This is a genomic window from Pedococcus sp. P3_C7 (assembly GCF_056402615.1).
In genome coordinates this window covers 55,746-110,957 of sequence record NZ_JBFUHC010000011.1, presented here as the reverse complement: position 1 = coordinate 110,957, position 55,212 = coordinate 55,746, and the positions used below count along the sequence as shown (strand labels likewise).

Below are 55,212 nucleotides of genomic sequence, written 5' to 3'. Positions count from 1 at the left end.
CACCGGAGCCGCCACGATGTTCTCCAGCGCGGTCAGGTGCGGGAACAGGTTGAAGCGCTGGAACACCATGCCGGCATCGATGCGGGATCGTGCGGTCTGGCGCTCCTTCATCTCATGGAGGCGGCCGTTCCGCTCGGCGTAGCCCACCAGCTGCCCGTCGACGGAGAGCCGACCGGCGTCGACCTTCTCGAGATGGTTGATGCAGCGCAGGAAGGTCGTCTTCCCCGAGCCGGAGGGGCCGATCAGGCAGGTCACGGATCCACGCTCGACAGTGAGGTCGACGCCCTTGAGGATCTGCGTGTCGCCGAAGGCCTTGCGGACCCCGACCGCTTCCACCATGGGGGTGCTCATCGTGCGAATCCCTTCCAGGCGCGGCGAGCCCGTGAGGGCGAGGTGTCGAACCCTCGGCCGTAGCGCCGTTCGAGCCTGGTCTGGAAGAAGGTCAGGACGGTGGTCATGGCGAGGTACCACAGGCTGGCGACGATGAGCAGTGCGATCGTCTGGTAGTTCTCCGAGTAGATGATCTGGGCCTGGTAGAGCAGGTCGGCGATCGCGATGACGCTGACGAGCGAGGTGCTCTTGAGCATCGAGATGACCTGGTTGCCGGTGGGCGGCAGCACCACCCGCATGGCCTGCGGCAGGATGACGAGCCGCATCCGCTGCTGGCCGTTCATCCCCAGCGCCCGGCCGGCGTCGTACTGACCGGAGTCCACCGACTGGATCCCACCGCGGATGATCTCGGCCATGTATGCCGCCTCGTTCAGCGAGAGGCCCACGACGGCGGCAACCAGCGGCGTGATCAGGGAGTTCGCGGAGGCGATCTCCCACGACGGGCCGGACGGGATGCCGATGGAGATGGTCGGGTAGAGGGCGGCGATGTTGTACCAGAAGACCAGCTGCACCAGCAGTGGCGTTCCCCGGAAGAACCAGATGTAGCCCCGGCTCACCGTGCTGACGATCGGGTTGGCCGAGAGGCGCATGATGGCCAGCCCCGTGCCGAGGACGATCCCCACGGCCTCGGCGACCACGGTGAGCACGACGGTGAGACCGGCACCCTCGAGGATCGGGCGCGCGAAGAGGTACGACAGCACGACGTCCCAGTGGTAGCCGGGGTTCTCGGCGATGTCCCACCCCACGCCCACGGCCGACACCAGCAGGAGCAGGCCGATCGCGGTGCGCACCGGGTGCCGCAGGGGTACCACTGTCGGCACCTCCTGCGCCGGGCCCGACACGCTGTCGACAACGCCGGCGGCGACTTGTTCGCGCATGACTTCCTCCTACTGCGCGAAGTTGACGCGGGCGTCGTGGAGGGCGGCGGACTCGAGCCCGTAGGTGCCCAGGGCCTGCTGGTACGCCGGGGTCGTGATCACGGAGCTCAGGGCTGCCGCCACGGCCTTGACGAGTCCGGAGGACTTCGGCATGCCCACGCCCACCGGCGCGAGCTCGAAGGTGGACGCGACGGCGATCGCGGGGCTCTGCTTGGCGGCGTAGCTGAGGATCGGCGAGTCCGCGAGCACGGCCTCCTGCCGTCCGCTGGTGAGGGCCGAGACCGCCTGACGCGTGTCCTGGTACTGGGCCGTCCTGATCGCAGGCTTACCGGCTGCCGAGCAGGCCTTGTCGAGGGTCGGCACGTCGACCGTCAGCTGGTAGGAACCGGTGAGCACTCCGACTCCCTTGCCGCACAACGAGTTCTGGTCGAGCTTCAGGGGGTTGCCCTTCGGGACTGCCACCGAGGTGCCGATCTGCATGTAGTCGACGAAGTCGAGCACCTTCATCCGCTCAGCGGTGGGGGTCATCGACGAGACGGTCAGGTCGTACCGCCCTGCGGCGATCCCGGGGATGATCTGGTCGAAGTTCACGACCTTGATCTCCACCGTGACCCCGAGGGCCTGCCCGATCAGGCGCGCCAGGTCCGGGTTGATCCCGGTCATCTCCTTGGTGCCGGCGCGGTAGAACTGGACCGGCGGCTCGTTGGTCGGGATCGCGACGCGGAGCGTCTTGCTCGCCTTGATGGAGGACGGCAGGAGCCCTGCGGCCGAGGCGTCGACTGCAAGGGTGGGGCCCGCGGTGGCGGGGTGTGCGTCCGCCGTGGCGGTGCCGCCCGGACCACAGGCGGTCAGCAGCAGCGCGCTCAGGGCGGCCGCGATCGAGCCGATGGAGCCGATCGAGCCGATGGAGCTCATCGAGCTCATCGAGCCGATCGACCTGCGGCGCCTGGCCGAGCCGGGCAGGGTCGACGTGTTCATGCGGTGCTCCTCTCGCCCGCGGAGCCGGTACGGACCCGTGGGGTGTCGACGAGTGGGCGGTCCACTCGCGCTGGGGTGGGGGTGACGACGTCGCCGCGGTGCCTGAGCAGCTCAGGACCTCTCGCGCGGAGCTCGTCGATCGTCGTGACGCCGAGCAGCGCCATGGTGCGAGTCATCTCCTCGCGGAAGAGGCGCAGGACGTGGGCCACGCCCGCCTCTCCGGCCACGGACAAGCCATAGAGGTACGGCCGGCCGATCGAGCAGGCGGTGGCACCGAGCGCGATCGCCTTGACCACGTCGGAGCCGCGCCGGATTCCTCCGTCGACGATGAGCTCGACCCGACCGGCGGTCGCCCGGACGATCTCCGGGAGGACGTCGAGGGGGGAAGCCATGTGGTCGAGCTGGCGCCCGCCGTGGTTGCTGACCTGGATCGCGTCGATGCCGAGGTCGGCGGCCCTGACGGCGTCGGCCGCGTTCACACACCCCTTGAGGACGATGGGACCGGCCCAGCGGTCCCTGAGCTCGGCGAGGTCGGTCCAGTCCGTGGGTTCGTAGCTGCCCGCGAGGAGGGTGCGCCACATGGCCGGTGAGCTGGCCAGTGGACCCTCGGGAATCGTGGCGTCGAGGTTAGGGAAGGCGATCGCGTCCTGTCTCAGGAAGCCCACGCTCCACGCGGGGTGCAGGGCACCCTCCACCAGCGTCCGCGGCTTGATCGACGGGGGTGCGGTGAAACCGTTGCGGTAGTCGCGTTCACGGTGCCCGATGGCCCGACAGTCGACATTGACGAGCAGGGCCTCGTAGCCGGACCGCGAAACCCGGTCCAGAACGGCCTGGAGGGCGACCTTGTCCCTCGTGGGCTCGAGGTTGAACCACCGCCGCAGGCCGGGGGTCCCCGCACTGACCGACTCCATGGTGGTGGTGCTGAGGTGTGCCAGGCCGTAGGGGATCCCCGCGTCACGGGCAGCGCGGGCGGCCCCGATCTCGCCGTCACGGTGGAAGAGCCGCGTGCCGCCGGTCGGGGAGAGCGTGAGCGGCAGGGCGACCGGGCCACCCAGGAGCCGTGAGCCCAGGTCGAGGTCAGCCACCGAGCCCCAGCGGGGCACGAACGTCCAGTCGTCGAAGGAGGTGCGGTTGCGCCGCAGGGACACCTCGTCCTCGGCGCCACCCTCGAGGTAGTCGAAGACGCTGCGGGGCAGTCGACGGCCGGCAGCGCGCCCCATGTCCTCGACGCTGAAGTACTTGCGGGACAGGCGTTCCGACCGCGTGGTCGGGGGGCCCTGCACCGTGACCAGTGCCCTGATGTCGCTGAGTCTCACACTGCCTCCGTCCTCGCCGATCCGGGTTGGGTCCAGATCGTGTCCCAGACGAGCGACTCAGGTCATGGAGGAAAGAACAGAAGAACGGCGGCGCGCTGGTGATAACGTCCAAGCGTGGACCAGGCCCCTGAGCCGACACGTGCCGACGCCCCCGATGCAGCCGCTGCAATCGATGCAGCCGCTGCAACCGGTGCGCCCGACGCGCAGGTCGTCCGCCTTGCCGACTTCATCGAGCTCACGCATGCCGAGCTCCTGCACGCCAATCCCACGACCGACACCCTCGAGCACCGGGTCTCCGACGTCCTCATGTACGACCCGCTGGACGACTGGACCAACAGCGACGACCGCATCATCCTCGCGGTGGGCATCGCGGTCGGCACGCCGGACTTCGACCAGCTGCTGCACCGGGCGGCCAACAGCAACGCAGCGGCCGTCGTCGTGAAGGCCCACGGCGCCTCGGTCGAGCAGCTCCGCGAGGCAGGTGTCCGCCACAGCCTCGCCGTGCTCGTCGCCCCCGACTCGGCCGACTGGTCGCGCCTGGCGACTGTCGCCAGGGCCTCGGTGACCGGGGCTGCAGCGGACTCGGTCTCCGGTGCCCGGCTCGGCGACCTCTATGCCTTCGCCAACACCATCGCGTCGATCACGGACGGTGCCGTCAGCATCGTCGACCCGCGTGGGCAGATCCTGGGTTACTCCACGCTCCCTGGTCAGGAGATCGACGAGCTGCGCAGGGCGACCACCCTGGCCCTCCGGGAGACCACCCCTCCGGCGTTCGACGACGACTACAAGGTGGTCTACGCCTCCCCCCGAGCGGTCCACATCCCGCTGCACGAGGGTGGTTCCGACCGGCTCGCCCTGGCGGTCCGAGCCGGTGGTGAGCTGCTGGGGTCCGTGTGGGTCATCGACCCGGCAGGGGACCAGCGGGCGGCAGCGCTCGACGCCCTCGACCGGATCGCTCCGCTGATCGGGTTGCACATGCTCCACGCGCGGTCGGCGGCCGACTTCGGCGAGCGACGCAACGGCGACCTCCTGAGGACCCTCATGGAGGATCCCGCGCACGCCGCCTTCGCAGCGGCCCAGCTGGGCCTGCGCCCGGGAGGCGGCCTTGCGGTCGCGGCGTTCTCGGTCGTGCGGCCCGAGCCGGCGCGGCTCGACCTGGCGCGGGAGACGCACCGGCTCCTCCACCTGGTCTCCACGGTGTGCGACGTCTACGTCACCCAGAGCACCACGGCGCTCATCGAGTCGACCGTGTATGCCGTCCTCACCGGATCCGGGGAGGGCGCCCGTGCCAGACACCGTCGCGTCGTGCAGGAGGTCGCGTCCCACGCCCACACCATCAGCTCGTTCCCCATGGTCGCGGCGGTGGGGAGCATCGCGACGTCGGTCGACGCCCTCCCGAAGTCCAGGAGGGAGGCGATGGACACGCTCGCGTACCTGTGGAACCGGACGTCGGCACCCGCAGGCGCTCCGGCGGTCGGGCCAGTGGCGCTCTTCGAGGACCACCGCATACCCCTCAACATCCTCAAGGTCCACGAGTTCATCACCGACCACGAGCTCGGCGAGGGTGACGCGGTCGAGACGATCAGCGCGCACGACCGCCGGCACCAGACGGACTACCTCCAGACCCTGCGCGCGTACTGCTCGACGAACGGCAACATCTCTGCCATGGCGGACGCCCTCCACGTGCACAAGAACACCGTCCGCTACCGCTTGACCCGACTCGTCGACGAGTTCCACGTGGACCTCGACGACCCCCACGTCCGGCTCTGGCTCTCCCTCCGCGTAGCCACCGGCGATCTGGCGGACGAGGTCGACAGCCCGGCCTGACCCTCATGGACCGCGCCGTCGCCTCGACGTCGGCGCTGGGGGCGAAATGTCGCGGATATGCGGAAAGACCCCTGACTTCTTGGTCCAGGGACCAACAACCGCAGGCCATTTCCGTACGAGTGCCCAAGGTGTGGCGCCGGCCGCGATGTCATCCTCGTCGTGCGCCGATCGACGGCAGCAGGCAACAGGTGGCTCGACCACTCGGGGCTGTTGACCAGTCACTCCCGGCCCGGCTCAGCCAGGGTCCGCGAGCACCGCCCCACGTGACCGACCACCTGAGCAGCACCTGGAGCCATACCGCCATGCCCGCCTACGCACACCCCTGGGCCGATGCCCTCTCTCGGCACGATGCACCTTCTCGGCCCGATGCGCCTGCTCACCCGTCGAGCCGGCCCCTGCCCTCCGACGCGCCCCTGCCCTCCGACGCGCCGCTGCTGGCCGCCGCCCGCAACGGTGACACCCGAGCCGTTGCCGAGCTGTACTCCCGTCACCACGCGGCCCTGACCCGGATGGCGCGGCGCCGCGCCTTCCCCGACTACTCCGCCCAGGACCTGGTCTCCGAAGCCTTCGCCAAGATGCTCCACGCGCTGGCGACCGGGCACGGACCCGACGACAACGCGCTGGCCTACCTGGCCGTGACCGTCCGCAACCTGTCCGTCGCGCACATCCGGCGGCGCAGCCACCGCTACGCGCCGTCGGTCGCCGCGGACGAGACGCTGCTCGCAGTTCCCGACCCGCGTCCCGGAGTGGACCACGAGGTCCTCACCCAGGAGCGGCACGACGAGATGCGCGCCGCCCTCAACAGCCTGCCTCCCCGCTGGCGGGAGGTGCTGCTGCTCACCCACGTCCAGGAGCTCAGCGTCGCCGAGGCCGCACACCGGCTCGGCACGACCCCCACGGGCTTGAGGGCCTTGTCCTACCGCGCACGTCGAGCACTGCGTACCGCCTATGCGGCCCAGACGCAGAGCCACCTGCCCGCCGACGTGGGCTGACGCATGTCGGGCGGGTCGCAACCGGACCAGGCCGATGTCGTTGGACAGCAATGTCGTTGAATGGACGCATGGCAGAACAGCTGGCAGCCCAGCGTCCCTATCGGGTCACCGTCGTCTGCACCGGCAACATCTGCCGCTCCCCGATGGGTGAGTTCGTGCTGCGCGAGCGTTTTGAGCGGGCCGGCCTCGGGGACGCCGTCGTCGTCGACTCGGCGGGCACGCACTCGTGGGAGGTCGGCAGCCCGGCCGACCCGCGCACCCTGGCGGTGCTCGCCCGCAACGGCCACGACGACTTCGGGGGACGTGACCACGTTGCCCGACGGTTCGAGGCATCCTGGTTGCCGCACGTCGACCTCGTCCTGGCCGCAGACGCGGGGCACCTGCGTGAGCTGACCAGGCTCGCCCGCACCGAGGAGCAGCGAGCCAAGCTCAGGCTGTTCCGCTCGTTCGACCCGGATGCGGAGCGATCGGGGGTACTCGACATGGACGACCCCTGGTACGGCGACGACTCGGCGTTCGACCAGACGTACGCCGAGGTGGTCGCGGCCGCCGACGGCGTCGTGGAGCACGTCCGCCGCCAGCTCGTCGCGCGGAATAGTTGAATATCGAACTAGTGTTGTGCGGGCATGACCATGACCAGCAGGACCAGCATGACCAGCACTCCCTTCATTCTCCGGCTCGAGTGGGCTCGCGGCCTGGTCGACGCCGGTGACTACGGCGCCGCGGCCATCGCGTTGAAGGAGCTGGTCGACGAGTCCGACGCGACCGAGACCGTGCACGGCACGGCCGAGCTCCGAACCCTGCTGGCTCGTGCCTACTTCGGCTCCGCCCAGCTGGGGCGTGCCGAGGCGGTGGTGCGGGGACTCGTCGAGGACGCCCCCGACGACGGCTACCTCCACCTCCTGCTCGGACGCACCCTGCAGCGTCAGTCGCAGCACGAGCAGGCCCGGCGGCACCTCGCGCTGGCCCAGGTCCTGGGCGACTACGAGCGACCTGCGGCCTACGGTGAGTCCACCACCATGCCGACCAGCTGAGGGATGCCATGACCGACTACGGGCAGGACCTGCAGTTCGGGATCTTCCCGAGCCCTGACGCCACCGCTGCCGACCTGACCCTCGAGCTCAGCGAAGCCGCCGACGTCGGCGGCCTGGACCTCGTCACGATCCAGGACCACCCGTACCAGGCCAGGCACCTCGACGCCTGGACCCTGCTGACGGTCATCGCCGCGCGTACGACTTCGGTCCGCGTCGCCCTGAACGTCGCCAACCTGCCGTTGCGGCCACCGGTCGTGCTGGCCCGCAGCGTCGCGACCCTGGACCGGCTCAGCGGCGGACGCGTCGAGCTGGGCCTCGGCGCGGGTGCCTTCTGGGACGCCATCGTCGCCGCCGGCGGCACCCGCCTGTCCCCGGGTGAGTCGGTCGAGGCGCTGGCAGAGGCGATCGCGGTGATCCGGGAGGTGTGGGCCGGGGCAGGGGCACCGTCCGTGCGGGTGGAGGGGGACCACCACCGCGTCGTGGGCCTGCATCCCGGCCCGGCTCCCGCGCACCCGGTCGAGATCTGGCTGGGTGCCCTCAAGCCGCGGATGCTCCGCCTCACCGGCACCGTGGCCGATGGCTGGCTCCCGAGCATGGGGTATGCCGCGCCGTCGGCTCTGCGGGGCATGAACCAGACCATCGACGACGCGGCCCGCAAGGCCGGTCGCGACCCGGCCGAGATCCGCCGGCTCTACAACATCGGCCCGCGGACCGGCGCCGAACAGCTGGCCGACCTCACGCTGGAGGAGGGGATGAGCACGTTCATCGCGCCGGTGTCCTCCCTGGCGGACGTCCAGCGCTTCGCGACCGAGGTGGCACCTGCCACGCGGGAGCTCGTCGAGGCCGAACGGGCACGGCGGGCCGCCGTGCCCGGCGCGGTGACCACCCGGCATACCCAGGGCGCTGCGACGCCGGCTGCCTCAGGGGCCGGCGCCCACCTCGTCGAGGTGCACGACGGCTTGCGGGCCGAGCTCACCCGGTTGCGCGACATCGTGGAGCAGGTGGTGGCCGGTGAGGAGCAGGCGCACCGCGCACGCAACGCGATCAACGAGCTGACCATGCGGCAGAACAACTGGACGCTCGGGGCCTACTGCGCGCAGTACTGCCGTTTCGTCACGGGACACCACACCCTCGAGGACCGCTCGGTCTTTCCCCACCTGCGACGAAGCGACCCGGCCCTCGCCCCGGTGCTCGACCGGCTGGAGGCCGAGCACCTCGTCATCCACGACGTGCTCGAGCAGCTGGACGACGCCCTCGTCGGCCTGGTGTCGGGAGCCTCAGGGGGCTCGGCGACCGTCGAGCTGCAGCGCGTCGTCGACCGCCTGTCGACGACCCTGCTCGACCACCTGTCCTCCGAGGAGGAGGACCTGGTGCCTGCGCTGGACCGCTACGGGTTCGCCTGACCGGACAGCCCGCCGCGAGGAGCGGTCCGGGCGGCGTCAGCCGGTCAGGCCGCGGTGCCTCTGGTCCACGCCTGCGGCGCCGTACGGGTAGTCGTCCACCTGCGGGGCGCTGACCGCGGACAGCCGCTCGACGTGTTCGCGGCTCAGCTTGAGGTCGGCCGCCGCGAGGTTGTCGCCCAGCTGCTCGACCGTCCGGGCACCGAGGATCACCGAGGTGACGCCCGGCTGTGCCCCGACCCACGCGAGGGCGACCTGTGCGGAGCTCACGTCCAGCTCGGCCGCGACCTGACCGACCGCGTCGATGACGGCCCAGGTGCGCTCTTGGGCGTTACGCGGTCCCCACGCCTCCATGCCGCGGGTCGGGTCGTCGCCGAGCCGGGACTCCCCGGTCGGGGTCGCGTCGCGCTGGTACTTGCCGGTCAACCACCCACCCGCGAGCGGCGACCACGGGAGCAGCCCCAACCCTGCGTCAAGGCAGGCGGGGACGACCTCGTGCTCGATGTCGCGAACCAGCAGGTTGTACTGCGGCTGCAAGGTCACAGGGGCGGTCCACCCGTGCTCGCGGGCCGTGAACACGGCCTTGGTGACCTGCCAGCCGAGGTAGTTCGAGAACCCGTAGTAGGAGATCTTGCCGGCGCCGACCGCGTCGTCGAGGAACCGCAGGGTCTCCTCGACCGGGGTCAGCGCGTCCCAGGCGTGCATCTGGTAGAGGTCGACGTGCTCGACACCGAGCCGGCGCAACGAGTCGTCGAGGGCGCGCCGCAGGTGGCGGCGCGAGAGCCCGAGGTCGTTGGGGCCGTCGCCCATGCCGAAGCGGCCCTTGGTGGCGATCACGACGTTCTTGGCATCCTCGGGGTGGGCCTTGAGCCAGCGGCCGATGATCGCCTCGGACTCACCGTCCTCGGCGTAGACGTCGGCGGTGTCCACGAAGTTGCCACCCGCCTCGACGAACGCCTCGAGGATCGCGCCGGACGTCGCCTCGGAGGCCTCGGCGCCGAAGGTCATGGTGCCGAGGCACTGGGTGGAGACGACGGTGCCGCTGCGGCCGAGGGTGGTGTATCGCATGGTGTTCACCGTATGCCGCCGCTCCCCGGACCGCGCGCCGCGGCAAGACACGTGGCCGGCGACAGCCACCGACCGCGCCGGACCGCGTCCACAGCGCTCTCGCCACTCTGGGAGACTGTCGCCATGGCTTCGCTTGCTGACGCGACCCCTCCCATCGCGCTGGGCGCCCTCGACGGCCGCTACCGCGGTGTGGTGGCTGCTCTCGTCGACCACCTCTCCGAACCGGCACTCAACCGGGAGCGGGTGCGGGTCGAGGTGGAGTGGCTGATCTTCCTCACGACACACCAGGTCGTCCCCGGCGTCCGGGCCCTGACCGACTCGGAACAGCAGCGGCTGCGCCAGGTCGTCGAGGACTTCGGTGCCGACGAGATCGCCGAGCTGGCACAGATCGAGAGCGAGACCCAGCACGACGTCAAGGCCGTCGAGTACTTCCTCAAGCGTCGCCTCACCGCGATCGCCCCGGGTGACGAGGACCGCGGCCTCGCCGAGCTGATCCACTTCTGCTGCACGAGCGAGGACATCAACAACCTGTCCTACGCGCTCATGGTCAAGGGTGCCGTGACCGAGGTCTGGCTGCCCCGGGCCACCCAGCTCGTCGAGTCGGTCGCGACGATGGCGTCCGACCTGCGCGACGTGCCCCTCCTCGCGCACACCCACGGCCAGCCCGCCACGCCGACCACCATGGGCAAGGAGCTGGCGGTGCTGGCCCACCGGCTCGGCCGCCAGCTGCGACGCATCGGTGCAGCGGAGTTCCTCGGCAAGCTCAACGGCGCGACCGGCACCTACGGCGCGCACCTCGCCGCCGTCCCTGATGCCGACTGGCCGACCCTGAGTCGTGAGTTCGTCGAGTCCCTGGGTCTGCAGTGGAACCCGCTCACGACCCAGATCGAGTCGCACGACTGGCAGGCCGAGCTCTACGCCGACATCGCGCGCTTCAACCGGATCCTGCACAACCTGTGCACCGACGTCTGGACCTACATCTCGCTCGGCTACTTCGCCCAGGTCCGCGGCCAGGGCACCGTCGGGTCGAGCACGATGCCGCACAAGGTCAACCCGATCCGCTTCGAGAACGCCGAGGCCAACCTCGAGGTCAGCAACGCACTCCTCGACGTGCTCTCCTCGACCCTCGTCAACAGCCGGCTCCAGCGCGACCTCACCGACTCCTCGATGCAGCGCAACATCGGAGTCGCCTTCGGCCACTCCCTGCTCGCCATCGACAACGCCGCGCGCGGACTGGCCGGGCTCGACGCCGTACCCGCCGCGATGGCTGCCGACCTCGACGCCAACTGGGAGGTCCTCGGCGAGCCGATCCAGTCGGCCATGCGGGCGCTGGGCGCCCAGGGCGTCGCGGGCATGGAGAACCCCTACGAACGCCTCAAGGAGCTCACCCGTGGCCGCCGCATCACCGGCGACGACCTGCGCGAGTTCGTCGCCGGCCTGGGGCTGCCCGACGACGTCGCGAAGCGCCTCGCCGAGCTGACCCCCCAGAGCTACATCGGCGCGGCTCCCGCGCTGGTCGACTACCTCGACTGAACCACCTCGACTGACCCGTATGCCGCGGGGTCACCGCTGGGTGAGCGCGCGGCATACCCCATCGCCTGCAAGGGCGGACCCCGCGGAGGTGACGTGAAGGCTCTCGGTTGGCTCGTGCTGGCACTGGTGTTCGTCGACGAGCTGCTCGCTGCCGCGGCGGCTGCCGTCTGGGGCAGCCACGTCGGCGGGGTGCTGCTCGCGACCACGATGCCCCTCGTCGTGGTCGCGGTGTGGTGGACGTTCGCGTCACCCAAGGCGCCTCGGGGTGGCCCTGTCGTGCGGCCGGTGACCAAGGTGCTCGTGTTCGGGCTGGCTGGTGCCGGGCTGTGGGCGGCGGGACACCACGGCTGGGCGGTGGGGTTCCTGGTCTTCTCGGTCGTGGTGAACGGGCTCGCCCTCCTGCCGTCGATCCAGGCGCTGGTCTCCGAGGCCGACGCGCGGGGCGGACAGTCGGCGTAGCGTCGCCGTCATGGCCGCACGCAAGGCGAAGCTGTCGGACCTCGCTGAGATCGCCCTGTCCCTGCCCGAGGCGGAGGAGGGGAAGTCGTGGGGCAACCCGGCCTACGTGGTGCGGAAGAAGTCGTTCCTGCACTTCCGCGAGCCGCGCCCGGATGCCGTCGACCCCGAGACCGGTGAGCGGATGCAGGACGTGATCATGTTCGTCGTCGCCGACCAGAGCGACAAGGAGGTGCTGGTCGAGGGCGACGGGCCGTGGTTCACGACGCCGCACTTCGACGGCTACAACGCAGTGCTGCTGCGCCAGCGCGACCTCGGCCGGCTGACCCGCGCCGAGCTCGCGGAGGTCATCACGGATGCGTGGGCGGCGAAGGCGCCGAAGAAGCTGGTCGAGTCGTACTTCGGTGAGGCCTGACGTTCCGCTCTCGGCGAAATCCGTTGTGCGGCAATGGTTTTCCCTGTGGATCGCTGGACCCAGCCGTTCGAACAGGTGTACGATAGGGGAATGTCGATCAGCCCCGTGGCCGCCCAGCGCGATGAGGTCCAGCGTGACCTCTGGACGCGCACGGCCGAGGTCGCAGGGCGGCTCAACCGGGCGCAGGGCGAGCTGGTCGACCTGGCTGCGGAGGTCATCGACGGCAAGCACTGGGGCGATGGTGGGTTCCGTTCTCCGGAGCACTACCTCGTCGTGCGGGCAGGCCTGTCGCCCTCGCACGCGCGTGACGTCGTGGCAGTCGCGAAGCGCCGGCACGAGCTGACCGCGGCCTCGGAGGCTCTGCGCGAGGGGCGCCTGTCGCTCGACCAGACCGCCGTCGTGGCCCACCACGCGCCGGCGAGCCACCAGCAGTCCGCCGCCGACTTCGCCCAGCACGCCACCGTGCCCCAGCTGCGTCGCGCCCTGAGCCGGCACGCGTTCGCCCCCGCGCCGGTGGCCGAGACCGGGGGGCCCGGTGACGACACCCCGACCGACTCACCCGGACTCGGCCCAGCTGCCGGGCTGCCCGGGCAGGAGGACTCGGAGCGGCGGGCCTGCGCTCGCCCTGACCTGTCGATGCACTACGACGTGGACGGCCGGTTCCAGCTGCGCTACAGCGCACCGGCGCCGATCGGCGCGCTTGTGGAGCAGGCCCTCAAGGAGGCCAAGGACGCGCTGTTCATGGCTGCGTCCAGTGCGAGCGAGGGCGAGGCCACAGGTGCCGACAAGGCCGAGTCTCGCGGCATCGCGGCGACAGACCGACCGACCTACGCGGACGCGCTCGAGGAGCTGGCTCAGCGATCGCTCTCGTCCGTGAACTCGACGGGTCGGGCCAGCCACTACCGGGTCTACCTGCACCTCTCGACCGATGGCGCCTGGGTCAACGGAGGTGGGGCCATCCCGCGGCGACTGCTCGACCGCTTCGTCTCGGACGGCGTGGTCCAGCCTGTATGGGAGACCGAGGGCCGACCCGTCAGCGTGGGACGCGCGATGCGGATCCTGCCGGAGCGGTCTCGTCGACTCATCGAGGACCGCGACCGGGGATGCCGGTTCCCCGGCTGCACGGCCACTCGGTTCGTCGAGGTCCACCACCTCCACGAGTGGGCCGACGGCGGCTCGACCGACGTCGACAACCAGGTCAGCCTCTGCCCGTTCCACCACGACGCGATCGGCCGGGGCGACTTCAGCATCGCGGGTGACCCGACCAGGCTCGACGGCCTGGAGGTCATCAACCGCCACGGCCTGCACGTGCGACCGCCCACCGCCGCCGAGCTCGCGCCACCACTTGGCGGCGACCCACCGTCGAGGTGGCAGGCAGGGCGCGGCGAACCCCCGGCATACCAACCACCCACTGGCGAAGGCGCTCGATGGTCCGACATCGAGATCCTCCCCGACGCTGCGACGCGATGGAGACGGGAGCTTCACCTCGTCAACCCGCGTGACGACATCAACCATGGCGATGACGCCGACGACCCTCCCTTGACGTCAGCTGGTGCGGACGACCAGCGGGACCCCAGCAGCTACGGCACCTGGGACGGCTAGCCCAGCGAGGACACTGCGCCCTAGAGCGAGAGCAGCACGAAGGCTTCGATGGCCTCGGCCTTGCCCTTGAGCTCCAGGGACCCGAGCGGCTCGGTCCGAGCACCCGGCAGCAGGTCACGGGTCGCGGCGCTGACGGCGACGCCTCCGACCGGTGCCTTGCCCTCGAGTCGGGAGGCGGTGTTGACCGCGTCGCCGATGACCGTGTGGGTCCGCCCGCCGCCCGCGCCCAACAGGCTGACCGAGACCTCTCCGGTGTTGACCCCCGCGCGGAAGCGGGGCCAGCCCGGGTGCTCGGCCGCCACGCGGGCGGTGGCTTCCTGCATGTCCAGTGCTGCCGCCGCCGCACGGCGGGCGTGGTCCGGCTGGTCGCCGCGGCGGTTGAAGGTGGCCATGATCGCGTCGCCGATGATCCGGTCGATGTCGCCGCCGTGGGCCCTGACGACCGGCGGGATGGCCACCTCGAAGTAGGTGTTCAGCATTGCCGTGACCTCTTGGGGCTCGTGCGTCTCGGAGAACGTCGTGAACCCCTGGAGGTCGGCGAACAGGATGCTCATGACCCGTCTCCCCGAGGTGGTCTGGTCGAGGTAGAGACCGGCGAACCGCTCCTCGTGCCACTGCCGCTGCGCCCCCCACGCGACGAGGGCGAAGGCGCCCAGCATCAGCACGTGCCACTCCCACCAGCTGAGCCGCCAGTTGGGCGCGAACACCAGCGCCACCATCGCCTCGGCGAGCAGCACGACCGCCGCCGCCACCGCCAGCGGCATCGTCCCCCGACGCCGACGCCACAGTGCCAGGTAGTGCAGCGCGGTCCAGGCGTACAGGCCGATCGAGACCACGGCGAGGGCGACGAGCGGACCCGACGCGCGCTCCGGAGCGGTGTGGGCGTCGAGCGGCGGCAGACTGGCCAGCGACGCGACAGCCCACAGCACCATGACGCCGACCAACGCCACGCGCAGGAGGGTGACCCGCACGATCACCCGGACCCCTGGCGGTCCGTCGAGAGGTGCCGTGGACCAGGCGGCGAACACCGAGGCGATGCCGAGGCCGACGGGCGTGGCCACCATGAAACCGGCGTTGGGGTGCGCCACAAGGACCCCTGGTGTGGCGAGCGCGTGCAGCCCGAGGAAGCCTGCGGCAGCGAGGAAGCTCAGGGACACGAGCAGGACCCGCGCGTCGCCGCGACGCGKGGCGGCGACGCCGGTGCCGTAGGCGACGATGGCGCTGAGCACGCCCGCCCCGAGCACGAGCCAGAAGTGTGACGGGTGGTGTTCCCAGGTCAGGTCGAGCGAGGGACGGCGCCGCAGCAGCACCAACCCACCGAGCGGTGCGCACGCTGCCAGCACCCCCAGCAGGACCGTCGTCCCCGGGGTGGGCGGGCGATCCCGGCCCGGCGTCGCCGTCACGGTCCGGCACCGGGAGGGGCTGCGCCAGCTGCGCCACCGGCGGCAGCGTCGGCGCCGCGCACCTGGGCGAGGTACTGGTGCAGCTGGGACACGACGACCGAGCCCTCGCCGACCGCCGACGCCACCCGCTTGACCGAGCCGTCGCGGACGTCACCCACGGCGAAGAAGCCCGGCAGGGTCGTCTCGTACGGCATGGGCGGGCGTTCCAGCGGCCACCCCACGGACCCCATCGCGTCGGTGCCGCACACCACGAACCCCTTGTTGCGGTGCACGCGCTCCGGCAGCCAGTCCGTGCGGGGCTCCGCGCCGATCATCACGAAGAGCCCGTCGGCCTCGAGGCGCTGCTCATCGCCGGTCGAGCGGTCGCGGACGACGACGTGGTCGAGCCAGCCATCGCCCCCGCCGCCGGACACCTCGCTCCCGGTGTGGACGGTGATCGTCGGGTTCTGCTCGATCTCCCCCACGAGGTACTGCGACATCCCCTCGCCCAGGGAGCCGGACCACACGACGAGGCGCACGTGCGCGGCATACCTGGCGAGGTGGAGCACCGCCTGCCCGGCCGAGTTGCCCCCTCCCAGGACCACCACGCGCAGTCCGGTGAGCCCTTGGGCCTCGGAGACGCTGGCGCCGTAGTAGACCCCCGCACCGCTGAGCGCCTCGAGCGGCTCGATGCCCAGCCTGCGGTAGGACACCCCACTGGCCAGGACCACCGTGCGGGCGTGCACGGCACCGACTCCGCTGATCTCGACGTCGAACCCTCCGGGCGCCTCGCGTACCTGGACCACCTCGCGCGTCAGCAGGAAGTGGGCGCCGAACACCCAGGCCTGCTGGTAGCCGCGCTGGGCCAATTCGGCCCCGCTGAGCCCTCGCGAGAAGCCGAGGTAGTTGCGGATGAGCGAGCTCGAGCCGGCCTGACCGCCCAGCGAGTCGCGCTCGACGACCAGCACCCTGAGCCCCTCGGATGACGCGTAGACCGAGGCGGCTAGGCCTGCCGGGCCGGCGCCGACCACGACGACGTCGAAGTCGCGGTTCTCGCCGTCCAGCGTGGTGCGGATCCCCCAGGCCTCGCACAGCTCGGCGTCGGTCGGGTCGAGCAGCACTGCACCACCGATCGCCGGCATCCACACGACCACGGGTCCGGTGAGGTCCTCCGGATCGCGGACCCCGACCTGGCGCAGCGCCGTGATCGCGCCCGGTGAGCCCCGCTCGAGGTAGGTGTGGGGGATGCCGTTGCGGGTGAGCAGGCTGCGTATGCCGTGCCCCCGGGGGGCGCGCCGTTCGGCGACGACGACGACCTCGCGGTCCGGGGAGATCACTGTGCGGGACCACTCGTGGACGAACTCGCCGATGGTGCGGCTGAAGAGCTCGTCGTGGTCGGACCAGGGCTTGAGCACGTAGTAGTTGATGTCCCCGACCGCCATCGCCCGCAGGATCGCGTCCGCCGTCGGGCGGTCCGACCAGGCGCCCCAGCGCACGAGCAGGGCGCGGCGTGCATCGGGGTGCATGGTCCGGACCCGCCCGAGGAGCTCGGCGCCGGACGTCCCGCCGAGCCACTGGTCAGCGAGGACGGCGACCACCGGTTCACCGCGGTCGCGCGCTGCCTCCAGCTGGACCATCGCCTCCGCCGAGCCCAGCTCGCCACGCACGCGGTACTCGGCCCCGAACCGTCGTTGCAGGTGAGCCTCGATCCGGGACAGCGACTCGGGGTCCGCATCGACGGCAAGCAGGAGGGGACGTGCCATGGCAACTTCCAGCGGTCGGGGCCAGACGTCCCTCCACGCTAGGCGCGCCCCCGCTCCCCGGACTCGTGTCGATGACGTAGAAGCCATCGACGAGTGCGGTCATTCGGTGGTGCGGTCAGACGGTGGTGCGGTCAGACGGTGACCTTGCCGCTCGGGGTGTCGAACGTGACTGCCAGCAGCCCCGGGGTGCCGTGCGGCGCGACGAAAGTGAAGTCGATGACCGAGGAGGTCTGGTCCACGGGGAGGTCGAGCCACTCCCGGACCCGGGCGGGGTCGCCGGCGATCTGCAGGCCGTCGATGGTGACGTGCGTGTGCGCCGCCGTGGAGGGGTGCAGGGACGGGTCGTCCCACTGGATGAAGAAGGGCAGCTGCGGATCGGAGATCAGGCCCTTGACGCCGAGCTGGCGCCAGCGGAGCTCGACCCCGTCGGGGCGGTGCCGGTTGCCGACCACGGCCTCGCGGCCGATGCGCGCCTCATAGGGTGCGAGGTCGTCCACCGCGACGACCCACCCGAGCCAGCCCCCGCCGGCTTCGGAACGGGCGCGGACGGCCTGCCCGAAGGGCGCCTTGTCCGATGCCGGGTGGTCCAGGACTTCGACGATCTCGACGTAACGCTCATGCGCCAGCGGGAGGATCACGTTGCGCGTACCGAACCGCGGGTGGATTCCCCCATCGACCGGGTCGACCCCGATCAGCTTGGCGAGGCGTTCCGCGGTCGCCTGCAGTCCGTCGTGCTCTGCTGCATACGAAACGTGGTCAACTCGCATACCCGACATCGTGACATACGTCAGGGGGTGCTCCTGACACGGGTGTGCTCAGTGGGCTGGGGCGGGGCCGGAGGTGCCGCGCTGCCGCACCGCCTCGTAGATCACGATGGCGGCGGAGGTCGCGACGTTGAGCGAGTTCGCCTTGCCCACCATCGGGATTCGGACCTTGTATGCCGCGTGGTCGAGCACCTCGTCGGTCAGTCCGTACTTCTCGGCACCGACCGCGATGGACACCGGACCGGTGTAGTCGACCTCGGTGTGCAGCACGTCCGTGTCGGGCGTGGTGGCGACGAGGGCGATGCCGTGGGCGTCGAGCCACGCCAGGGTGTCCTCGGTGGAGTCGCTGGCCACCGGGACGCTGAAGACGGTGCCCTTGGAGGCGCGCACGAGGTTGGGGTTGCCCCAGTCGGTCACAGGGTCGGCCGCCACGACGGCCTCCGCCCCGGCAGCGTCGGCCGTACGCAGCATCGCGCCCAGGTTGCCCGGCTTCTCGACCCCCTGGCACAGGACGGTCAGGGCAGCGGGACCCACGACCAGCTCCGCGCACCGGCGCACGACCGACGGCACGACCGCGATGAAGCCGTCAGGCCCCTCGCGGTAGGCCGCCCGCTCGAACGCCGTGCGCGACACCTGGACCGTCTCGACCCCGTCGCGCCGCACCTGGTCGACGACGCGCGTCTGGCTGGTCGGGTCGAGCATCAGCTCGGGGCAGTAGTAGAGGGCCTCGGGCCGCACACCCGCGCCGAGGGCGAGGGTCAGCTCCTCGTACCCCTCGATGAGCGTCTGGCCCGTCTCCTCGCGCGTCCGGCGACGCCGGAGTCCGGTGAGCGACTTCAGGCGTGGGTTCGACGGCGAGGTGATGATCAGGTCAGCCATGGCGGGCCCAGTCTGTCAGTCCGAACACTTGCGCCGCCGATCGTGTCCGTCGCCGATCGTGCAGACTGTCGGCCATGAGCCAGCCCGCGGTCACCGAGCACTTCTCCCTCCGCCAGAAGATCACGATGATGGTCAACCGCTACGAGATCCGGTCGGTGGACGCCGCCGGGGTCGAGGGGCCGGTCATCGCGGTCGCCCAGCAGAAGCGGATGGCGTTCAAGGAGCAGGTCACGTTCTACGCCGACGAGGCACGCACCCAGCCGGTGTTCTCGTTCAAGGCCAGGACCCGGATGGACCTCGGCGCGACCTACGACGTGTTCGACGCCTCAGGTGCCGCGATCGGCTGGTTCCGCAAGGACTTCGGCAAGTCGTTGTTGCGCTCGTCATGGCACCTCGGCACGCCCGACGGCCTCCAGGCGTTCGGGACCGAGCGCAACCAGAACATCGCGATCCTGCGCCGCGTGTGGGACCTCCTGCCGGTCGTCGGCGAGATCCCGCTGCCCTTCATCTTCCACTTCGACTTCACCGCGCCGGACGGCAGCGTCGTCCTGTCCTCGGAGCGCAAGCGCTCGCTGCGTGACCGCTACGACATCCGCATGCCGCAGGCCAGCAACGGCTGGCAGCTCGACTGGCGGGTGGGCCTGGGCATGGCCGTCGCGCTCGACGCACTCCAGGGCCGCTGACGGCTGGGTCGAGGCCCGGCGGCTAGAGCAGGGAGCGCAGGACGGGCACCAGCCCGTCCTGGTCGACGTCGAGGGTGACCTCGTCGGCGATCTCCTTGACCGAGTCGGGGGCGTTGCCCATCGCCACTCCACGGGCGGCCCAGTGCAGCATCTCGATGTCGTTGCGCTGGTCACCGATGGCGACGGTATGCCGCGGCTCGACTTCCAGCCGCCGGCGCAGGAGCTCGAGGGCGGAACCCTTGGAGACCCCTTCGGGGTTGAGATCCAGCCAGGCGCTGAAGCCGACGGCGTAGTTGACGCCGTGCAGGCCGATGCGTTCGGTGAGGGCCAGGAAGTCCTCAGCGGTGCCGCCGGGCGCCCGGAAGGTCACGCGCGTCACGGGTTCGGCGACCAGCTCCTCCCACTCGACGACTCGCAGCTCGCCCTGGAGCTCACCGTCCGGGAACGGTGCGCTCAGCTTGAACCCGACCCCGAGCTCCTCGACCGCGACGACCGCCCCCGGCCACTCGTGGCGCAGCAGGTTGAGCGCCGGGGCGGGGTCGAAGGTGACCGCCTCGATGATGCGGAAACCGTTGTCCTCCAACGGATCCAACTCGATGGTGACCGCGCCGTTGGAGCACACGGCATACCCGCTCACGATCCCGAGCTCGGCGAGGATCGTCGTCGTCGCCACGATGGAACGCCCGGTGGCGACGATGACGTGGTGACCGGCAGCCACCACGGCGTGCACGGCCTCGCGCACGTCGGGTGACAGCTCGCCGGCGTGGTTGATCGTCGTGCCGTCGACGTCGAGGGCGATGAGGTGGGGGACGCTCACCTGCGGGGCATCGGTCATGCGGGCAGCCTACGGAAGGCGGACGTGCTGTGGCCCGAGGTCCGCGATCCGGCGGGCGCCCAGCAACGCCATCGTGCGCCTCACCTCGGTGGCAAGGATCTGCGCGGCGCGCTCGACGCCGTCCTCTCCCCCAGCCATGAGTCCGTAGAGGTAGGCGCGCCCGACGAGCACCGAGCTCGCGCCGAGCGCCATCGCTGCGACGACGTCCGAGCCGGACATGACGCCGGTGTCGACCATGACCTCGGGCCCGTCGCCCAGTGCCTCGCGCACGTCCGGGAGCAGTCGCACGGGCACCGGCGCCTTGTCGAGCTGTCGGCCGCCGTGGTTGGAGAGCACGATCGCGTCGGCACCGGCGTCGAACATCCGGCGGGCGTCGTCGACGGTCTGGATCCCCTTGACGATGAGCGGGCCGTCCCATGTCGACCGCACCCAGCCCAGGTCCTCGATCGTCATCGTGGGGTCGAAGAGCGCGTTCATCATCTCGGCGACGGTGCCGTCCCAGCGGTCCAGGCTGGCGAACCGCAGCGGCTCGGTGGTGAGGAAGTTGACCCACCAGCTCGGGTGCATGGCGCCGTCGAGGACGGTCCGGGCGGACAGGGCCGGCGGGATGTTGAAGCCATTGCGCACGTCGCGCAGCCGCACTCCCGCGACCGGGACGTCGACGGTGAGGATCAGCGCCTCGAACCCGGCGGCCCTCGCCCGGGCCATCAGGTCCTCCGCCGGGCCGTGGTCGCGCCAGACGTACAGCTGGAACCACTTGCGCGCGCCCGGCGACGCCTGCGCCACGCCCTCGACGTCGGTCGTGCCCAGCGTCGACAGGCCGTAGGGGATGCCGAACCGTTCGGCGACGCGGACCACGGCCCGCTCGCCCTCGTGCTGCATCATGCGGGTGAACCCGGTCGGGCCGAAGCCGAACGGCAGCGCCGAGGGCGTGCCCAGGACGGTGGTCGTCGTGTCGATGTCGCCGACGTCGCGCAGCACCGACGGCTGGAAGGTCAGGTCGCGGAACGTCGCCCGCGCCCGCTGCAGGCTGAGCTCTCCCTCGGCGGCGCCGTCGGTGTAGTCGAACACCGAGCGCGGTGTGCGGCGTCTCGCCACCTCGCGCAGGTCCGCGATCGTCAGGGCGGACGCGAGCCGCCGCTTCTTCGCGTTGAGCTCGACCGGCTTGGGCCGCAACAGGGGTTTGAGCTCGGACCACTTGGGCAGCTGGCGATCGCTCACCTCGCCGACGCTACCCGCGAACTGCTAGACCGGCTTGAGGACCTCGAGGCCGAGGAAGGGCTGGAGGGCCTTGGGCACGACCACCGAGCCGTCGGCCTGCTGGTGGTTCTCGAGGATCGCGACCATCCACCGCGTGGTGGCAAGGGTGCCGTTGAGCGTGGCCACGGCCCTGGTGCCCTGGCCGTTCGGGTCGCGCTCCCGGGTGTTGAGCCGGCGGGCCTGGTAGGTCGTGCAGTTCGAGGTGGACGTCAGCTCGCGGTAGCGGCCCTGGGTCGGCACCCACGCCTCGCAGTCGAACTTGCGGGCCGCCGGGCCACCGAGGTCGCCGGCCGCGGTGTCGATGATGCGGTAGGGCACCTCGATCTTGGCGAGCATCTCCTTCTCCCAGCCGAGCAGCCGCTGGTGCTCGGCCGCCGCGTCCTCGACGCGGCAGTAGGTGAACATCTCGACCTTGTGGAACTGGTGGACGCGGATGATCCCGCGGGTGTCCTTGCCGTGCGACCCGGCCTCGCGGCGATAGCAGGCCGACCACCCGGCATACCGCTTGGGGCCGTCGGAGAGGTCGAGGATCTCGTCGGCGTGGTAGCCGGCGAGCGCCACCTCGGACGTCCCCGTGAGGTAGAGGTCGTCCGCCTCGAGCCGGTAGACCTCGTCGCCGTGCTTGTCGATGAAGCCGGCACCGGCCATCACGTCGGCCTTGACCAGCGTGGGCGTGATCATCGGCGTGAAGCCGTGCTCGACGGCTTGGGCGATGCCCATGGTGAGCAGGGCGAGCTCGAGCCTGGCGCCAACCCCCGTGAGGAAGTAGAAGCGCGACCCGCTGACCTTGGCGCCCCGCTCCATGTCGAAGGCGGCGAGCGACTCGCCCAGCGCGAGGTGGTCCTGGGGCTCGAAGTCGAACTCCGGCACGGTCCCGACGGTCTCGAGCACGGTGTAGTCGTCCTCGCCGCCCACCGGCACACCGTCCTCGACGATGTTGCCGACCTGGCGGATCAGCACGTCCAGCTCGGCCTGCGCGGCATCGGCGTCGGTCTGCAGCTGCTTGACCCGCGCCGAGAGCTCCTTGGTCTGGGCGAGCAGCGCCTGCTTGTCGTCCCCCTGCGCCTGCGCGACCTGCTTGCCCATCGTCTTCTGCGTGGCACGCAGCTGCTCGAACTCGGTGAGGGACGACCGGTGGGCCTGCTCGGCAGCGAGGATCGAGTCGACGATCCCCTCGTCCTCACCGCGGGCGCGCTGGCTGGCGCGGACGCGGTCCGGGTCCTCACGCAGGAGCTTGATGTCGATCACCGGGCAAGACTACCGAGCGGCGTGCGACCTCTCGGAGGCGCTGCCCCACCGCACTCCTCGAGGGATCCGACGGGCGAGGCGCCCGCTGGATCGCCCGAGGACCCGGGCGTGAAAGGGGCGCGCGCTGGCCGTTGCAGGTCACAATGCCTGCATGCTCACGCGGCGGCACCTCCTGCTCCTGGCGCCGCTCGGCGCCGCGGCAGCCTGTGGCCGCGAGCGCGCGGAAGGGACACCGTCCCCCACGACCGGTCTCGCGGACGAGACGTCGAACCCGCCGACGCCTTCGACGACCACCGCCATGCCCACCACGCTGCCCACCACCGGCACCGCGTCCGCGACCAGCCGGGTCCCCGCTCCGACGAAGGCATCCGCCCGACCCGCCCCCACGCTGGCGGCACTGCGCGACGAGCTGTCCGCCCTCTCCCGCCGCCATGGCGTCGACCTGGGGGTGGCGGCCACCGAGGCACGGTCGAAGCGGTCCTTCGCCTGGGGCGCCGACACGACCATCGAGACGGCCTCGATCGCGAAGGCCGACATCCTGGCGGCTCTGCTGCTCCAGCTGCAGGACCGTGGCTCCCGCATCTCGGCCCGCCAGCTGGCCGTCGCCTCCCAGATGATCCGGGTCAGCGACCACGAGTCCGCCTGGACGCTGTTCCGCGAGATCGGGCTCGCGGACGGGATGGAGGACGCGAACGAGCGCTTCGGGATGAGGGCGACCCAGTGCTTCGACTACAGCTGGGGCCTGACCCGGACGACCGCCCGCGACCAGCTGCGGTTCGTCGAGGCGGTCAGCGCGGCGGGGACCAAGGCCTCGCCACTCAACGCCCGGTCGGGGGCGGTGCTCCTCGACCTGATGGAGGACGTCATCGCCGAGCAGAAGTGGGGCGTGAGCGCCGCCGCCCACCGGGGCGACAGCGTCAGCCTCAAGAACGGCTGGCTGCCCCGCTCGACGCTCGGCAAGCGGTGGATCGCCAACAGCATCGGACGCATCACCGGCCCGTCGCTGGACCTGCGGCTGGCTGTCCTCAGCCAGAAGGCGACGTCCCTGGCCCAGGGCATCGAGATCGTCGAGCAGGCAGCGACCCTGACCCGCAAGCATCTCGGGGTCTGACGAACCATCTCGGGGTCCGAGCAGACGCCGAATCCCGTTGCCCTCGGGGCCGGCCGGGCGCGATCCTTGCGGGTATGCCGTCCACGCCCACCCTCGCGTCGTTCGCCCTCGCCGCGACCGCGCTCATCCTGCTGCCCGGTCCAGCGATGCTGTTCCTCATCTCCCGGGGGATCGGGCAGGGCAGCCGCCGGCTCGCGGTCGCCTCGATGGCCGGCATCGAGACGGCGACAGCGGTGATGGTGGTGGCCACGGCGTTCGGTCTCTCCGCGGTGATCAGCTCCTCGGTCCTGGCCTTCTCCGTCGTGAAGTACGCCGGCGCGGCATACCTGGTGTGGCTCGCCATCCGCGAGTTCCGCAGCAAGGGGCACTTCTCCCTCGACCGCGCCCCGGTCACCAACTCCCGCCGTGCGTTCGGCGACGCGTTCCTCGTGGGCATCTCGAACCCCAAGACGGCAGTCTTCTTCGTGGCCTTCTTCCCGCAGTTCCTGCACCGTGAGTCCGGCGCGATCTGGTCGCAGGTGCTCGTCCTCGGCGCGATCTTCGTCGTGATCGGGGCCGTCTTCGACAGTGTGTACGCGCTCACCGCCGGCTCGCTGGGCCTGTGGCTGGCCCGCCACCCGCGGGCGGTGGAGCGGCAGAAGTACGTCTCAGGGAGCATCTTCCTGGCGATGGGCGGGGCTGCCGCCCTCACGGGCCACCCCCAGAAGGCCTGACCAGCAGCCGCGTCGCCCCGTGCGCCGCGGCGCGGCAGACCCTCGGGCCCGGGGTATGCCGCGCGGTGGGCTCAGGCGCCGACGTCGACGAGGTGGTGGGCGAGGTCGTGCAGGAAGTACTGCCCCAGGGTGTGCACCGTGAACCCGGACCCGTCGCTGCGCAGGCCGGTCCGCTCCCACGCGTCGTCGGGCACCGCCGCGAACACCGCCGCGACGGCGGAAGCGGCCTGCTGGACCTCACCACTGACCACGGCCGGGTCCTGCTCGCCGTAGCGGTCGGCCACCGCGGTCTCGTCCTGGTCCCAGTTGGCGAACTGCGGCCCCTCCTGCTCCAGCATCAGCTCGACCCTGCCCTTGAAGACCCTGCACACGTCCCTGACGTGGCACGCGTACTCCAGTGGCGACCACACGGTGGGAGCCGGCCGTTCCCGGGCGGAGGCGCGCTCGAGCACGGCGGTCCACGGCGCGGTCGACGCCAGGGTCAACGGTGCGATGTCGGCCCGCGCGACCGATCCCGCGTCGAATCCGCAGTCAGGACAGGGCCTGTCCAGGGTCCAGGTCCAGTCCTTGGTGTCGGGGACGATCTGGTCGTTCGCGGCGGCGTCGAGGTCACCCATGCCGACCACGGTAGCCGCCGACCGCGGCACGCAACCCCCGAGAGGGCGTCACGGGGCTCTGACCTGTGGCGATGGCACGCCGCCCGTGGGGTAGCGTCGGCCCGTGCTTCGCGAACACTCCGGCTGGATCGCCCTCGGGGCGATCGTCCTCGTCATCCTGCTCGCCCTCGGCGTCGCCGGGTGGGCCGGGATGCGCGGGCTCGGTGCCGGCGGAGCCCACCGTGGCCGTCGGTGGGGGCGTCGTCCGCACCGCAACGACTTCCGCCCTGAGGGCTCCGTGCCCGACTCGCCCGTCCGCCGCGCAGCGATCATCGTCAACCCGACCAAGTTCGACGACGTGGCAGCGGTGCGCAGGAAGATCACCGAGCAGTCGGTCAACCACGGCTGGGCCGAGCCGCTGTTCATCCTCACCACGGAACGCGACCCCGGCACGGGACAGGCCCAGCAGGCCCTGGCCAAAGGCGTGGACCTGATCTGTCCCCTCGGCGGTGATGGCACCGTGCGCGCCGTGGCCGAGGCGATGGTCGGGAGCGAGACCCCCATGGGCCTGCTGCCCGGGGGCACAGGCAACCTGCTGGCCCGCAACCTCGATCTGCCCGTCGACGACCTCGGCGACGCACTGCGGATCGCCCTGACCGGCCAGAACAAGCGGGTCGACGTCGGGCGCCTCACGATGGACACCTCCGGCGAGGACGACCGGCCGGCCAGCCACATCTTCCTCGTCATGGCCGGTCTCGGCTTCGACGCCGCGATCATGGCCGATGCCCCGGAGGGGCTCAAGGCCAAGGTGGGCCCCGCGGCATACGTCGTCTCGGGCACCCGCAACCTCCGCGGCCCGCAGTTCAAGGTGCGCGTCAAGGTGGAGGACCAGGAGGAGTTCACCCGGCGGGCCCGCACCGTCGTCATCGGCAACTGCGGCAAGCTGCTGGGCGGACTCGTGCTGATGCCCGAGGCCGAGGTCGACGACGGCCAGCTGGACATGGTCATCCTGTCGCCCAAGGGGGTCGTGGGGTGGGCCGCCGTGGCCGCGCGGCTCGCGTCCAAGAAGCGCAAGGGCCACCAGATCGTCGACCACTACACGAGCCCGTCGGTCCGGGTGCGCAGCGATCGTCCGCAGGAGGTCCAGATCGACGGTGACACGCTCGGCAAGGCTCGCGCGATCGCCGCGGAGGTCGTCCCCGGCGCCCTCGTCGTTCGCGTCGGATCGCTGGACTGATGGCCACCACCACGTCACCAGCCCGCACGTCGCGCACCGCGCGGCTGCTTCGCGGGGCCGCGGCCATGGTGCTGTTCGCGGTGCCGTTCGCCATGCTCGGGTTCGCGGTGCGGCAGAAGTTCGACCCCCTCGTCCACCTGGACAACGCCATCGCCGACCGGGCCACCGACCTCACGCGGTCGGTCGGAGCGGGCAGCGCCCTCATTGCGCTTCAGGCGGTGAGCCAGCCATGGGTCGTGTACATCGTGGCGACGCTGGTCTGCCTGTGGGCCTGGCTCGCCAAGGGGCTGCTCAACCGCGCGCTGTGGGCGTTCGTCACGATGATGATCGGCTGGAACCTGGCCCTGGACGCAAAGCTGCTCGTGCAGCGGACCCGGCCTGTCGTCGACGACCCGATCTCGCACGCCCCGGGATACTCGTTCCCCTCAGGTCACGCCTCGAACGCCGCGATCGTCGCGACCACCCTCGTCTTCTTGCTGTGGCCGCTGCTCTCGCCCGTGGCCAGGCGCGTGGCCACGACCGTCGCTGTGGTCTTCGCCCTGGCCGTGGGTCTGGACCGCATCTTCCTCGGTGTGCACTTCGCCAGCGACGTGCTGGCTGGGTGGATTCTCGGAGTTGGCATTACGTTCTCCTCATGGCTCGGATTCATTGGCAAGACGGCCGCGACCTCCTCACCCGGACCGTCGCACCCGGCGTAGTCCTCTTCGGGGTGCTGGCCGGCCTCGGCCTGCTCATCACCGGACCGCTGTCGGCGATCGACAAGGCCGAGGACCGGACGGCGAGGGCGCTCAGCCGTGACCGGACCGACTTCTGGAACCCGATCAGCTGGGTCTTCTCGAGGCTGGGCAACACCGAGATCGTCATCGGCGTGTGCCTCATCGCGGTCGCCCTCATCTGGTGGCGCACCCGCGAGTGGCGGTGGTCAGTGGTTCCGCTCATCTCGATCTCATTGCAGGCGACGATCTTCCTGTTCCTGACGTTGGCGGTCGGTCGGGCGCGCCCGCCGGCCAACCCCATGGACACCTCGCCGCCCACGACCAGCTATCCCAGCGGTCACACCGGTGCGTCCACCGCGTTGTACTTCTCGCTGCTCCTCATGGCAGCAACCCGTATCGAGCGCCCCTGGCTCCGCCGCCTGTCGATGGCCGTGTGCGCGGTCCTCCCGTTCCTCGTCGGGATGGCCCGGCTCTACCGAGGCGCCCACCACATCTCCGACGTGGTCGCCGGTTTGGTCAACGGGGTCGTCTGCGCGGTGCTCGTCTTCCAGTGGTACCGGCGGGCCCCCCCCCCCCCCCCCCCGTCTGCCGTCGGTCGTCTCAGTGGTGCGTCGTCAACCGTCCGTCGGGTGCCGCGTCGTAGTCACGTTGGCGTCGCGTCAGCCGGTCCGCCACGCGCCGACGGCCGAAGCGGTGATACAGCCACGTCAGCGCGAAGCAGACGGCCACCGCGACGAGCCAGCTCTCCGTCCACCAGAGGCACAGCGCTCCGGCGGTCCAGGCCGCGAGTACGGCGAGGAAATCGACAGTCCTCATGGCGCCCACCTCATCCAGTGCAGTTTCGCAAGGCTACTTGGTACCACCCGGTGGAGGGGCCGACGATCCGCCTCTGGTAGCACGTGGAGCTCGAGGTGCTTCCTCCAGTGCGCCAGAGGGAGACGATCGAGTTGAGGATGGCTCGGATCGTGGGAACGCCGACCACCGTGCACAAGAGCTGCACGACGCGACCAACGAGGACCGGGAACTTCGACAGCCCCGAACAGGCCACCACGGCTCCCGCCCCACCCATGGCGATCACCGCGCTGCCGATCGCCTTGGCCTCAGCTCCGGTGACGTTCAGGTAGATCCCCCACCCGTAGGTCAGTCGGGGGTCGGCCGCGATCGGGTAGGTCGCTCCCGACGTGTCGACGTGCTGGGTCAGGAGCCGGCGGGACGAGTCGAGCACGTACCAGGTCGACAGTGACCTGCCGCTGGCATCCTTGGCCCAGGGTGGGGCGATCCCGGCAGTCATCCGCACTCCCGACGACACCTCCCTGCTCAGGACGACCGAGCCGTCCGCCTGGAGCTCCCCCGCCGCCGACAAGCCGAACGCCGCGGTCGTCTGTCCCTCCTCCAGCGCCGCGATCACGGCGTCCTGCGTCGCGTAGGCCCTGCGATCCCGCGGGGCGGTGATGGTGACACCCGCCAGGTCCACCGCACCGGTGACCTCTCGGACCTCCTGGTCCAGACCCACTGAGTGCTGTACCACTCCGTCCGTGGTGTGGTCGGCTGCCTGCGCCCCTGACGCCTGACCGATGAGCAGTACCGCAGCCGCAACGGTCACCAGGACCGCTTTCCAACGTCGCATGTGTTTCCCCCCTGTGCTTCCGCGCCGGCGAGCCCGGACACGAAATGGATATGGACATACACCCAAGCATTCGGATGCATATCCAAACAAACCACAGAAGAAGTGCCTATGCAACTCTAGGTTTCTGGTCAGTCGCGCTCCGCTGACCGTGGGCCTGGCCCACGGGCGACCTCAGCCGAACAGCGCTTGACCCCAGTGTTCGTCCGGGCCGAGGCCGGGCGGGCAGGCGAAGACTGCCGAGCCGGTGTGCTCGATGTACTCGTTGAGCCCGTCCTTTGCTGCCAGTGACCGCTGCATGGGCACGAACTGCGCGTGCGTGTCGCGCATGAACCCGATGAAGAACAGGCCCGCGTCGAGGTGTCCCAGCCCGTCCGACCCGTCGGTGAAGTTGTAGCCACGGCGCAGGATGCGTATGCCGTTCAGCCGGCTCTCGTGGGCGAGCGCCACGTGGGCGTCGACCGGGATGGCGGGCTTTCCGTCGGCTCCCTTCTTCGTGAAGTCCACGGCGTCGAACTCGGCCTTCTGGCCCAGGGGAGCGCCCTCACCCTTGTCCCGACCGATGATCTCCTGCTGCTCCTGCAACGTCGTGCGGTCCCAGATCTCGATGTGCATCCGGATGCGACGGGCCACGAGGTAGGAGCCGCCGGCCATCCAGGCACTCGCGCCCGGGACGTCGTCCGGCTGCACCCACACGTGCTTCGCCAGGGCGGCGGTGTCCTCGGCCTTGAGGTTGTTGGTGCCGTCCTTGAACCCGAACATGTTGCGAGGGGTCACCTGGCTGCGAGTGGTCGAGGAGGTCCGCCCGAAGCCGAGCTGGCTCCAGCGCACGGACACCACCCCAAAGCCGATCCTGACCAGGTTGCGCACGGCGTGCACGGCGACCTGGGGGTCGTTGGCGCAGGCCTGGATGCAGAGGTCTCCCCCACTGCGGGCCGGGTCGAGGTCGTCGCCCACGAAGCCGGGGAGGTCCTTGAGCGCGGCTGGGCGGCGATCGGCGAGCCCGAACCGGTCGTCGAAGAGGGACGGCCCGTAGCCGATGGTGATCGTCAGGTCCGACGCGTCCAGGTCGTAGGCCTCGCCGGTGTCCTCGGGTGCGCGGTAGGGGCCGCCCCCGACGACACCGCCCGGCAGCGCCTCGGCCCCGACGGTCATCCGCTCGGCGGCCCGCGTCCACGCCTTCAGCATCTCGGCGACCTCTGCCCGGTCCTTGGTGACCACGTCGAGGGCGACGAAGTGCATCCGGTCCTGGGCGGGGGTGATGATCCCCGGCTGGTGCTCACCCCGGAACGCCACCTCGGCGTCCCCGGCCCCAGCCGAACCCACCACAGCGGAACCGTCGCCCACGCCGGAAGCTGCCCGCGCGGCATACGCTCCACCGACGCCCGCGACCGCGCCGGCGACGGCGGCGCCCGCGCTGACGCCCAGCAGCCGCCGACGGGAGAGGTCGGTCACTGGGCGACCACTCCGGCGACCTTCGAGATGTCCTCGCCCACCGCGTCGACGGCGACGGACAGCGCCTTGACCTGGTCCTTGGTCAGGGCGGTGTAGAGCTGGAAGCCGGCGTCGGTGCGGTACTCGTCGAGCTCGGTGTCGAGGGCCGCGAACCCGGCGTCGATCCTCGCGAGCAGGGCCGAGTCACGGGTCTTCAGCACGGGGCGCAGGGCGTCGAGCGCGGCCTTGGACCCCTTGACGTTCTCGTCGAAGTCGTAGAGGTCGGTGTGGCTGTAGCGGTCCTCCTCGCCGGTGATCTTGCCCACGGCGACCTCGTCGAGCAGCCCCTTGGCGCCGTTGGCCAGCTGCAGCGGGTTGAGCGTGACGGCCTTGGCCTTTGCCACGATCTTCGTGACGTCGACCAGCAGCTTGTCGGCGATCGCACCGGAGTCGGCCTGCAGACCGGTGACCCACAGGTCCTTCTCGAGGCGGTGGAAGCCGGTGAACTCGATGCCCTCCTCGACGACGTCCTCACGGCCGTCGATCATCGGGTCGAGGTCGCCGAACGACTCCGCGACCGGCTCGATCCGCTCCCACGGTCCTCGGGCGACCGGGAACGCAGCCTTCGCCTCCTCGACCTTGCCGGCCTTGACCAGGCCCACGAACTCGGTGGTCCGGGTGAGCAGCTCGTCGGACTGCGCCGACACGAAGGCCTGGTAGGTCTTCACCGCGGCGCCCATGGCGGCATCGGGTGCCTGGCTGCTCGTGCTGCTGGGGCTGCCCGTGACGGCGAAGTCGGCCCGGATCCCCTTGCCCTTCATGCCCGGCTTGCACGCGGTCTGGTAGGTGCCGGGGCTCGCGACCTCGACGTGGAACGTGCGGGTCAGGCCGGGGGTGAGGTTCTCGACCTCACCGATGATCTGGTCACCGTCGCCGTAGAGGTAGAACTCGTTGACCTTGGAGCCGGTGTTCCTGACCGTGAACTCGACGGTCCCGGTCGCGGCCTCGCTGCGGGCGACCTTGCACGAGGTGTCCGTCGCCTCGACCGCGATCGGACCCTTCCCACCGGCGGCGCCGGCCTCGTCGGAGCTGCCACACGCGGAGGTCGCCAGCAGGACGGCCACCCCGAGGGCGGCGGGGACGGGGAGGATGCGCATGGTGCTCCTAGGTGAGTGGTGAGGTGGCGTGCGATGGGTATGACGGCTGGACCTGTCGGGCTGGAGCCGGCCGCAGGAAGAGGGTCATGACGACGGCGAGGTAGGTGGTCCACGCGATCGCCTGGAGCCAGGTGGTGTTGGGCGTGAAGTTGACGGTGCCCTTGAGCAACGTGCCGTACCACGAGTCGGGCGGCACGGCGTTGCTCACGTCGAAGGCGAGCGAGCCCAGCCCGGGCAGGAAGGCGGCTTCCTGCAGGTCGTGGACGCCGTAGGACAGGATTCCGGCAGCGACCACGATGAGCGCGATCCCGGTGCAGCGGAAGAACATCGAGAGGTTGATGTGCACGGCGCCGCGGTAGATGAGCACCCCGAGGACGATCGCGACGGCGATGCCGAGGAGGAAGCCCACCAGGGGCTGGACCGTGCCGCTTCCTGCCGTCTGGACGCTGGCGTAGAAGAACAGGGCCGTCTCGAGTCCCTCACGACCCACGCCGAGGAAGCCGACCAGGGCCACGGCCCCGCCTCCGACCGACAGCGCCTGGTCGAGCTTGCCCTTGAGCTCGCCCGAGATGGTCCGGGCCGCGGTCCGCATCCAGAAGACCATGGCCGTGACGAACGCGACCGCGAGCACGGAGGCGCTGCCGCCGATCAGCTCCTGGGTCTCGAAGGACAGCTGCCGGGTGCCGAAGGTGAGCAGTGCGCCAATGCCGACGGAGAGGACGACGGCCAGCGCGACGCCGGTCCAGACGGCCTTCAGCGCCCAGCGGCGGTCGGTCCTGACGAGGAAGGCGACGAGGATGACGACGACGAGCGCGGCCTCCAGTCCTTCACGGAGTCCGATGAGCGCGTTGCTGGCGAGCACGTTGACCTGATTTCCGGCATGTCGATGGTGCGTTATTTAAACCAAGGTAAGCCTTACCTAAGCCTGCGCGTCAAATCGCTGGACAACCGGGTGCGCGGGCCCGGCTGCGGTGGAAGTATCGGAAGGTGCCCGAGCAGACCGCGCCCAGCGCCCAGACGATCTCGTATCCCGCCGCTGACGCACGCAGCTCGCGCGGCGCCGTGGAGAAGGCCGATCCGCACGTCATCGTGCTGTTCGGGGCCACCGGCGACCTGGCGCGTCGCAAGCTGCTGCCCGGCATGGCCCATCTCGCGACGTCCGAGCTGGCGCCCGCCATCCGGGTGGTGGGCACCTCGCTCGAGGAGATGACCGACGAGCAGTTCCGAGAGTTCGCGCGCACGGCCGTCGACGAGTTCGCGACGCATCCCCTCACGCCGGAACAGTGGGAGCGGTTCGACGACAACCTCGTCTACATCCCCCAGTCGGCCGGCCCCGAGCCTCTGGCAGAGGCCGTCAAGCGGGCCGAGGAGTCGCTCGGGCCCGATGCGCTGCGGCTGCACTACCTGTCGGTCCCGCCCAAGGCAGCGGTCGCGGTCATCACCATGCTGCGGGACGCCGACCTCGTGGCCCGCTCACGGGTCGTGATGGAGAAGCCGTTCGGCACGGACCTCGCAAGCGCGATCGCCCTCAACAACACCGTGCACGAGACGTTCGACGAGAGCCAGGTCTTCCGGATCGACCACTTCCTCGGCAAGGAGGCGGCGCAGAACATCCTCGCCTTCCGCTTCGCCAACGGGCTGTTCGAGCCGATCTGGAACCGCAACTTCATCGACCACGTGCAGATCGACATCCCCGAGACCCTCGGACTGGACGAGCGGGCCAACTTCTACGAGGCCACCGGCGCCTACAAGGACATGGTGGTCACCCACCTGTTCCAGGTGCTCGCGTTCGTCGCCATGGAACCCCCGACCGCCTTGGAGCCCCGGGCCATCTCCGAGGAGAAGAACAAGGTCTTCCGGTCGCTGCTGCCGATCGACCCCTCTGACGTGGTTCGGGGTCAGTTCGCCGGCTACACCGGGCTGAAGGGCGTCGCCCCCGACTCCGACACCGAGACGTTCATCGCGCTCAAGGTCGGGCTGGACAACTGGCGCTGGGCCGGTGTGCCGTTCTACCTGCGCACCGGCAAGAAGATGGCCGACGGTGCACGCATCATCTCGATCGCCTTCAAGGAGGCGCCACGGTCGATGTTCCCGACCCACTCCGGGGTCGGCAACGCGGGCCCGGACCACCTGACCTTCGACCTCGCCGACGAGTCGAAGGTGTCGCTGTCGTTCTACGGCAAGCGCCCCGGCCCGGGCATGCGCCTGGAGAAGCTGTCGATGCAGTTCTCCACCCGGGAGACCGAGCGGGTCGGCGACGTCCTGGAGGCCTACGAGCGGCTCATCCTCGACGCCATGCGCGGCGACCACACGCTCTTCACGACGGCCGAGGGCATCGAGTCGCTGTGGGAGCGTTCGCAGCCGCTGCTCGACAACCCGCCGGAGGCCAAGCCCTACCCCGTCGGCAGCTGGGGTCCGAACGCGATCCACCAGCTGATCGCCCCCCACGCCTGGCGACTGCCCTTCGAGCGCGTCTGGCGCGAGAAGAAGTAGCCAACAGGGCGTCGTCAGGTGCCGCGCAGGGAGCGCAGCCAGGCGCGGGCCTCGCCGAAGGCCGCGTCGCTGGTGTGGGGCGTGACGTGCACCGCGGCACCGTGGGCGGCGGGATAGCTGCCGAGGAACCGCACGTCCGCGCAGACCCGCTTGAGCCCGAGCAGGGCCTCGCCGACGCGCTCGTCGAGGACGTGGCCCTCGATGTCGATCGAGAAGCAGTAGTCGCCCATCGAGGACTTCGTCGGGCGGGACTCCAGTCGCGACATGTTGATGCCGCGCACCGCGAACTGCTCCAGCAGCTCAAGCAGCCCACCCGCGTGGTCGTCGCGCTGGAACAGCACCAGCGTGGTCTTGTCGGCGCCGGTGCGTTCGGGCAGCTGCCCCGGCCGGGCGACGGAGACGAACCGCGTCACCGCCGACGCGTTGTCGCCGATGTCCTCCGCGAGCACCTCGAGGCCGTGGTTCGCGGCGGCGATCGGAGCACACACCGCCGCCTGGTATGCCGCGTTCGCCGGCTGTCCATCAAACGCAGGGCTGCCGACTAGGCCGGCTGCGGCGGCCGCCGTCGACAACGTCGGGACGTAGACCGCGTCCGGAAGGTGGGCGCCCATCCAGCCGCGGACCTGGGCCCAGGCGTGGCTGTGGGTGCCGACGGCGCGGACCTCTTCGAGCGGCATACCGGGAGGGGCGGCGAGCACGAAGGTGATGGGGACGAGGACCTCGCCCACTACCACCAGCGGGTCACCGCTGGCCAGCGCGTCGAGGGTGGCGCTCACGCCGCCCTCGACCGAGTTCTCGATCGGCACCATGGCCGCGTCGATGTCGCCGGCGCGCAGGGCACCCAGGGCGGCCTCGACCGACGGGATGGCGACGTGCTCCTGGCCTTCGGCCGGACCCCACGCGTTCAGCGCCATCTGGGTGAAGGTGCCCGCGGGGCCGAAGTAGCCGTGTCTGGTCACTGGTGTGGTCACGGAGGTCAGGCTCCTTGGGATCCGGTGCGGGCGGCAGCGAGGGCCTGCTGTTCCTCGGGGGTGAGGGTCGCGTCGGAGCCGCCGCCGACGATGCCCTTCGCGTAGGTGCGGGACTCGCCGCGGGCGTGGATGGAGGAGAAGACCAGTCCGTCACCCTGGTCGTCGATCACGGCAGCACTGAAGGACAGCCGGCCACCCATGTCACCGAACGCGTCGTAGCGGACGACGGCGACGTGGCGTAGCGCCTGGGCGATGTCGGCCCGAAGAGCGGCGAGGTCGCCGGTGCCGACGGGGCGCTGGCCCTCGATCACGCGCAGCCTGGCCGTGACCCGCGCGATCCTGACGACGGCGACGAGTGCGACCACCATCGAGACCACGGCGACAGCGAGCGCTGCCGCGGCGAGGGTCTGGGGGTCGGACACCCCGTCAGCGTATTGGGGCGCCGCGGATACAGTCGACGCGATATGGATTTCGACCTCGCCACCATGGCCATCGTGTTCGGCTCGATCTTTCTCGTCGAGCTGCCCGACAAGACCTTCATCGCGACGCTCGTGCTGGCGACCCGGTTCCGGCCGCTGTACGTCTGGATCGGGGTGTCCCTGGCGTTCCTCGTGCAGACCGCCGTCGCAGTCACCGTCGGAGGGCTCCTGTCGCAGCTGCCCAAGCGACCGGTGGAGATCTTCGCGGCGGTGATGTTCCTCGTGGGTGGGTTCATCCTGCTCCACGGCGCTGCCAAGGCTGACGAGGAGGAGGCCGAGACCGAGGAGGAGTTCGCCCACAAGGGGGCGGCGACCGCGGTCGGCCTCAAGGCGGTCGGGGTGTCGTTCGGCGTGCTCTTCCTCGCCGAGTGGGGCGACCTGTCACAGCTGCTGACGGCTTCGATGGTGTTGCAGTTCAAGGAACCCGTGTCGGTCTTCATCGGGGCGTTCCTCGCGCTGGCAGCCGTGTCCGGCCTCGCAGCCGTCCTCGGACGAGCCCTGCTCGCCAGGGTGAGGCTCGCCACGATCCGGCGCATCGGTGGTGGCGTCTGCCTCCTGTTGGCTGCGCTGACCGTCCTGCAGATCTTCGAGGTCATCACCATCTGACGCAGGGGCGCGGACGGCGCAGTGGGGTCAGGCGGTCAGCCCTCGGCCGGGCGCAGCGGCAGCCGCACCACCACGACCGCGCCGCCGCCGTCCCCGGGCTCCAGGGAGATGTCGCCCCCATGGCGCTCGACGACGATCCGACGGGAGATGTCGAGGCCGAGGCCGGTGCCCTTTCCGACCTCCTTGGTGGTGAAGAAGGGTTCGAACGCGTGGGCCGCCACGTCGTCGGGGAACCCGGGACCGTCGTCGGCGATCTCCACGACGACGCCGTCCTCGATGCCCCGCACCGTGATCCGTAGGCTGCCCGAGCCCTCCATGGCATCCACCGCGTTGTCGATCACGTTGGTCCAGACCTGGTTGAGCTCGCCTGGGATCGCCTCGACGAGGGGGAGGTCGGGGGCGTAGTCGCGGACCACGGTGACCCCGCCGCGGAGCTTGTGGCCGAGCATGACCAGCGTGCTCTCCAGGCCCTCGGTGACATCGGTTCGCTGCACGAGCGCCCGGTCCAGCTGGGAGTAGGAGCGGACCGCGGCCACCAGCTCCGAGACCCGGTGGGTCGCCTCCCGGATCTCGCCCAGCAACCCCACCACGGTGAGTGAGCTGGCGATCCACTCCAGGCCGGGCTCGAGCTGGCCCGGGCGCAGGTCGGCAGCGGCCCGTTCGAAGAGGTCGACACCGGTTCCGGCCGCGGCGAACGGCGGGGCGATGACCCAGTCGCGCTCGACGTCGTGAGCGGCGAGCCACTCGGCCAGCTCCTCCTCGCGATCGGCGGTGGCGAGGGCGTCGAGGTCCTGACCGGCTGGGGAGATGCCTCGACGCAGGGTGTCCAACGCGACGAACTGCTCTGCGGTCATGGAGTTCTCGCCGAGCCGCCGCAGCGAGGCGAGCAGCGCCTCCGTGGCCTGGTCCAGGGCGTCGACGGCGCGGGTCGCCGCCGAGGCCGGGTTGTTGATCTCGTGTGCGAGCCCTGCCGCGAGGGTGCCGAGCGCGACCAGCGACTCGCGCTGGCGGGCCTTGGCCTCGATGCTCCGAACCGTGTTGACCAGCCCCGAGATGAGGTGGACGCCGAACGGAAACCACTCCCGCGCGACGTCGCCGAGCGCTTCCGCCGGGACGCGGAGCAGCCGGCCGGGGACCACCCCGCGGGCCGTGGCCATGTAGACGCCGTGCGCATCCCAGGCCTGGAAGCCACCAGCCCACTGCCCCGGCGAGCTCATCAGCCCGAGCTCGGTCTCCTGCTGCCCCACCCGACGCGCCAGGCTGAGCGACCCCTCGAGGAGCACCCACCAGTAGTCGGCCGGCTTCCCCTCGCGGAAGGGCACGTCGCCGGTCTCGAAGGGCCACTCCGTGCCCGCGGTCCAGAGCCGGTCGAGCTGCTCGTCGGCGAGTCCGTCGAACAGCGTGAGGTCCCTCAGCTCACCGGCGCCCATCGAGCCTCCCCATCACGTCGTCCCCAACTGGGCGCCTCACGTCGTCGCCAGGAAGCGGTGGACGAGGTAGACCGCCATGCCACCCTCGCCCACGGCCGAAGCCACGCGCTTCATCGAGTCGAGGCGCACGTCCCCCGCCGCGAAGACGCCGGGGATGCTCGTCTCCAGGGCATAGGGCGGACGGTCCGCCGACCAGGCCGGACGGCCGGGACCAACCAGCAGGTCCTGGCCCGTCACGATGAAGCCGTGGTCGTCGCGAACCACCTCGTCCCCCAACCAGTCGGTGCGTGGCATCGCCCCGATGAAGATGAACAAGGACGAGGTCTCGACCTCCTCGGTCGCGCCGGTCGCCCGGTCGCGCAAGGTCAGGGACTCGAGGTGCCCGTCGCCGCGAGCAGCCACGACCTCGCACCCCACTCGCACCTCGATGCTGGTGCACGCCCGGATCCGCGCGACGAGGTACTGCGACATGGTGAGCTCGAGGCCGGCGCCGCGGACCAGCATCACCACCTTCTTGGCGAAGCGCGCGAGGTTCAGCGCCGCTTGGCCCGCAGAGTTCGCGGCTCCGACGACGTAGACCTCCTCACCCTCGCACTGGGCCGCCTCGCTGGCCGAGGCACCGTAGTGGACCCCTCGCGCCCCCAGCTCGTCCAGGCCGTCCGCCTCGAGGCGGCGGTAGGACACTCCTGTCGCGACGACCACGGCCCGTGCCTCGAGCTCGTCGGCACCGTCGATCACCACCGAGCGGACCGGACCCCTGGTCCGCAGGCCGACCGCCTCACGCGCGACCACCATCTCGGCGCCGAACCTGGCCACCTGCGCCACGGCCCGGTGGGTGAGGTCGGCCCCTGACAGCCCCTTGGGAAAGCCGAGGTAGTTCTCGATGGACGCGCTCTGTCCCGCCTGCCCGCCAGGCGCGTCGCGCTCGACGACGACGGTCCGCAGTCCCTCCGACGACGCATAGACGGCGGCGGCCAGTCCCGCCGGGCCACCACCCACGATGCACAGGTCGTACAGCGGGGCGTCGGCCAGCGTGTGCAGGCCAAGCGCGTCGGCGAGCGCGCGGTTGCTCGGGCTGCGCAGCGGCTCGGCGTCCGGGACGAGGACCAGGGGCAGGTCGGAGGCCTTGGCCCCTGCGAGCTCGGCCAGCTCACGGGCGCCCTCGTCCCGCTCGACGTCCAGCCACCGGTACGGCACGTGGTTGTGCGCGAGGAACGTCTTGACCTCCTGGCTGCGGTCGGACCAGCGGTGGCCCACCACCCGCAGCTGACTGGCGTCGTCGCGGTGCGTGTCGCGCCAGTCCCCGAGCAGGTCCTCGACCACGGGGAAGAACTTGTCCTGCGGCGGGTCCCAGGGCTTGAGCATGTAGTAGTCGAGCCCGATGTCGTTGATGGCCCGGATGGCGACGTCCGTGTCGGCATAGGCGGTCAGCAGCAGCAGCTTGGTGTCCGGGCTCAGGCCGCGTACCTGTTCGAGGAGCTCGATCCCGGTCATCCGCGGCATCCGCTGGTCGGACACCACGAGCGCGATGGAACGCCCCCGCAGCGTGAACTCGGTCAGCAGCTCCAGCGCACCCGCCCCCGACGTGGCCCCGACCACGCGGTAGTCGGCGCCGAAGCGGTCCCGCAGGTCGCGGGTGATGGCCTTGGACACGACGGGGTCGTCGTCGACGGCCAGGATCGTCGGCTTGGCCACGGGTCACTCCGTTCCCCGGTCGCCGGGCCCGGCGCTGCACCCGGGGCGGCGGTCCGCTGCTCGGAGGCTACCTGCACCCGCCGAAGCAGCGCCATGGTCCAGCACCCGCGGAGGAAGCCTTGCGGGGAAGTCTTGGGCGAAGGACCTCGGGCGCGGACGGGGAAGGCCTGAACGGAGTCAGCTCACGACATTGACGGGCGCGCCCGCCTCGAAGGCCAGCACCTGGTCGACCGCCGCGTCGTAGAGCCGCTCGAGGACGTCCCACTCGACGTACCCGAGGTGCGGAGTGGCAGTCAGGTTCGGCAGGGCCAGCAGCGGGTCGGCGGCGTCGAGCACGGGTTCGACCTCGAACACGTCGACGGCGGCCCGTCCGGGGCGCCCGGCCTCCAAGGCCGACGCCAGCGCTCCGGGGGCGACGATCGAGGCACGCGAGGTGTTCACGAACAGCGTGTCGGGCCTCATCAGGGCAAGATCGGCCGCCGTGACGATCCCGGTCGTCTCCGAGACCAGAGGCAGGTGCACGCTGAGCACGTCGCACTCGGCGAAGAAGGCGGCGCGACTGGCGGCCGCGGCATACCCGGCCTCTGTCGCTCGGGCGAGCGAACCCTCGCGTCCCCACACGAGCACGCGCATCCCGAACGCGCGACCCACCTCGGCCACGAGGCTGCCGATGCGACCGAAGCCATAGACACCAAGGGTTTTCGCGTGCAAGCCCGTGCCCACCGAAGCCTGCCACTGCCCGGCGCGCAGTCGCTGCACCTCGGCGGGCACGTGGCGGAGGGCAGCGAGGATCAGTGCCCAGGTCAGCTCGGCGGTGGCCTGTGGACCCCCAGCGCCTCCCGCGGAGACGGTGATCCCGCGCTCGGCGCAGGCGGCGACGTCGAGGTGGCTGGTGTTGCGCCCCGTCTGGCTCAGCAGGCGCACCGTGGTGAGCCGCTCGACCACGTCACGAGGGACGGGGGTCCGCTGCTGGAGCAGGATCACCGCGTCGAAACCGTCGAGCCGCTCGGCCAGCGCCTCCCCGCGCGCCGAGTCGGTGAACGCCACCACGTCGTGGCCCTCGAGCCGCCGCGCCGCGGGGAGCCGCACGAACGCCCCGGCGTAGTCGTCCAGGACCGCGACCCTCACGGCGTCGCCTCGGCGCGCTCCCCAACCTCCGAGTCCCGGGTATGCCGCGTGGCCGGCTTGCTGTGCAACGCCCACCACAGCAGGGCGAGGGCGAGCAGGGAGCCAAAGGTGTCGGAGTTCTGCAGGACCCGGCCGAACCAGCGTGGCCAGTCCGGGTGGCTCAGCCAGGTGATGCCCCACCACGGCAGCCGGCACAGGAAGAAGCCCGTCACGACCGCAGCGGCGGCGAGGCGACGGCGGTCGCGCAAGGGGTCTGCACCCAGGACGGCGAAGATGACCACGACCATCCAGTGCAGGTGGTGGATCCAGGCCACCGGCGACAGCAGCACCGCCATCAGCCCGATGGCCGCGACCTCGCTGATCGAGTCGCCCGCGAGGTAGGCGCGTCGCGCGAGCTGGTACCCGACGAAGCCCACCACGGCGACCAGCAACAGCCAGAGGGCATCACCGGGCAGTCCGTGGGGGCCCAGCCTCAACAGGAAGCCGCGGATGCTCTGGTTGGAGGTGCCGGCGTTGGGACCGAGTCGGGCGGGGTCCTGGAGCGCGCCGCCCCAGAAGGCGAACGACGCCTCCGGCAGCAGCACCCACGACCCCAGGGTGACGGCGACCGCGGTCACCACGGCGGTGATGGCTTCCTTCCACCGCCGGTTGACCAGGTAGTGCACGACGAAGACACCGGGGGTCAGCTTGATCGACATCGCCAGGCCGACGAGGACACCAGCGGGGACGCGGCGCAGCAGCCCCGGACGCGGGGTGCGCAGGTCCATCAGGCAGGCGAGCACCATGAACGCGTTGACCTGGCCGAACCGGATCCCGTCCGACACCGGGTGCAGCCACAGCATCGGCACCGTGAGGAGCGCCAGGGTGATCGGCGCGAGGGTGCCGGTGCGGTGGATCAGACGCCACCCGGCATACCAGACGATGGCGGCGGTCGCCGCGATCTGGGCCAGGGTCCACAGCCAGCCGATGGCACCAAAAGGCAACAACGCCAAGGGAACCGCGAGCACTGCCGCAAAGGGTGGATAGGTGAAGGGCAGCAGCTGGGGGGCTTCGGTCATGGCCGAGTAGATGGGTCGCCCGGTGAGGATCGAGACGCCTGCTTCGCGGTAGACCTCGACGTCGACCTGCCACTGGTCCAGCGGCCAGAAGACGAGGTAGCGCAGCACCGGTATGGACGCGCCGGCGAGGACGACCACGACCGCGAGGCTCCAGCGCGCTGCCGGCGACCAGCCGGCCACTCGGGAGCCGGCTGAGCGACCCAGGGTGCGGAACCGGTGTCCTCGACCTCGGGCCACGGCGGCGGTGGGGGTCGCGGTGGTCACGCCCCCATTCTGTCCTGCGCCGCGACCCGTAGCCTGTACGGGTGACCCGCCGCGCCCGACTCTCCCTCGCCGGCCTGTTCTCCATCCTCCTCGTGACCCTGCTCTCCGTGCTGCTGCCAGGCGCACCCGCCGCCGCGGACCAGCCCACCTCGGTCGCCGCCACCCCAGCCACCGCGACCAACCCGATCATCCTGATCGGCACCGGCGGCCTCACGTGGAGCGACGTGAGCGCGAAGGGCACCCCCGCCCTCTGGTCGTTCCTGCGCGACGGGTCGACTGCGGCACTGTCCGTGCGTTCGGTCTTCCCCAACACGTGCCCTGTCGACGGTTGGCTGAGCCTGTCGGCCGGCAACCGCGCGGCAGCGCCGGGCACTGGCAAGAACGGCGCCCGCAGCACCACCGACCCGTGCCCGCCCGTGCCCGAGGTCAGCAGCGGCGTCGTGCCCGACTGGAACACGTACGTCAAGGCTGCCGACGCCCTCAAGTTCGACTCCACGCTCGGCACCCTCGGCGAGCAGCTCGCCTCGAACAGGCAGTGCGTGCAGGCCGTCGGGCCGGGTGCCGGGGTCGGCGCGGCCTACCTCTCCGGCGCCGTGCCGAGGTATGCCGCGTTGCAGCCCAGCGAGCTCACCGGCCTGCTCTCGCGGTGCCGGGTCACGCTCGTCGACGTGGGTTCCCTGCGCGACCCGAACGACCTGCCCGACCGTGAGGTCACCAGCGAGCCGGGCACCCGGCAGGCGCAGGCCACCGCCATCGACCGGCGGATCGCCGAGGTCCTGGCGGCCGCCCCCAGCGGGTCCGACCTGGTCATCGCCAGCCTGTCCGATGCGGGCATGAGCGAGCGGCTGCGCCTGGTGGCGGCCAAGGGTCCGAGCTACGGCTCCGGCACGCTCTACTCCCCCTCCACCCGCCAGGACGGCCTGGTCCAGTCGGCCGACCTGACCGTGACCGCCCTGAGCGCAGCCGGGGTGCCGGTCCCCGACGCCCTGGGTGGGTTCGCGCTGCGGAGGGGACAGGAGGGCCCCAACTCCGAGGCCGCGGCCCGCGACCGGCTGCGGCACCTCCTGGACTTCGACCAGGCCAGCCACGAGGTCCACCCGCTGGTGCCACCGTTCTTCAACGCCGTCGTGATCGCCCAGATCGCGATCTACCTGCTGGCGGCTGTCGTCTGGCGCCGGGACTTCGGGTCGATCGACCTACGACTGCGACTGCTGCGCATCACCCGACGAGTGGCGGTGGTCGCCGCCACCATCCCGGCGGCGACGTTCCTGGCCAACCTCCTGCCGTGGTGGCGCTTCCCCATCCCGATGGTGGCGGCTGTCCTCAGCGTCGGACTGTTCGTGGCCCTCATCTCGGCGGTCGCGCTGTTGGGACCGTGGGCCCGTCGCATCACCGGACCCCTGGTCGTGGTCGCCCTGGCCACCCTGCTCGTCCTCGGTGGCGACGTGATGTTCGGGTCGCACCTCCAGATCTCCTCGCTGATGGGGCTGCAACCCGTTGTCGGCGGCCGCTTCTACGGCATGGGCAACGTGACGTTCGCGCTGTTCGCCACTGCCGCCCTGTTGCTCTGCATAGCGGTGTCCAGCCACTTCGTCCGCCGTGGCAGGCCGCGCGTGGCGGCCGCGGCGGCGTTGGCCATCGGGCTGGCGGCCGTGGTCGTCGACGGCTACCCCGGATGGGGTGCCGACGGCGGTGGTCCCCCAGCCCTGCTGCCCGGCCTGGTCTACCTCGTGCTCGCCATCCTCGGCATCCGGATGACCTGGCGCCGCGGCGCCCTCCTCGCCGGAGGGACCATCGCCCTGTTCCTCCTCGTCGGCTTCCTCGACTCCCTGCGAGGCACCGAGAACCAGTCACACCTCGGGCGGTTCTTCCGGTCGATCTTCACCGGCAAGGCGGGCGACATCATCGTGCGCAAGCTCCAGCAGAACATCGACATCCTGTTCGGCAACTACCCCCTCGCGCTGCTGGTCCCGATCGCCCTGGTCTTCGTCATCGTGATCCTGGCCCGCCCGACGTCCTGGGGGTCGCGGTCCCTGCAGCGCTCCTACGAGGCGATCCCGACCCTGCGGCCCGGCCTGATCGCCCTGCTGATCACCATGACCATCGGCTTCGCCATCAACGACTCGGGCGTGGCGATCCCGGCCAACGGCGCGATCATCGCGGTCCCGCTCATCATCGCCGTCAGCGTCAGGGTGCTGGAGGACGAGGCTCGGGGTTCTGCGACGACACGCGCCTCGCGGCGAGGGTGAGCCACCCCCACACCAGCAGCGCGGCATACGGCACCGGGGTGCGGCGCACCCACAGGGTGACGCGTTGGACCCCCGGTGTCATGCCGACCACACGACCCGGCACGTAGGCGACGGCCATGGCGACCAGTCGCACCAACAGGATCAGGTCGAGCACACTGGCCGCGAGGACCGGCAGCGTCGCCCAGGTGAGCAGGTCGTACCACGGCAACGAATAGGGCGCACCGACGGTGTACGCCGTGCTGAGCACGAGCACCCACCGCACCCCGGTCCCGGTCGAGGTGGCCGGTGCGAGGTGTCTGGTGAGCCTGGCGAGCACCACGACGAAGACCAGGACCGACAGCGTGGCCAGCCAGGTCACCACAGCGCGGGCGTGGCCCGAGGTGAGCGGGCCGCTCAGGGCTTCGTAGAGCAGCCGCCACGGCGTCGCGAGCGAGATCGACCGGCGAGCGCGGTCCAGCTGGTCGAACACGTGCGGTCCCGCCCACAGGTGCAGGGGAACCACGAGGACGAGGGCGGCGAGCGCGAACCGGCCCGCCCGGCTGAGGAACCCGGACCGCTCGTGGGCCCACCAGCCGAGCAGCACCGCGAGCGCCACCACGCCGTAGGTGACCTTGCAGGACACTGCCAGCCCCGCGAAGGCACCGGCCGCCCAGGGATGTCGCGCCGCCAGCACCAGGGCAGCAACTGCCAGCGCGGCAGCGACGAGGTCGACATGGGCACCGAGCACCCCGACCCCGAAGACCACGGGGTTGAACGTCCACAGCGTGTCCACGCGTCGCGGCGTCGCACCCGCCCGCAGGAGGAGGAACCGCACCGCCAGCCAGGCCAGCACGACGAGGACCTGCCAGCACCACACGGTCTCGCGGACATTGGCCCCCGCCACGTGCGAGGTCAGCGCCTGGAGGAGCGTGGCGAAGGGTCCGTAGACGCTGACGGTGTGGGTCCACGGGGGTTCGACCGCCGAGGTCACCGGGTCCAGGGCGGACCAAGCGCTCGGCGGGGTGAGATAGGGGTCCCCGCCGAGGGCGGCGATCCGGCCGTAGGCCGCGTAGTTCGTGTGGTCGGCGGAGCCGAACGGCCCGGTGAGCAGCGCCAGCACGGCCAGGCCGACCGGAAGGGCCCAGCCACCCGGGACGAGTCGGCGTCGGGCCTTGGTGGCGACGGCACCGAGCATCGACGCCCCCGACACGACGGAGGGCTCTGCGCGAAGTCGCGCGACGACGCCCAGGGCGCCGACGAGGTATGCCGTCCACAGCAGCCCGGTCACGAGCGCCGGGCCGGGTGACCAGGCCAGGTCTCCCGGCGCCCAGCCGCGCGGCCCCAGCGGGGGTTTGGCCGCGCTGGGGCCGGCCAGTCCCACCAGCAGGAGGAGCGCGAACGACAGGGTCAGGGCGGGCGTCGCCAGCCTGCCCCGCAGGGACGTCGAGGCCCCACCCGCCGTCGTCATCGTCGCGCCGGTCAGCGCAGCCCGCGCCGGGCCCGGCGGCGCGCCAGGGCGAGGGCGACGTCGCGGTACTGCTTGGCCCGGTGCACCTGGCCGCGCCAGTCGGAGCCGCTGACGCGGTGGTGCAGCTCGCAGGGCACCTCCTCGACGCGCAGGCCCGCCATCAGCACGTCGACGGTCAGCCCGACCTCCACGCCCCAGCCGCGCGCGAGCGGACTGGCCGCGTCGAACGCCTGCCGCGAGATGCAGCGCATCCCCGACAGCGGCTGGTGGGCCACGAAGCCGGTGAGGTCCTCGATCCCCTTGCGGGCCAGCCTGACGACGAACCCGTGCCCGCCGCCGGCCGTCTTCTGCGGCGGCAGGGTGGCGATGGTCATGTCGGCGCGCCCCTCGAGGACCGGCGGCACGAGCACGGCGACGTTGGCAGCAGTGTCCTCGAGGTCGCCGTCGACGAAGAGCAGGGGTCGCCGGCTGCCGGAGCCCTCGACGCGGCCCTCGACCCCTTCGTGGCGGGCGACGTAGCCCGCCCCCGTCGTCATCGCCGCGGCCTTGCCCCTGTTGCGTGCGTGCCGCACGACCTCGGCGCCGGCTTCGCGGGCGATCTCGGCCGTGTCGTCGGAGCTGCCGTCGTCGACGACCACGACAAGGTCCACCCCCGGTATGCCGCGGACGGCACGAACCGTCGCAGCGATCCGGTCCGCCTCGTCCTTGGCCGGGATCACCGCGGCCACGGTCGGGGTGGTGGGCTGGGTCGTGGGTGGGGTCATGTCAGCTGGGCCATTGTCAGCGGAGTCCCGTCGGCTCGGTCATGTCAACCCCAGCCCGTCAGCGCAGGGTCACCTGGCGACTGAGCAGTCCGGACCGGGCCCGACGCTCCTCCGCGGTGAGGGGCGAGTCGGCGGCCGAGGCCGCGGCATACCTGGTCATGAACTCCGCGAGCGGGGCCTCGTAGTCGTCGGAGGTCTTGTCGGGCTCGAGGTCCCAGACGGGCACGAGCAGGCCGCCCGCGCGGAACGCGCCGAGCAGGCGGGTCGGCTCGCCGAGCCCGCTGTCGCCGCTCGCGTGCAGGCGGGCCAGGGCGTCGGTGGCGACATCCTCGTCCTCGGGCAGCACGAGCCGGATGTGGGTGCGCTCACCGATGCGGCACCAGTACGCCGACGGCGCCGCGGCCATCTTGACGGTCGGGATGACCGACTCGTTGGCGCGATCGAGCGAGGCCTTCGCCTCGTCGTCGAGCTCGGTGTCACCGACCCAGAAGTCGAAGCCCTCGTGCACCGTCACCTCGAACGGCGCGGAGGTGTCGAGGAGGTCCTGCAGCCGCGGAGTCTGCGCCGTCGAGGCTGGGGTGCTGGTGATGGGCACCCCCTGCTCTGCAGAGGCGGCCGCCAGCAGCGAGGTCGCGAGGTCGCGCGACGCGTCCCCGGAGATGGACCCCGACTGGGTGCCGACGAAGACCGCACCGTCGGCGCGGTGCAGGCCCGGCCACGCGAGGGGCAGCACCGTGGCGATGGTCACCTCGGTGGGCGCCCCCTCGGGGGCCTGGCCCTTCGCGAAGGTGACGGTGGCCGTGGCGGCCGGGAGGATCTCGCGCATCGCGACCCAGTCGGTTTCACCGGGAAGGCCCTCGAAGGGCCGCGCGACGAACGGTGCGGGGTCGACGCGCGTCGTGGCGGTGCCGTGGTCTGCGCCCTTGCGGCGCCGTGATGCCTTGCCCATGGCGCAAACCCTAGTGGGAGGGGTGCGGGGGCGAGGGGTGGGGAAGGCGGAGGTGGAGGTCGCGCTCAGTGGCTGCGGCGCCGGGAGGGGCCGCCCAGGGAGGCCCACACCGTCGACCCGTTGCGGTCCTCGGTGACGCCCCACTCGTGGGCGAGGCTGCGGACGATGCGCAGGCCTCGACCCGAAGGCGCCCAGATCGTGCGGGGAGCCGGACGGGGTGTGCTCTCGCTGCCACCGTCGGTCACCTCGACCTCGACGACGCCGCCCTTGACCTTCCAGTGCACCCGGAGGTTGCCGTCGGCGAGGGCGCGGGCGTGCCGGACTGCGTTGGAGACGAGTTCCGACACCACGATCTCGGCCTCGTCGATGACGGCCGCGGGCACGTCACGACCCTCGAGGTCGTCGACCAGCGCCTTGCGGATCTGGGCCACCGAGGTCGCACGCCACGGGACCCGGACAGTCCGGGACGCGTCTCGGCCGCGCCCCGCCGACGACGGTTGCGAGCGGTGGGGGCGTTCCCCCAGTGGTGCTGCTGCCATGCCCAGTGCCCATGTCCGATCGTTGCGAGTTCGCACGGAGACTATCTACTGACCTCCACAGCGTCGAGGACCGCGCGCGGACGGTTGCTGATGATCGCGTCGACGCCGAGCTCCAGGCAGAGCTCGATGTCGGCCGGTTCGTCGACCGTCCAGGCATAGACCTCGTGACCGTGGCGGTGCTGCCGAGCCACCGTCTGGGGGTAGCGCCGAAGGATCTTGATGTCCATCCCGACCGTGTGGATGCCCTTGGGCAGCGACCCGTCGCGGAACCGCAGCGGCACCGACTCCTCGATGAGGTAGACCGCCGGCACGCCCGGACACAGCTGGCGCATCCGCTGCACGGCCAGCTGGGAGAACGACATGACCCGCACCCAGTGCTGGTCGGGACGGCGGGGACCGTCGAGGTCGAACTCGGCCAGCACCCGGGCGAGCTGACGCTCGACCAGCCCGGCATAGCGGGTGGGGTGCTTGGTCTCGATGGCCAGGCCGATGGGGCGTTCGGACTCCAGGACCGTGGTGAGCAGGGCGCGCAGCGTGAGCAGGCGGTTGCGGTCGCGATCGGGGAGCTCGAGGTCACCAGCGTGGTCCTTCTTCCACGAACCCCAGTCCAGGCCCTCGAGCTCCGCCAGCTCGAGGGTGGACACGATGCCGCGCCCGTTGGAGGTGCGGTTGACCCGGCGGTCGTGCACGCAGACGAGATGCGAGTCGGCGGTCAGCCGCACGTCGCACTCCAGGGCGTCCGCACCCTCCTCGATGGCCCGCATGTAGGCCCGCAGCGTGTGCTCCGGCTCGGCGAGGCTGGAACCTCGGTGGGCGATCACGAGTGGGGTGTGTCGCGCAGCGCCCCGGAAGGGCGCAGGGACGACGTCGTCGAGCACCAGACCATGTTTCCACACGAGGCCGGTTCCCACCCGCTGCTCGGGACTTCGGGCCGAGATGCGGCACGATGGCTCCCCCGGCACACGCGGCATACGGTGGCGGTTGGCTCTCTGGCTCGGGCCCACGCGGGCCCGCCAGTCACGGGACTCACACGACTCACACGATGGGGAGGTGCGGCGTTCCATGGGTGTGAAGCTGCCCGCCTTCCAGACCCTCGTCGACGCGCACTGGCGTGACGTCGCGCGCCTCGCCCACGCCCTCGCCGGCCCCGTGGACGGGGACGACGTCGCCCAGCAGGCGTGGGCGCAGGCGCTCGCGGCGTATCCGACGCTGGGCTCGGCACGGAACCTGCGCGGCTGGCTGCTCACGATCACGCACCGGTGCGCCATGGACGTGCACCGGCAACGGGCCCGCCGTGCGGTGCCCCACGACGACCCCGCGTCGTTGTCGACAGCCAGGGAGGCCGCTCCGGCCGCTGACGCCGAGCTGCCCGACGGACCCCTCTGGGCCTCGGTGGCGGCGCTGCCAGCCCGGCAGCGCGAAGCCGTCGTCCTCAAGTACGTCGCCGACCTCGACCACCCCACCATCGCCACCGTGCTGGGCACCTCGCCCGCCATGAGCCGGCGCCTCGTGAGCGACGCGCTCGCGACCCTGCGTAAGGACGTGTCATGACCGACCCCGCTGCCCGCCTCGCCGGATTCCAGCCGAGTCCTGCCCACCTGCACCCTCCGGTGCTCGCTCCGAGCGATGTCTCCTACGTCGTGGAGGAGACTCCGATCGGCCGAATGCTGTTGGCCCGCAACGACACTGGCGCGCTCGTCGCCTCGGCGTTCGTCCCGACCACCCAGGACGAGGACCACGTCCTGGCGCGTCTCAGTGAACGCGTGTCACCGCGGGTGTTGCGCCAACCACGCGAGCTGGACGACGCCCGCAGCGAGCTCGAGGACTTCCTCGCCGGACTGACGCGGGAGTTCACGCTGCGCACCGACCTGGCGCTCGCGTCCGACTTCCAGCGGACCGTGCTGCCCCGCCTCGCGGCGACAGTCGGCTACGGAGACCGGGCGACCTACGGCGAGCTGGCTGCCCGCGTGGACCGGCCCACGGCCGCGCGAGCCGTCGGCGCCGCCCTCGGGGCGAACCCCTTGTGCGTGGTGCTCCCGTGCCACCGCATCGTCGCCTCCAGCGGTGCCCTGACCGGGTATGCCGGTGGGCTGGCCGCCAAGCGCTACCTCCTCGAGCTGGAGGCCGGCCACCGCTGAGGTCCGCACCACGGCGGTGGTTGGGTGCGGCGGTGGTTGGGTGCGGCGTGGTCTGCGAGCATCGGAGGCGTGTCCCTCTCCGACGTCGACCTCACCCACCTGCGCCAGTGCGTGGACCTCGCCCGAGAAGGGCTCGAGGCGGGCGACGAGCCCTTCGGCTCGGTGCTCGTCGACGGAGGCGGGGCCGTGCGGTTCGCCGACCGCAACCGGGTCCAGGACGGCGACCAGACCCGTCACCCGGAGTTCGAGGCGGCCAAGTGGGCGGCCCAGCACCTCGCCGCCGACGAGCGCGCGGCCTGCACCGTCTACACCTCCGGCGAGCACTGCGCGATGTGCTCGGCCGCGCACGCATGGGTCGGCCTCGGTCGCATCGTGTATGCCGTGTCCACCCGGCAGCTCGTCGGCTGGCTCCGCGAGTGGGACGTGCCGCCCGGACCAGTCGTCCCGCTGGCGATCCAGGCCGTTGCGCCCGGGCTCCGGGTGGACGGTCCGGCTCCCGAGCTCGAGCAGGAGGTGCGGGAGCTGCACCGGCGACTGCACGGCATACCCGAAGGTCGGTGATCAGGCGGGAGGGGTTGCGCCTCCCTGCGCGTCGAGGCGGGCGGTGAGCGCGTCGACCGCGCGTCGCAGGTCGCCGATGGTGGCGCTGCGCGCGTCGGGCCGCAGCTCGACGGTGATGGAACCTCCCGGTTCGAGCGCGGCGTGCTGCACCTCGCTCAGCGAGTCGGCCCCGTGGGTCTGGATCGCGTTCGTGAGCTCCTCGGGACTCATGCCCACGTGGGCGAGGGCCCGGTCGTCGACCACGCCGTCCCTGACCACCACCGTGGGCCGGCCGTCGAGCAGCCAGGCGACTCGGGCGCTGTGCAGTGACCAGCGGTCCAGTCCCGCGTTGACGAGGACGAGGACGGCGGCGCCCAGGAGGCCGCCGACGAGCGAGTTGTCCTGACCGATGATGGCGTTCTGGACGACGTTGGACAGCAACAGGACGACGACGAGATCCTGCGAGTTCATCTGTGCCATCAGGCGTTTGCCCGCGACGCGGATGATCAGCAGGATCCCGAGGTAGATCGCGACGGTTCGGATGACCTTCTCCGCCGGAGGCATGTCCAGGTGGAGGAGGTCGTCGATGACTCCCCGCGGCGCTGCGGCGACGAGCTGTTCGAACACGGTGGCTCCTCAGGCTGGATGGCTCTGGCCGCCAACCTAACCCGGGCTACAGCCTCTGCACTGGTGACGCGGCTACTCGCGCCCGGACGAGATCCAGGCCGGGTCCGTGCTGAGGTTGCGTCCACCCTCGGCGAGGTCGGCAGCGGCCTCCAGCCGCCCCAGCTGGTCGGCGTCGAGGTGGATCGCGATGGCTCCGAGGTTCTCGTCCACGCGCTCGAGGCGACGGGTGCCGGGGATCGGCACGACCGGCATACCGAGGCGCTCGCCCTGGGCGAACAGCCACGCCAGCGCGACCTGGGCGGGAGTTGCGCCCAGCTCGGCGGCGACGGCCGTGACGACCCCGACGACCCGCTGGTTGGCCTCGAAGCCGGCGTCGAACCGCGGGTGACCCTTGAGCATCGAGGCGGCTACGGCCTCCTTCGTCATCGCCCCGGTGAGGAACCCGCGCCCGAGCGGCGAGTACGGCACGAAGCCGGCCCCCACCTCGCGCGCAGCCGGGACGACGTGGTCCTCGACGTCCCGCGACCAGATGCTCCACTCGCTCTGAACCGCGGTGATGGGGTGGACCGCGGCGGCCGCACGCAGCTCGTCAGCGGTGACCTCGGACAGCCCGAGGTGGCGCACCTTGCCCGCTGCGACGAGCTCGGCCATCGCGCCGACGGTCTCCTCGATGGGGACGGTCACGTCGCGACGGTGCAGGTAGTAGAGGTCGATGACGTCCGTCCCGAGACGTCGCAGGCTCGCCTCCGCAGCACTGCGCACGTATGCCGCGTCGCCGCGGACCGCGGTCGCGCCAGGCCCGTCGTTCGGGATGCCGGTGATGCCGAACTTGGTCGCGAGCTGCACCTCGTCGCGACGGGTGCGCAGCAGCTCGCCCACAAGCTCCTCGTTGGTGCCTGCCGGTCCGGACTCGCCCTCACGTGGACGGCCGTAGACGTCTGCGGTGTCGATGAAGGTGACGCCTGCGTCGACGGCGTGGTGGAGGGTGCGCAGCCCTTCGGCGGGGTCGGTCTCACCGTAGACGTGCGTGATCGCCATGCCGCCGAAGCCGAGTCGGCTGACCTCGAGGCCGTGGCCCAGGTCGACCCTGGTCGTGGCGTGGGGGCTCTGTCCGGCGTGGTCGGTCGTCTCGCTCATGGGGTGGAGCTCCTCCTCGAGGTCACAGCGGCTCACTGACTGGTGCAGGGCGCAGCTTCTGAGAGCCTGCGGTGGTTTCCCGGTCGCGCCCGTGGCAGCCGTGCCAGTCCAGGACGAGGAGGGTGGCGTCGTCGGCAAGGGCCTGACCGGAGACCTGCAGGACCAGGTCGGTGAGCTGGCGGGTGGCCTCGCGCGGGTGCAGGTCCCGGGTCCGGGTGATCTCGGCGATCAGGTCCATGGTGGCGGCATCGCGCTCGAGCATGCCGTCGGTGACCATGACGAGCCGGTCTCCCGGCTCCAGGTCCAAGTGGGTGCTGCGATAGGCGGTGCTGGCGAACAACCCCAGGGGCACGTTCACCGGGAGGGGGACAGCCCGCGTGGTGCCTGCGCGGCAGAGGTACGGAGCGACGTGTCCGGCGTTGACCAGGGCGAGGATTCCGGTGCGAAGGTCGAGGCGGCCGAGCATGCCGGTGGAGAAGCTCTCCGAGCCCGTGGCGGTGGCGTGCTCGAACAGGGCCAGGTTCGCGTCCCGCGCCTGGGCGAGCAGTGAGGAGCCCTGACGGCGGCTGTTGCGCAGGCTCCCCACGCACAAGGTGGCGGTGAGTGCGCTTGCCACTCCGTGCCCCATCGCGTCCGTCAGCGAAAGGTGCAGCGCGTCGCGGCCCAGGCAGTAGTCGAACGTGTCGCCGCCGACGGACGCGGCCGGCTCCAGCCACGCCGAGAGAGTGAACGCTCCCGCCTCGCACGTGAAGGCCGCGGGCAGCAGCCGCCGCTGGATCTCGGCGGGCAGGGTGAACGCCGTGCTGCGCTGGCCCCACTCGAAGAGGTCGGTGTGTCGCCGGTTCGCAATCACCACGAACGACAGCACGTGGCCGATGCGGGAGATCTGGCCCAGGGTGGCAGCGTCTGGATCGGTGGGCAGCGACAGCTGGAGGAGCCCGAGGACCTCGCCCCGCTCGGTCACCGGCGCCAGGACGACCCATCGGGCCGGGCTCCGGCCCCCGCCCGAGTCCGCGGCGGGTGGGATGACCTGCACACTCTGGGTGCGCAACGCCGTCTCGACCGGCCCACCGTCGAACGGCACCACGACGGCCTGTTCGTTGTCCTCCGCCCGAAGGAACCCTTCCTGGCCGCCGAGGCCCAGCTGCGCCAGCTCCTCGGAGGAGGCCCCGTGCGAGAGGCGGACCAGTCCGCGCCCGGAGATGTCGGCAATGAGGAAGAACGCCGCAGACGAGCCGAGGGCTTGCGCGAGGGCTTCGGTGACCGCCTCCACCGCCTGCAACGGAGAGGCGTTCTCCGCGGCGTCCAGCACTCCGCCGAGGAGCTCCGTGGACCGTTCGGAGGTCGCCATGGCGGGAACAGTACGCCCCCGACGCCGCACGGGGCCGTGCCTACGACTCGGGTTCGACGAGGCGCAGCGCCAGGGTGTGCAGCTTTTCGTTGAGCCGGTTGGATGAGCGACGCAGGACGTCGAAGGCCTCCTCCGGGCTGAGGTTGAGCCGCTCCATCAGGATCCCCTTGGCCTGGCCGATGACATCTCGGGACAACAGGGCCTCGTTGAGGTTCTTTGCCAGATCCTGCAGGGCGTCGCGTTCACGGACCGCCCCGGCAGCCACCGACGCGTGTGCGGCCAGGATGAGTCCGATCTGCTGAGCCTCGTCGCTGAACGCATCGGCCTCCGTGCCGTAGGTGTTCAGCGATCCTCCGGTGCCCGCGGTCGCAGGACCCGCCGCCGCCAGGCGGTAGGAAGCGGCTGAGTGCGCACCCAGGTCGGCCGGACGGGACGCGAGCGTGGGCCAGCGGGTGTCCGGGAACGACTGCGCATAGACGACCGGGGTGTCGACCGCGTCCAGGATGGGCCCCTCGTGCGCGTCGTACTGCGCCTGGTCGACCACCGACGCGGCCAGGTCCGTGGTCGCGGCCGTCTGATACGACCCTCGCCCACTGAGCGTGACGCTCGCCATCTCGCAGCCCGCAACCGTGCTCACCGCGGTCTGGGCGATCCGCAGAAGGACATCATCGAAGGAGTCGGCTGCGTAGAGATGCTCCGCAATGGCGGCGAACGCCGACGCCAGCCGCGTGGTCGGAGTGGCCTCCGTTCGCAGCTGTGTCGCCTCGTCGCGAGCACCAGCGGCAGCATCGCGCTCGCCCGCCAGCTCGTCACGGTCCTGCCGCGCCTGCTCCCGAGCAGCGCGGGCATCGATGTGCTGCGCTCCCGCCTCGGCACCGTCAGGCGGGGCACCGAGCTCGGCCGCGCGGACGTCCACGCGCAACTCCCGCTCGTCCAGCGCCGCCTCCCGCGTGGCGGCTGTCCGGTCCCTCGCATCGCCAGTTCGGTCGCGCCGCGCCGCCAGCTCGTCACGCCGGTCCGCAACGAAGTCGCGCTTCTCAGCAGCCCACTCTCGCTCCTCATCAGGCAGTTGGACGGCCATCAGATCTGCTCCTCCGCCGAGCGACACGTGGCTTGATCCTATGCCCTGGTCCCACCACGTCGACCGTCCCGAGCACGCCGGGTTCAGCCGGCTGGGTCTCCGACCTGTTGCACGTTGGACTGGTGCGGGACGGAGAGCCAGTCGTGCTGCTGCAGACGCGCGTCGGCCGGTTCCTCTCCTCGCCGGAGTGCGTCGAGGTAGGCACGATCGGCCTCGAAGCGGACCGCGACCTCGACCCCCCGCGCCACCGCGCCGTGGCCCGGGACCACGACCTCGACCTGCCGGGCAGCCTCACCCAGCCGGTCGAGTGCCGACTCATAGGCGTCCAGCTGACCAGGACGGCGGGCGTCGAGGAGCGGGATCAGGACGTCCGAGAGCATGTCACCCGCGATCAGGACGCCACGGTCCGCCAGGAGGATCGCCGCGTGGCCGGGGGCGTGCGCCTGGTGCTCGATGATCTCGCCCGGCACGAGTGCCCCGTCCGAGGGCAGCGGGGTGAGCAGCGCCACCAGCTCGAGCGGGATGCCCGTCGCGCTCTCCGCCGCCATCGCCTGCGCCCGCTCCCGGGCCTCGGTGGCAACCTGGGCGCCGGCAGCGGTGGCGTAGCGCGGGACGTCTCCGAACCGCGAGTGCCAGAGCAGGTGGTCCCAGTGGGGATGGGTGCAGAACCCCGCGACCACCGGGATGCCGAGCCCGTCCACGTCATCGGCGAGCTGGTCGAGGTCGGAGCCGTCGATGCCGGGATCGACGACGGTCAACCCGGCCTCTCCGCGAACCACGATGGCGTTGCTCCAGACCCACTCGCTCTGCCGCACCCAGACACCGTCGGCCACCTCGTTCAGCATCGAGTCACTGTGTCAGGTGTCGGAGCCCGACGCGAGGTGCCCTACCGTTGCGAAGGCGCTTTCGGGTTGCGGATGCGCAATCGGCACGACGGGAGGACGGGCCCATGTCGCACGTACGACGCTTCGACCA

The 55,212-nt window shown here is 71.1% G+C and carries 55 protein-coding genes and 1 pseudogene (2 of these 56 running past the window's edge); 22 read left to right on the top strand and 34 right to left on the bottom strand.

Annotated elements, in window-relative coordinates; genetic code table 11:
* The 4 genes in view from AC1DS4_RS16570 to AC1DS4_RS16555 are tightly spaced (at most 9 nt apart) and all read right to left on the bottom strand, a layout consistent with a single transcriptional unit that may run on beyond the window.
* Window positions 1–351: the beginning of an amino acid ABC transporter ATP-binding protein gene (locus AC1DS4_RS16570; protein WP_477632941.1), read on the bottom strand. Its footprint begins 414 nt before the window's first position; the window shows 351 of its 765 coding nt (coding positions 1–351); the start codon lies at window positions 349–351; its stop codon lies beyond the left edge, outside the window.
* Window positions 348–1,268 (bottom strand): amino acid ABC transporter permease, encoded by a 921-nt coding sequence (locus tag AC1DS4_RS16565; RefSeq protein ID WP_477632940.1) that lies wholly within the window; start codon window positions 1,266–1,268, stop codon window positions 348–350. Before AC1DS4_RS16565 ends, AC1DS4_RS16570 begins: the two co-directional genes overlap by 4 nt.
* A gap of 9 nt (window positions 1,269–1,277) precedes the next feature.
* The gene (locus AC1DS4_RS16560) at window positions 1,278–2,246 is read right to left on the bottom strand and encodes an ABC transporter substrate-binding protein (RefSeq protein WP_477632939.1); all 969 of its coding nucleotides are present in this window, start codon (window positions 2,244–2,246) and stop codon (window positions 1,278–1,280) included.
* Complete coding sequence (locus tag AC1DS4_RS16555; protein WP_477632938.1) at window positions 2,243–3,562, bottom strand: alpha-hydroxy acid oxidase; 1,320 nt, start codon at window positions 3,560–3,562, stop codon at window positions 2,243–2,245. Before AC1DS4_RS16555 ends, AC1DS4_RS16560 begins: the two co-directional genes overlap by 4 nt.
* Window positions 3,563–3,676: 114 nt before the next feature.
* On the opposite strand from AC1DS4_RS16555, the gene AC1DS4_RS16550 reads away from it, so the two are divergent.
* From AC1DS4_RS16550 to AC1DS4_RS16530, 5 genes are all read left to right on the top strand, one after another.
* Entirely contained in the window at window positions 3,677–5,389 is a 1,713-nt protein-coding gene (locus AC1DS4_RS16550; RefSeq protein ID WP_477632937.1) for a PucR family transcriptional regulator, read from the top strand.
* A gap of 302 nt (window positions 5,390–5,691) precedes the next feature.
* Complete coding sequence (locus AC1DS4_RS16545) at window positions 5,692–6,381, top strand: RNA polymerase sigma factor (protein ID WP_477632936.1); 690 nt, start codon at window positions 5,692–5,694, stop codon at window positions 6,379–6,381.
* 68 nt (window positions 6,382–6,449) lie between these two features.
* A complete protein-coding gene (locus tag AC1DS4_RS16540; RefSeq protein WP_477632935.1) occupies window positions 6,450–6,983 on the top strand; it encodes a low molecular weight protein-tyrosine-phosphatase in 534 nt (177 codons plus the stop codon).
* 48 nt (window positions 6,984–7,031) lie between these two features.
* On the top strand, window positions 7,032–7,415 hold the full coding sequence (locus tag AC1DS4_RS16535; protein ID WP_477632934.1) for a tetratricopeptide repeat protein: 384 nt from the start codon (window positions 7,032–7,034) through the stop codon (window positions 7,413–7,415).
* 8 nt (window positions 7,416–7,423) lie between these two features.
* Entirely contained in the window at window positions 7,424–8,818 is a 1,395-nt protein-coding gene (locus AC1DS4_RS16530) for an LLM class flavin-dependent oxidoreductase (RefSeq protein WP_477632933.1), read from the top strand.
* A 36-nt stretch (window positions 8,819–8,854) separates the two neighbouring features.
* On the opposite strand, the gene AC1DS4_RS16525 is transcribed toward AC1DS4_RS16530, so the two are convergent.
* Window positions 8,855–9,883 (bottom strand): aldo/keto reductase, encoded by a 1,029-nt coding sequence (locus AC1DS4_RS16525; RefSeq protein ID WP_477632932.1) that lies wholly within the window; start codon window positions 9,881–9,883, stop codon window positions 8,855–8,857.
* 123 nt (window positions 9,884–10,006) lie between these two features.
* On the opposite strand from AC1DS4_RS16525, the gene purB reads away from it, so the two are divergent.
* The 4 genes from purB to AC1DS4_RS16505 all read left to right on the top strand — a co-directional run bounded on the left by purB (window position 10,007) and on the right by AC1DS4_RS16505 (window position 13,889).
* Window positions 10,007–11,416 carry an adenylosuccinate lyase gene (gene purB, locus AC1DS4_RS16520; protein ID WP_477632931.1) on the top strand — a complete coding sequence of 470 codons (1,410 nt, stop codon included), beginning with the start codon at window positions 10,007–10,009 and terminating at the stop codon, window positions 11,414–11,416.
* Between the two features lie 93 nt (window positions 11,417–11,509).
* Window positions 11,510–11,875, top strand: coding sequence for a YrdB family protein (locus tag AC1DS4_RS16515; protein WP_477632930.1), 366 nt, complete (start codon window positions 11,510–11,512; stop codon window positions 11,873–11,875).
* 10 nt (window positions 11,876–11,885) lie between these two features.
* Window positions 11,886–12,287 carry an MmcQ/YjbR family DNA-binding protein gene (locus tag AC1DS4_RS16510; protein WP_477632929.1) on the top strand — a complete coding sequence of 134 codons (402 nt, stop codon included), beginning with the start codon at window positions 11,886–11,888 and terminating at the stop codon, window positions 12,285–12,287.
* 90 nt (window positions 12,288–12,377) lie between these two features.
* The gene (locus AC1DS4_RS16505; RefSeq protein WP_477632928.1) at window positions 12,378–13,889 is read left to right on the top strand and encodes an HNH endonuclease signature motif containing protein; all 1,512 of its coding nucleotides are present in this window, start codon (window positions 12,378–12,380) and stop codon (window positions 13,887–13,889) included.
* 20 nt (window positions 13,890–13,909) lie between these two features.
* Here AC1DS4_RS16505 and AC1DS4_RS16500 read toward each other — a convergent pair whose 3' ends face one another.
* From AC1DS4_RS16500 to AC1DS4_RS16485, 4 genes are all read right to left on the bottom strand, one after another.
* Entirely contained in the window at window positions 13,910–15,292 is a 1,383-nt protein-coding gene (locus AC1DS4_RS16500) for an adenylate/guanylate cyclase domain-containing protein (RefSeq protein WP_477646076.1), read from the bottom strand.
* Window positions 15,289–17,034 (bottom strand): NAD(P)/FAD-dependent oxidoreductase, encoded by a 1,746-nt coding sequence (locus AC1DS4_RS16495; RefSeq protein ID WP_477632926.1) that lies wholly within the window; start codon window positions 17,032–17,034, stop codon window positions 15,289–15,291. Before AC1DS4_RS16495 ends, AC1DS4_RS16500 begins: the two co-directional genes overlap by 4 nt.
* 131 nt (window positions 17,035–17,165) lie before the next feature.
* On the bottom strand, window positions 17,166–17,801 hold the full coding sequence (locus AC1DS4_RS16490) for a VOC family protein (protein WP_477614329.1): 636 nt from the start codon (window positions 17,799–17,801) through the stop codon (window positions 17,166–17,168).
* 48 nt (window positions 17,802–17,849) lie between these two features.
* Window positions 17,850–18,677: a TrmH family RNA methyltransferase gene (locus tag AC1DS4_RS16485; RefSeq protein ID WP_477632925.1), complete on the bottom strand. Its 828-nt coding sequence runs from the start codon at window positions 18,675–18,677 to the stop codon at window positions 17,850–17,852.
* Window positions 18,678–18,751: 74 nt separating this feature from the next.
* Between AC1DS4_RS16485 and AC1DS4_RS16480 the strand changes: the two genes are divergently transcribed.
* Entirely contained in the window at window positions 18,752–19,360 is a 609-nt protein-coding gene (locus AC1DS4_RS16480; protein ID WP_477624857.1) for an LURP-one-related family protein, read from the top strand.
* 22 nt (window positions 19,361–19,382) lie between these two features.
* Here the strand turns inward: AC1DS4_RS16480 and AC1DS4_RS16475 are convergent, their stop codons facing one another.
* Genes AC1DS4_RS16475 through serS form a run of 3 tightly spaced genes read right to left on the bottom strand, consistent with a single transcriptional unit; the run spans window position 19,383 to window position 22,703 of the window.
* Window positions 19,383–20,195, bottom strand: coding sequence for an HAD family hydrolase (locus tag AC1DS4_RS16475; RefSeq protein ID WP_477632924.1), 813 nt, complete (start codon window positions 20,193–20,195; stop codon window positions 19,383–19,385).
* A 9-nt stretch (window positions 20,196–20,204) separates the two neighbouring features.
* Window positions 20,205–21,416 carry an alpha-hydroxy acid oxidase gene (locus AC1DS4_RS16470; RefSeq protein ID WP_477632923.1) on the bottom strand — a complete coding sequence of 404 codons (1,212 nt, stop codon included), beginning with the start codon at window positions 21,414–21,416 and terminating at the stop codon, window positions 20,205–20,207.
* A 24-nt stretch (window positions 21,417–21,440) separates the two neighbouring features.
* A complete protein-coding gene (gene serS, locus AC1DS4_RS16465; protein WP_477632922.1) occupies window positions 21,441–22,703 on the bottom strand; it encodes a serine--tRNA ligase in 1,263 nt (420 codons plus the stop codon).
* A gap of 151 nt (window positions 22,704–22,854) precedes the next feature.
* Here serS and AC1DS4_RS16460 point away from each other — a divergent pair, with 151 nt between their 5' ends.
* Window positions 22,855–23,814, top strand: a complete 960-nt coding sequence (locus tag AC1DS4_RS16460; protein WP_477632921.1) for a serine hydrolase — start codon at window positions 22,855–22,857, stop codon at window positions 23,812–23,814.
* Between the two features lie 74 nt (window positions 23,815–23,888).
* Entirely contained in the window at window positions 23,889–24,527 is a 639-nt protein-coding gene (locus AC1DS4_RS16455) for a LysE family translocator (protein ID WP_477632920.1), read from the top strand.
* A 71-nt stretch (window positions 24,528–24,598) separates the two neighbouring features.
* On the opposite strand, the gene AC1DS4_RS16450 is transcribed toward AC1DS4_RS16455, so the two are convergent.
* Entirely contained in the window at window positions 24,599–25,144 is a 546-nt protein-coding gene (locus AC1DS4_RS16450; RefSeq protein ID WP_477614321.1) for a DinB family protein, read from the bottom strand.
* A gap of 103 nt (window positions 25,145–25,247) precedes the next feature.
* On the opposite strand from AC1DS4_RS16450, the gene AC1DS4_RS16445 reads away from it, so the two are divergent.
* The 3 genes and pseudogenes from AC1DS4_RS16445 to AC1DS4_RS16435 all read left to right on the top strand — a co-directional run.
* Entirely contained in the window at window positions 25,248–26,360 is a 1,113-nt protein-coding gene (locus AC1DS4_RS16445) for a diacylglycerol/lipid kinase family protein (protein ID WP_477614320.1), read from the top strand.
* Window positions 26,360–27,058: a phosphatase PAP2 family protein gene (locus tag AC1DS4_RS16440; RefSeq protein WP_477614319.1), complete on the top strand. Its 699-nt coding sequence runs from the start codon at window positions 26,360–26,362 to the stop codon at window positions 27,056–27,058. The genes AC1DS4_RS16445 and AC1DS4_RS16440 overlap by 1 nt, the downstream gene beginning before the upstream one ends.
* Window positions 26,995–27,627, top strand: a pseudogene (locus tag AC1DS4_RS16435) (phosphatase PAP2 family protein); the annotation flags it as partial. The gene AC1DS4_RS16440 and the pseudogene AC1DS4_RS16435, both read left to right, overlap by 64 nt.
* A 49-nt stretch (window positions 27,628–27,676) precedes the next feature.
* Here AC1DS4_RS16435 and AC1DS4_RS16430 read toward each other — a convergent pair.
* The 5 genes from AC1DS4_RS16430 to efeU form a co-directional block, all read right to left on the bottom strand.
* A complete protein-coding gene (locus tag AC1DS4_RS16430; RefSeq protein WP_477632918.1) occupies window positions 27,677–27,892 on the bottom strand; it encodes a hypothetical protein in 216 nt (71 codons plus the stop codon).
* Window positions 27,893–27,902: 10 nt separating this feature from the next.
* Window positions 27,903–28,703 (bottom strand): hypothetical protein, encoded by an 801-nt coding sequence (locus tag AC1DS4_RS16425; protein WP_477632917.1) that lies wholly within the window; start codon window positions 28,701–28,703, stop codon window positions 27,903–27,905.
* A gap of 171 nt (window positions 28,704–28,874) precedes the next feature.
* Window positions 28,875–30,155 (bottom strand): iron uptake transporter deferrochelatase/peroxidase subunit, encoded by a 1,281-nt coding sequence (gene efeB, locus AC1DS4_RS16420; RefSeq protein WP_477632916.1) that lies wholly within the window; start codon window positions 30,153–30,155, stop codon window positions 28,875–28,877.
* The gene (gene efeO, locus AC1DS4_RS16415) at window positions 30,152–31,291 is read right to left on the bottom strand and encodes an iron uptake system protein EfeO (RefSeq protein WP_477632915.1); all 1,140 of its coding nucleotides are present in this window, start codon (window positions 31,289–31,291) and stop codon (window positions 30,152–30,154) included. The genes efeB and efeO overlap by 4 nt, the downstream gene beginning before the upstream one ends.
* A gap of 7 nt (window positions 31,292–31,298) precedes the next feature.
* The gene (efeU, locus tag AC1DS4_RS16410; protein WP_477632914.1) at window positions 31,299–32,153 is read right to left on the bottom strand and encodes an iron uptake transporter permease EfeU; all 855 of its coding nucleotides are present in this window, start codon (window positions 32,151–32,153) and stop codon (window positions 31,299–31,301) included.
* 200 nt (window positions 32,154–32,353) lie between these two features.
* Between efeU and zwf the strand changes: the two genes are divergently transcribed.
* A complete protein-coding gene (gene zwf, locus AC1DS4_RS16405) occupies window positions 32,354–33,784 on the top strand; it encodes a glucose-6-phosphate dehydrogenase (RefSeq protein WP_477632973.1) in 1,431 nt (476 codons plus the stop codon).
* Window positions 33,785–33,798: 14 nt separating this feature from the next.
* Here the strand turns inward: zwf and pheA are convergent, their stop codons facing one another.
* Together pheA and AC1DS4_RS16395 are read right to left on the bottom strand one after the other, a co-directional pair.
* Complete coding sequence (gene pheA / locus AC1DS4_RS16400) at window positions 33,799–34,764, bottom strand: prephenate dehydratase (protein ID WP_477632972.1); 966 nt, start codon at window positions 34,762–34,764, stop codon at window positions 33,799–33,801.
* Window positions 34,761–35,123 carry a DUF4446 family protein gene (locus tag AC1DS4_RS16395; protein WP_477614616.1) on the bottom strand — a complete coding sequence of 121 codons (363 nt, stop codon included), beginning with the start codon at window positions 35,121–35,123 and terminating at the stop codon, window positions 34,761–34,763. The genes pheA and AC1DS4_RS16395 overlap by 4 nt, the downstream gene beginning before the upstream one ends.
* A 96-nt stretch (window positions 35,124–35,219) precedes the next feature.
* Here AC1DS4_RS16395 and AC1DS4_RS16390 point away from each other — a divergent pair, with 96 nt between their 5' ends.
* Window positions 35,220–35,840 carry a TMEM165/GDT1 family protein gene (locus AC1DS4_RS16390; protein ID WP_477632913.1) on the top strand — a complete coding sequence of 207 codons (621 nt, stop codon included), beginning with the start codon at window positions 35,220–35,222 and terminating at the stop codon, window positions 35,838–35,840.
* A gap of 35 nt (window positions 35,841–35,875) precedes the next feature.
* Here the strand turns inward: AC1DS4_RS16390 and AC1DS4_RS16385 are convergent, their stop codons facing one another.
* The 4 genes from AC1DS4_RS16385 to AC1DS4_RS16370 all read right to left on the bottom strand — a co-directional run bounded on the left by AC1DS4_RS16385 (window position 35,876) and on the right by AC1DS4_RS16370 (window position 41,415).
* On the bottom strand, window positions 35,876–37,270 hold the full coding sequence (locus AC1DS4_RS16385; protein ID WP_477632912.1) for an ATP-binding protein: 1,395 nt from the start codon (window positions 37,268–37,270) through the stop codon (window positions 35,876–35,878).
* A gap of 36 nt (window positions 37,271–37,306) precedes the next feature.
* Entirely contained in the window at window positions 37,307–38,965 is a 1,659-nt protein-coding gene (locus AC1DS4_RS16380) for an FAD-dependent oxidoreductase (protein WP_477632911.1), read from the bottom strand.
* Between the two features lie 177 nt (window positions 38,966–39,142).
* On the bottom strand, window positions 39,143–40,093 hold the full coding sequence (locus AC1DS4_RS16375) for a D-2-hydroxyacid dehydrogenase family protein (protein WP_477632910.1): 951 nt from the start codon (window positions 40,091–40,093) through the stop codon (window positions 39,143–39,145).
* Entirely contained in the window at window positions 40,090–41,415 is a 1,326-nt protein-coding gene (locus AC1DS4_RS16370; RefSeq protein ID WP_477632909.1) for a glycosyltransferase 87 family protein, read from the bottom strand. Before AC1DS4_RS16370 ends, AC1DS4_RS16375 begins: the two co-directional genes overlap by 4 nt.
* A 41-nt stretch (window positions 41,416–41,456) precedes the next feature.
* Between AC1DS4_RS16370 and AC1DS4_RS16365 the strand changes: the two genes are divergently transcribed.
* On the top strand, window positions 41,457–43,664 hold the full coding sequence (locus AC1DS4_RS16365) for a hypothetical protein (RefSeq protein WP_477632908.1): 2,208 nt from the start codon (window positions 41,457–41,459) through the stop codon (window positions 43,662–43,664).
* Here AC1DS4_RS16365 and AC1DS4_RS16360 read toward each other — a convergent pair.
* The 5 genes from AC1DS4_RS16360 to AC1DS4_RS16340 form a co-directional block, all read right to left on the bottom strand.
* The gene (locus AC1DS4_RS16360; RefSeq protein ID WP_477632907.1) at window positions 43,603–45,111 is read right to left on the bottom strand and encodes an MptA/MptB family glycosyltransferase; all 1,509 of its coding nucleotides are present in this window, start codon (window positions 45,109–45,111) and stop codon (window positions 43,603–43,605) included. The genes AC1DS4_RS16365 and AC1DS4_RS16360 overlap by 62 nt on opposite strands.
* Window positions 45,112–45,122: 11 nt before the next feature.
* Window positions 45,123–45,875 carry a glycosyltransferase gene (locus AC1DS4_RS16355; RefSeq protein ID WP_477624607.1) on the bottom strand — a complete coding sequence of 251 codons (753 nt, stop codon included), beginning with the start codon at window positions 45,873–45,875 and terminating at the stop codon, window positions 45,123–45,125.
* 58 nt (window positions 45,876–45,933) lie between these two features.
* The gene (locus AC1DS4_RS16350) at window positions 45,934–46,824 is read right to left on the bottom strand and encodes a DUF5926 family protein (RefSeq protein WP_477614306.1); all 891 of its coding nucleotides are present in this window, start codon (window positions 46,822–46,824) and stop codon (window positions 45,934–45,936) included.
* 65 nt (window positions 46,825–46,889) lie between these two features.
* Window positions 46,890–47,363, bottom strand: coding sequence for an ATP-binding protein (locus tag AC1DS4_RS16345; protein WP_477614305.1), 474 nt, complete (start codon window positions 47,361–47,363; stop codon window positions 46,890–46,892).
* A 41-nt stretch (window positions 47,364–47,404) separates the two neighbouring features.
* Window positions 47,405–48,241, bottom strand: coding sequence for a glycerophosphodiester phosphodiesterase (locus tag AC1DS4_RS16340; RefSeq protein ID WP_477632906.1), 837 nt, complete (start codon window positions 48,239–48,241; stop codon window positions 47,405–47,407).
* A gap of 172 nt (window positions 48,242–48,413) precedes the next feature.
* Here AC1DS4_RS16340 and AC1DS4_RS16335 point away from each other — a divergent pair, with 172 nt between their 5' ends.
* The 3 genes from AC1DS4_RS16335 (at window position 48,414) to AC1DS4_RS16325 (ending at window position 50,062) form a co-directional block, all read left to right on the top strand.
* Window positions 48,414–48,914: an RNA polymerase sigma factor gene (locus AC1DS4_RS16335; protein WP_477632905.1), complete on the top strand. Its 501-nt coding sequence runs from the start codon at window positions 48,414–48,416 to the stop codon at window positions 48,912–48,914.
* Window positions 48,911–49,501 (top strand): methylated-DNA--[protein]-cysteine S-methyltransferase, encoded by a 591-nt coding sequence (locus AC1DS4_RS16330; RefSeq protein WP_477632904.1) that lies wholly within the window; start codon window positions 48,911–48,913, stop codon window positions 49,499–49,501. Before AC1DS4_RS16335 ends, AC1DS4_RS16330 begins: the two co-directional genes overlap by 4 nt.
* A 69-nt stretch (window positions 49,502–49,570) precedes the next feature.
* Window positions 49,571–50,062 (top strand): nucleoside deaminase, encoded by a 492-nt coding sequence (locus AC1DS4_RS16325; RefSeq protein ID WP_477632903.1) that lies wholly within the window; start codon window positions 49,571–49,573, stop codon window positions 50,060–50,062.
* Here the strand turns inward: AC1DS4_RS16325 and AC1DS4_RS16320 are convergent, their stop codons facing one another.
* The 5 genes from AC1DS4_RS16320 to AC1DS4_RS16300 all read right to left on the bottom strand — a co-directional run bounded on the left by AC1DS4_RS16320 (window position 50,063) and on the right by AC1DS4_RS16300 (window position 55,082).
* Complete coding sequence (locus AC1DS4_RS16320) at window positions 50,063–50,668, bottom strand: DUF421 domain-containing protein (protein ID WP_477632902.1); 606 nt, start codon at window positions 50,666–50,668, stop codon at window positions 50,063–50,065.
* A 72-nt stretch (window positions 50,669–50,740) separates the two neighbouring features.
* On the bottom strand, window positions 50,741–51,805 hold the full coding sequence (locus AC1DS4_RS16315; RefSeq protein ID WP_477632901.1) for an aldo/keto reductase: 1,065 nt from the start codon (window positions 51,803–51,805) through the stop codon (window positions 50,741–50,743).
* Between the two features lie 22 nt (window positions 51,806–51,827).
* Window positions 51,828–53,156, bottom strand: a complete 1,329-nt coding sequence (locus tag AC1DS4_RS16310) for a PP2C family protein-serine/threonine phosphatase (RefSeq protein ID WP_477632900.1) — start codon at window positions 53,154–53,156, stop codon at window positions 51,828–51,830.
* Between the two features lie 40 nt (window positions 53,157–53,196).
* The gene (locus AC1DS4_RS16305) at window positions 53,197–54,237 is read right to left on the bottom strand and encodes an ANTAR domain-containing protein (RefSeq protein WP_477632899.1); all 1,041 of its coding nucleotides are present in this window, start codon (window positions 54,235–54,237) and stop codon (window positions 53,197–53,199) included.
* An 83-nt stretch (window positions 54,238–54,320) separates the two neighbouring features.
* Window positions 54,321–55,082 (bottom strand): MBL fold metallo-hydrolase, encoded by a 762-nt coding sequence (locus AC1DS4_RS16300; protein WP_477632898.1) that lies wholly within the window; start codon window positions 55,080–55,082, stop codon window positions 54,321–54,323.
* Window positions 55,083–55,186: 104 nt separating this feature from the next.
* Between AC1DS4_RS16300 and AC1DS4_RS16295 the strand changes: the two genes are divergently transcribed.
* On the top strand, window positions 55,187–55,212 hold the 5' portion of the coding sequence (locus AC1DS4_RS16295; protein ID WP_477632897.1) for a VOC family protein. It continues 415 nt past the right edge of the window; only the first 26 of its 441 coding nucleotides appear in the window; the start codon lies at window positions 55,187–55,189; its stop codon lies off the right edge, out of view.

Excerpts from the sequence above, each read along its gene's own strand:
- AC1DS4_RS16565 (WP_477632940.1), bottom strand. The coding sequence starts at position 1,268 with ATGCGCGAACAAGTCGCCGCCGGCGTTGTCGACAGCGTGTCGGGCCCG.
- AC1DS4_RS16560 (WP_477632939.1), bottom strand. The coding sequence starts at position 2,246 with ATGAACACGTCGACCCTGCCCGGCTCGGCCAGGCGCCGCAGGTCGATC.
- AC1DS4_RS16545 (WP_477632936.1), top strand. The coding sequence starts at position 5,692 with ATGCCCGCCTACGCACACCCCTGGGCCGATGCCCTCTCTCGGCACGAT.
- AC1DS4_RS16540 (WP_477632935.1), top strand. The coding sequence starts at position 6,450 with ATGGCAGAACAGCTGGCAGCCCAGCGTCCCTATCGGGTCACCGTCGTC.
- AC1DS4_RS16535 (WP_477632934.1), top strand. The coding sequence starts at position 7,032 with ATGACCAGCACTCCCTTCATTCTCCGGCTCGAGTGGGCTCGCGGCCTG.
- AC1DS4_RS16530 (WP_477632933.1), top strand. The coding sequence starts at position 7,424 with ATGACCGACTACGGGCAGGACCTGCAGTTCGGGATCTTCCCGAGCCCT.
- AC1DS4_RS16525 (WP_477632932.1), bottom strand. The coding sequence starts at position 9,883 with ATGCGATACACCACCCTCGGCCGCAGCGGCACCGTCGTCTCCACCCAG.
- purB (WP_477632931.1), top strand. The coding sequence starts at position 10,007 with ATGGCTTCGCTTGCTGACGCGACCCCTCCCATCGCGCTGGGCGCCCTC.
- AC1DS4_RS16510 (WP_477632929.1), top strand. The coding sequence starts at position 11,886 with ATGGCCGCACGCAAGGCGAAGCTGTCGGACCTCGCTGAGATCGCCCTG.
- AC1DS4_RS16505 (WP_477632928.1), top strand. The coding sequence starts at position 12,378 with ATGTCGATCAGCCCCGTGGCCGCCCAGCGCGATGAGGTCCAGCGTGAC.
- AC1DS4_RS16495 (WP_477632926.1), bottom strand. The coding sequence starts at position 17,034 with ATGGCACGTCCCCTCCTGCTTGCCGTCGATGCGGACCCCGAGTCGCTG.
- AC1DS4_RS16490 (WP_477614329.1), bottom strand. The coding sequence starts at position 17,801 with ATGCGAGTTGACCACGTTTCGTATGCAGCAGAGCACGACGGACTGCAG.
- AC1DS4_RS16485 (WP_477632925.1), bottom strand. The coding sequence starts at position 18,677 with ATGGCTGACCTGATCATCACCTCGCCGTCGAACCCACGCCTGAAGTCG.
- AC1DS4_RS16480 (WP_477624857.1), top strand. The coding sequence starts at position 18,752 with ATGAGCCAGCCCGCGGTCACCGAGCACTTCTCCCTCCGCCAGAAGATC.
- AC1DS4_RS16475 (WP_477632924.1), bottom strand. The coding sequence starts at position 20,195 with ATGACCGATGCCCCGCAGGTGAGCGTCCCCCACCTCATCGCCCTCGAC.
- AC1DS4_RS16460 (WP_477632921.1), top strand. The coding sequence starts at position 22,855 with ATGCTCACGCGGCGGCACCTCCTGCTCCTGGCGCCGCTCGGCGCCGCG.
- AC1DS4_RS16455 (WP_477632920.1), top strand. The coding sequence starts at position 23,889 with ATGCCGTCCACGCCCACCCTCGCGTCGTTCGCCCTCGCCGCGACCGCG.
- AC1DS4_RS16450 (WP_477614321.1), bottom strand. The coding sequence starts at position 25,144 with ATGGGTGACCTCGACGCCGCCGCGAACGACCAGATCGTCCCCGACACC.
- AC1DS4_RS16440 (WP_477614319.1), top strand. The coding sequence starts at position 26,360 with ATGGCCACCACCACGTCACCAGCCCGCACGTCGCGCACCGCGCGGCTG.
- AC1DS4_RS16430 (WP_477632918.1), bottom strand. The coding sequence starts at position 27,892 with ATGAGGACTGTCGATTTCCTCGCCGTACTCGCGGCCTGGACCGCCGGA.
- AC1DS4_RS16425 (WP_477632917.1), bottom strand. The coding sequence starts at position 28,703 with ATGCGACGTTGGAAAGCGGTCCTGGTGACCGTTGCGGCTGCGGTACTG.
- efeO (WP_477632915.1), bottom strand. The coding sequence starts at position 31,291 with ATGCGCATCCTCCCCGTCCCCGCCGCCCTCGGGGTGGCCGTCCTGCTG.
- AC1DS4_RS16395 (WP_477614616.1), bottom strand. The coding sequence starts at position 35,123 with ATGGTGGTCGCACTCGTCGCCGTCGTCAGGATCGCGCGGGTCACGGCC.
- AC1DS4_RS16390 (WP_477632913.1), top strand. The coding sequence starts at position 35,220 with ATGGATTTCGACCTCGCCACCATGGCCATCGTGTTCGGCTCGATCTTT.
- AC1DS4_RS16385 (WP_477632912.1), bottom strand. The coding sequence starts at position 37,270 with ATGGGCGCCGGTGAGCTGAGGGACCTCACGCTGTTCGACGGACTCGCC.
- AC1DS4_RS16360 (WP_477632907.1), bottom strand. The coding sequence starts at position 45,111 with ATGACGACGGCGGGTGGGGCCTCGACGTCCCTGCGGGGCAGGCTGGCG.
- AC1DS4_RS16355 (WP_477624607.1), bottom strand. The coding sequence starts at position 45,875 with ATGACCCCACCCACGACCCAGCCCACCACCCCGACCGTGGCCGCGGTG.
- AC1DS4_RS16350 (WP_477614306.1), bottom strand. The coding sequence starts at position 46,824 with ATGGGCAAGGCATCACGGCGCCGCAAGGGCGCAGACCACGGCACCGCC.
- AC1DS4_RS16345 (WP_477614305.1), bottom strand. The coding sequence starts at position 47,363 with ATGGCAGCAGCACCACTGGGGGAACGCCCCCACCGCTCGCAACCGTCG.
- AC1DS4_RS16330 (WP_477632904.1), top strand. The coding sequence starts at position 48,911 with ATGACCGACCCCGCTGCCCGCCTCGCCGGATTCCAGCCGAGTCCTGCC.
- AC1DS4_RS16315 (WP_477632901.1), bottom strand. The coding sequence starts at position 51,805 with ATGAGCGAGACGACCGACCACGCCGGACAGAGCCCCCACGCCACGACC.
- AC1DS4_RS16310 (WP_477632900.1), bottom strand. The coding sequence starts at position 53,156 with ATGGCGACCTCCGAACGGTCCACGGAGCTCCTCGGCGGAGTGCTGGAC.
- AC1DS4_RS16305 (WP_477632899.1), bottom strand. The coding sequence starts at position 54,237 with ATGGCCGTCCAACTGCCTGATGAGGAGCGAGAGTGGGCTGCTGAGAAG.
- AC1DS4_RS16300 (WP_477632898.1), bottom strand. The coding sequence starts at position 55,082 with ATGCTGAACGAGGTGGCCGACGGTGTCTGGGTGCGGCAGAGCGAGTGG.